This window comes from Magnetococcus sp. PR-3, assembly GCF_036689865.1.
Lineage (GTDB): Bacteria > Pseudomonadota > Magnetococcia > Magnetococcales > Magnetococcaceae > Magnetococcus.
This window is the reverse complement of record NZ_JBAHUQ010000001.1, coordinates 519044-576714: the sequence shown is the minus strand read 5'-3', so window position 1 is coordinate 576714 and position 57671 is coordinate 519044. Positions and strand designations below refer to the sequence as shown.

General features: G+C 52.1%; 20 protein-coding genes and 2 pseudogenes (2 of these 22 running past the window's edge). 16 read left to right on the top strand and 6 right to left on the bottom strand.

The window, feature by feature from the left end; translation table 11 throughout:
* Together V5T57_RS01615 and V5T57_RS01610 are read right to left on the bottom strand one after the other, a co-directional pair.
* Window positions 1–933: pseudogene (locus V5T57_RS01615) on the bottom strand (IS3 family transposase) (it extends 220 nt beyond the left edge of the window).
* Between the two features lie 193 nt (window positions 934–1126).
* Window positions 1127–3055 carry a PhoX family protein gene (locus tag V5T57_RS01610; RefSeq protein ID WP_332889402.1) on the bottom strand — a complete coding sequence of 643 codons (1929 nt, stop codon included), beginning with the start codon at window positions 3053–3055 and terminating at the stop codon, window positions 1127–1129.
* 781 nt (window positions 3056–3836) lie between these two features.
* On the opposite strand from V5T57_RS01610, the gene V5T57_RS01605 reads away from it, so the two are divergent.
* The 9 genes from V5T57_RS01605 to V5T57_RS01565 all read left to right on the top strand — a co-directional run bounded on the left by V5T57_RS01605 (window position 3837) and on the right by V5T57_RS01565 (window position 43047).
* Complete coding sequence (locus V5T57_RS01605; protein ID WP_332889401.1) at window positions 3837–13796, top strand: Ig-like domain-containing protein; 9960 nt, start codon at window positions 3837–3839, stop codon at window positions 13794–13796.
* 15 nt (window positions 13797–13811) lie between these two features.
* Entirely contained in the window at window positions 13812–15713 is a 1902-nt protein-coding gene (locus V5T57_RS01600; RefSeq protein WP_332889400.1) for a TolC family protein, read from the top strand.
* 6 nt (window positions 15714–15719) lie between these two features.
* Window positions 15720–16505 carry an efflux RND transporter periplasmic adaptor subunit gene (locus V5T57_RS01595; protein ID WP_332889399.1) on the top strand — a complete coding sequence of 262 codons (786 nt, stop codon included), beginning with the start codon at window positions 15720–15722 and terminating at the stop codon, window positions 16503–16505.
* Between the two features lie 4 nt (window positions 16506–16509).
* Window positions 16510–17838 (top strand): efflux RND transporter periplasmic adaptor subunit, encoded by a 1329-nt coding sequence (locus V5T57_RS01590; protein WP_332889398.1) that lies wholly within the window; start codon window positions 16510–16512, stop codon window positions 17836–17838.
* A 3-nt stretch (window positions 17839–17841) separates the two neighbouring features.
* Window positions 17842–19929: a site-2 protease family protein gene (locus V5T57_RS01585; protein WP_332889397.1), complete on the top strand. Its 2088-nt coding sequence runs from the start codon at window positions 17842–17844 to the stop codon at window positions 19927–19929.
* A gap of 27 nt (window positions 19930–19956) precedes the next feature.
* The gene (locus V5T57_RS01580) at window positions 19957–20841 is read left to right on the top strand and encodes an amino acid ABC transporter substrate-binding protein (protein ID WP_332889396.1); all 885 of its coding nucleotides are present in this window, start codon (window positions 19957–19959) and stop codon (window positions 20839–20841) included.
* A 61-nt stretch (window positions 20842–20902) separates the two neighbouring features.
* Complete coding sequence (locus tag V5T57_RS01575) at window positions 20903–22600, top strand: ShlB/FhaC/HecB family hemolysin secretion/activation protein (RefSeq protein WP_332889395.1); 1698 nt, start codon at window positions 20903–20905, stop codon at window positions 22598–22600.
* 14 nt (window positions 22601–22614) lie between these two features.
* The gene (locus V5T57_RS01570; protein WP_332889394.1) at window positions 22615–40215 is read left to right on the top strand and encodes an autotransporter-associated beta strand repeat-containing protein; all 17601 of its coding nucleotides are present in this window, start codon (window positions 22615–22617) and stop codon (window positions 40213–40215) included.
* A gap of 27 nt (window positions 40216–40242) precedes the next feature.
* Window positions 40243–43047 carry a mechanosensitive ion channel domain-containing protein gene (locus tag V5T57_RS01565; RefSeq protein ID WP_332889393.1) on the top strand — a complete coding sequence of 935 codons (2805 nt, stop codon included), beginning with the start codon at window positions 40243–40245 and terminating at the stop codon, window positions 43045–43047.
* Window positions 43048–43718: 671 nt separating this feature from the next.
* Here the strand turns inward: V5T57_RS01565 and V5T57_RS01560 are convergent.
* From V5T57_RS01560 to V5T57_RS01555, 3 genes and pseudogenes are all read right to left on the bottom strand, one after another.
* On the bottom strand, window positions 43719–44450 hold the full coding sequence (locus V5T57_RS01560; RefSeq protein ID WP_332889392.1) for a protein DA1: 732 nt from the start codon (window positions 44448–44450) through the stop codon (window positions 43719–43721).
* 54 nt (window positions 44451–44504) lie between these two features.
* Window positions 44505–44828 (bottom strand): annotated as a pseudogene (locus V5T57_RS20825) (LIM domain-containing protein); the annotation flags it as partial.
* Between the two features lie 41 nt (window positions 44829–44869).
* Window positions 44870–45154 carry a hypothetical protein gene (locus V5T57_RS01555; protein ID WP_332889391.1) on the bottom strand — a complete coding sequence of 95 codons (285 nt, stop codon included), beginning with the start codon at window positions 45152–45154 and terminating at the stop codon, window positions 44870–44872.
* A gap of 1478 nt (window positions 45155–46632) precedes the next feature.
* Between V5T57_RS01555 and V5T57_RS01550 the strand changes: the two genes are divergently transcribed.
* From V5T57_RS01550 to V5T57_RS01520, 7 genes are all read left to right on the top strand, one after another.
* A complete protein-coding gene (locus V5T57_RS01550) occupies window positions 46633–46881 on the top strand; it encodes an acyl carrier protein (protein WP_332889390.1) in 249 nt (82 codons plus the stop codon).
* A gap of 15 nt (window positions 46882–46896) precedes the next feature.
* Window positions 46897–48807, top strand: a complete 1911-nt coding sequence (locus tag V5T57_RS01545; RefSeq protein ID WP_332889389.1) for an HAD-IIIC family phosphatase — start codon at window positions 46897–46899, stop codon at window positions 48805–48807.
* 14 nt (window positions 48808–48821) lie between these two features.
* Window positions 48822–50255 carry a MaoC/PaaZ C-terminal domain-containing protein gene (locus V5T57_RS01540; RefSeq protein ID WP_332889388.1) on the top strand — a complete coding sequence of 478 codons (1434 nt, stop codon included), beginning with the start codon at window positions 48822–48824 and terminating at the stop codon, window positions 50253–50255.
* 38 nt (window positions 50256–50293) lie between these two features.
* Window positions 50294–51808, top strand: a complete 1515-nt coding sequence (locus tag V5T57_RS01535) for an MBOAT family O-acyltransferase (RefSeq protein WP_332889387.1) — start codon at window positions 50294–50296, stop codon at window positions 51806–51808.
* A 16-nt stretch (window positions 51809–51824) separates the two neighbouring features.
* Window positions 51825–52889, top strand: coding sequence for a hypothetical protein (locus V5T57_RS01530; RefSeq protein WP_332889386.1), 1065 nt, complete (start codon window positions 51825–51827; stop codon window positions 52887–52889).
* A gap of 642 nt (window positions 52890–53531) precedes the next feature.
* Entirely contained in the window at window positions 53532–55208 is a 1677-nt protein-coding gene (locus tag V5T57_RS01525; protein WP_332889385.1) for an ulvan lysase-like protein, read from the top strand.
* Complete coding sequence (locus tag V5T57_RS01520) at window positions 55205–56188, top strand: glycosyltransferase family 2 protein (RefSeq protein ID WP_332889384.1); 984 nt, start codon at window positions 55205–55207, stop codon at window positions 56186–56188. Before V5T57_RS01525 ends, V5T57_RS01520 begins: the two co-directional genes overlap by 4 nt.
* Before the next feature lie 653 nt (window positions 56189–56841).
* Here the strand turns inward: V5T57_RS01520 and V5T57_RS01515 are convergent.
* Window positions 56842–57671: the 3' portion of a class I SAM-dependent methyltransferase gene (locus V5T57_RS01515; RefSeq protein WP_332889383.1), read on the bottom strand. Its footprint extends 28 nt past the window's final position; only the last 830 of its 858 coding nucleotides appear in the window; its start codon lies beyond the right edge, outside the window — the gene reads right to left on this strand; its stop codon occupies window positions 56842–56844.

Below are 57671 nucleotides of genomic sequence, written 5' to 3'. Positions count from 1 at the left end.
CTTTGGAGGGATCCCCTCTCCTTGAGCAAGCCGCTTAAGAGGTTGGATGCATATTGACTTCCTCTATCGCTAGGGACCATCAAGCCAACTGGTGGCCTGTGCTTAAAGTAGCCCATTCTTAATTAAAGCATCCGTTACCAGCAATGCCTCATAGGGTCAGCCATGGTCCATTCAGCAAGACTGCGTGAAAAAATCTCTATCCATCCCGCCAGATAGAGCCAAGCTTCCTTGGTTGAGATGTAGGGGATATCGCCCACATATGCCTAATCTGGTCGCTCAGTGGTCAATTCACGGTTCAAGTGGTTCGGGGCCACTGCTAAAGAGTGATTGAAGTCTGTAGTCATGACCTTGACGTGACGTTGGGCTTTGCGCTCCAGACCAAACTTGCGTTTGATCCTTGCAACTCGCCTTCTGCTGACGCGAACACCATATTCAACCAAACATCGGTATATACGGCTGGATCCATGGCTCGCTCGGCTTCCATGAAAGATCTCAACGATCCACTCTCCTAAAAGCCTGTTTTCTCTGCCCTGGTTGATTTTCGTCGGTTAAACCAGCCGTAAAAACTCTCTTGGAGAGATCCAATACGCGGCAAAGGCTTTCTATAGAATGATAAACCCTTTGCCTATGGATAAAGGCGTACTTCTACCACCTGTCTTTAGCAAAGTATGCGGTGGCTGCGGTGGCTTTTTTAAGGTGGCTTGCTTTAACTTTTAACGGAGTCAAAATTTTGCGTAGCTGTTTGTTTTCTTTTTGAAGATTGATCGTTTCAGAAGACTATTTACCCGCTTTCTTGGCCTGCGCTTGTGCCCGTCAGCTATAGAGGATCTTTGGGCTGACATCCAGCTACTCAGCGATTTCAGGCACTGGTTGATCCGTGCTGTTTATCAGCTCAACGGCTCGATCTTTGAATTCTTGGTATACCGTTGCAATGGTCGTTTGTTTATTAAGACACCTCCTCTATGCGGGCATCCTGTTCTCCCTCAGAAAGGGTGTCCAGAAAGGTGTACCCACCTCAACAGAGTGGCATGATTTGGAAGGCGCGTTAAGCCTTGTTTATCGTTAGTAAGTATGAGTTGTTTGTAAATGAAATTATATGGTTGCGTGACAATATGAGCCTCTTTAATTAAGACCCTATCTTCTTTTTGTCCTTATGCTGGATAGCAATCACTGATGGGCGAGGGGGTAAGGCTTCTTCAAAATCTGGCCAGCGGGTGAGGGGGTTCTCATAGGTCGCTCCCCGTTTTTCACCAGGATGCTGGATGGAGACAAACAGTGTGGTGTCATCGGGGGTAAAGGCTGGGCCACACAGCTCCGCACCCACTGGACAGCCCAAAAAACGTTTGGTTAAGGCACGACCAGGGCCTTCCAAATCACAGGCGTAAAGTCCATCGGCATGTTTTCTTCTGTGTTGCTGGCTGCCTTGATCCGTGGCAATCCATAAACGGCCTTCGCCATCAAAAGCAAAATTATCTGGGGCAGCAAGCCAGTTGCCAAATTTTTCCGTATAGGCGTTGTACTGGCTTTTGGCTTTTTTATTAAAGGGGCCGCCCATTAGAAGGATATTCCATTGGAAATGATCCGAACCATGATCTGGCTGACCATTTTGGTCGGGTGGTGTGAGTTCCAAGATATGCCCATAGTAATTTGGGCCCCTAGGGTTTGCACCATCAGCTTTTTTCTTGCGTCGGTGGGTGTTATTGGTTAGGGCAACGTACACTTTGCCGCTCTTGGGGTGCGGCTGAACATCCTCAGGGCGGTCCATGGGGGTGGCACCAACCTGACGTGCTGCTTTGCGGGTGCGTATCAAAACATCAGCCTGGGTCTTAAAACCATTTTCCGGTGTTAAACCAAGATCACCCTGAATAAGAGGTAGCCAAGTCAAGCTGCCATCTTCTTCAAATTTGGCAACTGAGAGGATACCGTGATCCAGTAAAGCTTTGTTGGCGCTTCGGTCCTGGGGGTTCCAAGCATCTCGTGTCACAAAACGGTAGAGAAACTCATGACGACTGTCATCTCCGCTGTAGATGGCAAGGCGGCCATCGGGCAACGTTGCGCAGGTGGCTGCTTCATGTTTGAAGCGGCCTAAAGCCGTACGTTTAATGGGGGGAGCATCGGGATTATAGGGGTCTACCTCTACCACCCAGCCGAAGCGGTTGGACTCATTGGGCGTGCGGTTAATATTAAAGCGGGGGTCCACCATGTACCAGCGGTTGCCATATCCACTGCGTATGCCCATTTCTAGGTATCGGCTGGGATCTTCTGTTTTCTCAGGTTCGCCAGAAAAGTTATAATTAAAATTCTCTTCGCCAAGGAGCAGGGTTCCCCACGGGGTAACACCACCTGAGCAGTTGCTCATGGTGCCTATGCACAATTTTCCTGTGGGATCTTGTGCTGTTTTCATCTGTTCATCGCCTGCCGCTGGCCCGCTTATCTCAATGGCTGTTTGTAGGGTGGAGATGCGACGGTTATAACGGCTATCGCGTAAAACCTCCCAAGAGGAGCCGGGTTGCTCCCGGCGAATCTCTACGATGGAGTGGCCTTGAGCTGCCATCTCAACCCCCACCAATCGTGCCAGAACTTTAGGGTCCCGGTTATGTCGCTGATGAAGCGGGAACATTGCAGGGGTAGAGGTATATTCATGGTTTACACAGAGCAGGCCATGGTTGGCGTTATCACTTCCTAACGGAAGAGGCATGAATTCTACAAAATCATTATTGTACCCAAACTGGGTTAACTGAGCTTCTGGTGTTTGGTTGGTTGGATCAAATACAGGGCTGTGAGGGAATAGGGGATCCCCCCATTTCAACAAAGGTTGAACGGTGTAACCATCGGCAATTTGAACGCCCTGTGTGACCTCGTCACCAATACGGGTAAAAGAAAAGGATGTGGGGTCTGAAAGCTCTGTGGTATCCCGTGCTTCCCCTTGGCTCCAGGCCAGACCTGGTAGTCCGCTCATGGCTATAATGCTACCACCTGCAACACTACCCTTAAGCAGGTCTCGTCGGCTTAAACGGCTTTGGATAATCTGGTTTAAAGGCGTGCTAGGGGGCATGATTGGGCTCGCATAAATAGGGGTTGGTCTGTCCTGTTTTTTCCAGAATGACCTTGGTTGGGGCCGTTCTGTCGTCACACATATGTGTTGAGGGGGCTGGTCATGCTGTTACCTTTAAGCCTCAGTTTATTATGCTGATCCTATCATTTTGTGGGGGTAAGGTATTGATAGACAATGCTTTGGTGTGGTGTTTCTGACGCTAAATAACCCACCTAAGATATAGGTTCCTTTTTTTTGGTAACTGCTGTGGGGAGCCTGCCAATATTAGGTGAACATGCAAAGCATTGATTAAATGCAAAAGTATAGATTCATTTTGTAAAAACATTGAAGTGAAAAATGTACATAGAGTATGAAAAATGCAGAAAGATACATGTAAATATATAAAAGATTTGAAATAAAACAGTGTCTTTCCACCTGTTTTCTTAGGGGAAAGGGCTTGTGGGTTTAATCGCCTATAAAAATGGCTTATCCCTCTGTAGCCTAAGATTTTTTTGGTTAGGTGATCGATTTTTTTGATGAAGAATCTCATTTAATTACAGATTTTTGATGTCGTGTCTCAAGAATTGCATAAAAATTTAAAGTGTCTGTGGGCGGGTAAAAACAAACTTATCAGTTGGTTAGGCTTGTTGTGTTAGGTTTTTGTTTGTTTTTGATGTTGTCTGCGTCAGTTTTGCAGTACATACTCTATTAGTTAACACTCTGTTCTAAAAGCTGCATTTGTGTCAGGTCTGACCAAGCTTGATTAAGAGTGGAGTTGAAGTTTTGTTCCCCTGGAGACGTCATGTCCAAACACTATCGCACCAAACCGCTTCGCAACCGTGCCGTTGCATTAGAGCCTCGTACCCTGTTTGACGGTGCAGCCATGCTGGATGTCATGGTTACTTTGGACAGTGCCGCAGATGTTGCTGACGAGGCTGCCCAGGAGCCTGCCATTTCAGAATCTGACCGTGACGCATTGACCCTGGTGGGGTTGGATCCAGAGAACCAAACCTTACTGGATGCTGGCAAAAAAGCGACTGAATCGGTCGAGGCCTTTGTTCTTAATGCCTCCCAAGAGCAGCTCTTTGCGCTTTTCAATGGTGGCAAGGATCAACCCGATGATGTGTGGCAGGCCAATCTACAGCAGATTCAAGATGAGATCCGTTCCGGTACTTTTCAGTTGCAAGTCGCCACGATGGAGAGTGTCAGTCACAGTACCGCTGTTGCTGCGTTTGCCGCCGAAGGGTTGAATGGTGAGCCGACCATATTGCTACATCAAGGTTGGGTCAATTTGTTGGGTGAGTCGGAGATGACAGCTTTCCTGGCTGAAGAGATCGGCCATGCGTTGGATCATCGTCTCAATAATGGGGTCGATACCGCAGGGGATGAAGGGGCTCTTTTTGCTGCCCAGATACTGGGTGATACGCTGGACAGTGCTGCCATGACCGACTTGGCGTTGGAAAAGGATCACGGTCAGGTGGTGGTTGATGGGCGAAGCGTAGATGTGGAGTTTGCCTCCTATCAATTCTCTGCCGCCTATGCCATGTATCCCACGGATTCTCGCCACTTGGCGGAAAAAGAGCAGGAGACCGATCGTTTTATCGGCACCAAGCTGGGTGCGACCACCATCAACGATGGCAGTTCTCAGGGCAGTTTTTCCGGGAATGATGTGGTGGTGCAGTTAGATGTGGATGGCAACACCTACTATGGTTGGATTAGTCGCCCGATTAAATCTAAGGGAGATGTGAAGGGTTTCTACTTCTGGTATGACACCGATTGGACCTCCTTTAGTGATGCGGTTAACGATGGCAACCAGGACGGTGACCGTGATGCCAGTGATAACCGTGCCATTTTACTGGTTGTAGATGACAGCTATTTTCAGGGTGTTATCAGCGGTGGGCAAGAGACAACTGCCGATGGCACCACAGTCATTTTGCAGACCAATGCTTCCGGTGCGGTCTATGCAGGCTATGCACCTGCGGCAGGGGCCTCCGTTTATGAAGTGGGCAGCTCATCAGACCGGGTAGATAGTGCCCTGAACTCTATTTTACCCACCAATGCTGCCCCCACGGCCGTGAATGACAGTGTCACCACAAACGCGACCGGCACAGCGGCTGGTAATCTAATCTCTGGTACGATCAGCACCGGTACTGGTACTGGTGGTACCGATTCTGATGGGGATGGCGACAGCCTGAGGGTGGTGAACTATACCCTTGAAGGCACCACCTACATGATGCCTTTGAGCGGCTCCCAATCCGCCACGGTTTCTGGGGTTGGGACCTTTACCATCTCTAGTGATGGTTCCTATACCTTTACGACCTCCAACGGTTATACCGGCTCTGTGCCTGCCTTGACCTATGTTATCGGCGATGATCGTGGAGGTGTGGCCAGTGCCAACCTGACTGTGACAGCCTCTGCCGGTGATACCACGGCACCTACCGTTGCCATCACCACCGATGATAGTAGCCTCAATGTGGGGGATACCGCGACGCTCACGTTTACCCTCTCTGAGGCTTCAACCGACTTTACCCAGAGCGATGTGACGGTGACGGGGGGAACGCTCTCCCATTGGACAGCCGTTAGCAGTACCGTCTATACCGCCACCTTCACCCCCGCATCGGGCAGCACCACAGATGGTGTGGTGCATGTGGCCAGTAGTAAGTTTGCCGACAGTGCAGGCAACCAGAACGCGGATGGGGCCGATGCGGATAATACCGTGACCATGAGCGTGGATACGGTACGTCCCGTTATCGCAATCACCAGTGATGCCACTACGTTAAAAGCGGGTGAAACCGCCACCATGACCTTTACCCTCTCTGAGGCTTCCAGCGACTTTATTGAAAGTGATGTGACGGTAACGGGTGGCACGCTTTCCAACTGGACGGCGGTGAGTAGTACGGTCTATACCGCCACCTTTACCCCATCCACCGATAGCACGACCAGTGGTGTGGTGCGGGTGGATAGCAGCAAATTTTCCGATGCTTCGGGGAACCAGAATGCCGATGGTGCGGATGCCAATAATCAGGTCACCATGGGTGTGGATACGCTGTTGCCGACCATCGCCATTGCTACCGATGATGCCGCTTTAAATGTGGGGGATACCGCTACGGTAACCTTTACCCTTTCTGAGGCCTCCAGCGACTTTGCTGAAAGTGATGTCACCATCACCGGTGGTGCGTTGTCCAACTGGACAGCTGTAAGCAGTACCGTCTACACCGCCACCTTCACGCCGACCGATGGCAGTACTGCCGATGGTGTGGTGCATGTAGCAAGCAGCACGTTCTCCGACAGTGCTGGCAATCAGAATGCCGATGGATCTGAGGCCAACAATACCGCAACCATGACGGTGGATACGGTGCGGCCAACGGTTGCCATTACGACCGACGATAGCGCGCTTAATGTTGGGGATACGGCGACGGTAACCTTTACACTCTCTGAAGCCTCGACGGATTTTGTACAGAGCGATGTGACGGTCACCGGGGGGGCTCTTTCCAACTGGGCGGCCGTAAGCAGTAGCGTCTATACCGCCACCTTTACCCCCTCCAGTGGCAGTACCACCGATGGTGTGGTGCATGTGGCCAGTAGTAAATTTTCTGATGCCGCAGGCAATCAGAATACGGATGGTAGTGATGCGGATAATACGGTAACCATGACCGTAGATACCATTCCCCCAACCATTGCTATCACAACCGATGATGGGATGTTGAACTCAGGGGATACGGCGACGGTAACCTTTACACTGTCTGAAGCCTCCACGGATTTTGTGCAGAGTGATACCACGGTGACCGGGGGGGCGCTCTCCAACTGGACAGCGGTGAGCAGTACGGTCTATACCGCGACCTTCACCCCCACGGACGGCAGCACTACCGATGGTGTGGTGCATGTGGCCAGTAGTAAATTCTCTGACAGTGCCGGCAACCAGAACGCGGATGGTAGTGATGCCGATAATACGGTGACCATGAGTGTCGATACCGTGCTGCCAACGGTTGCCATTACCACCGATGATAGCGCGTTAAACTCCGGGGATAGTGCGACGGTTACCTTTACTCTCTCCGAGGCCTCCACCGACTTTGTTCAGAGCGATGCAACGGTGACTGGCGGTACGCTCTCTAACTGGACCGCCGTAAGTAGCAGTGTTTATACCGCCACCTTTACCCCCTCCAGTGGCAGTACCACCGATGGTGTGGTGCATGTGGCCAGTAGTAAATTTTCTGATGCCGCAGGCAATCAGAATGCGGATGGTAGTGATGCAGACAATACAGTAACCATGACGGTAGATACCGTTCTACCCACCATTGCCATCACCACCGATGATACGGCCTTGAATGCAGGGGATACGGCCGTCGTAACCTTTACTCTCTCTGAAGCCTCCAGTGATTTTGTTCAGAGTGACGTCACGGTAACGGGTGGGGCGCTCTCCGGTTGGACAGCCACCAGCAGTACCGTTTACACGGCCACCTTTACGCCCACCGACAGCAGTACCACAGATGGTGTGGTGCGGGTAGACAGCAGCAAGTTTGCCGATAGTGCCGGTAACCAGAATGCCGATGGGGCTGATGCCGATAACCAGGTGACCATGACGGTGGATACGGTGTTGCCCACCATTGCCGTTACCACCAATGACTCCACGCTGACCTATGGTGAAACCGCAACCCTGACCTTTGCTCTGTCGGAATCCTCCACAGATTTTGTGGCTAGTGATATTACGGTAACCGGTGGCACGTTAAGTAACTTTACAGGCAGCGGTAGTTCCTATACGGCCACCTTTACCCCCACCGATAACAGCACGACAGATGGGGTGGTGCGGGTCGACAGCAGCAAGTTTTCCGACGCTGCGGGCAACCAGAATGCCGACGGTACCGATGCCAATAATCAGGTGACCATGACGGTGGATACGGCGCTACCTACCATCGCTATTACCACCAGTGATGCCAACCTGACCACCGGTGAGACCGCCACCCTGACCTTTACGCTTTCGGAGTCCTCCAGTGACTTTGCCGAGAGTGATGTGACGGTGACAGGGGGAACTCTGAGTAACTTCTCCGGTAGTGGTACCGCCTACACCGCAACCTTTACACCCACAGCAAGCAGTACCACCGATGGGGTGGTGCATGTGGCCAGCAGTAAGTTTACTGATGGGGCAGGCAACCAAAATGCGGATGGTAGTGATGCCGATAACACGGTGACCATGGGTGTGAATACCTCGGTATTCCCGGCCATTGCCATCACCACCAGTGATGCCAACCTAAAGTCGGGTGAGACCGCTGCCATCACGTTTAATCTAACCGAAAGCTCCACAGACTTTGTCGAGTCCGACATTTCCGTGACCGGGGGGGCGTTGAGCAACTTCAGCGGCAGTGGTACGGCCTACACGGCTACCTTTACCCCGGATGGCTCGGCCACCGGTACGGTGCATGTGGCCAGTTCTACTTTCTCCAACAGCCTGTCGGTGCAGAACCAGGATGGTGCGGATGCCAACAACACCGTGACCATGAATGTAGATACCACACTGCCCACCATTGCCATTACCACTGATGATACCGCTTTGAATGTGGGCGATTCGGCCACCGTAACTTTCACCCTCTCCGAGGACTCCAGTGATTTTGCCCAGAGTGATGTCACCATCACAGGAGGGGCGCTCTCCAACTGGACAGCCGTGAGCAATAGCGTCTACACCGCCACCTTCACCCCCACCAGTGATAGCACCACCAATGGCGTGGTGCATGTGGCGAGCAGCACCTTTTCCGATGCGGCAGGCAATCAGAATGCCGATGAATCTGATGCGGATAATACTGTGACCATGACCGTGGATACGGTACGTCCCACCATTGCCATTGCCAGCGATGATAGTGCGCTCATTGCAGGAGAGACCGCGACCCTGACCTTTACGCTGTCAGAATCCTCCAGTGATTTTGCCGAAAGTGATGTGACGGTGACCGGGGGGAGCTTAAGTAACTTTAGTGGCAGCGGAACCAGCTATACCGCCACCTTCACGCCTACGACCTCCAGTACCACCGATGGGGTGGTGCGGGTGGATAGCAGCAAGTTTGCCGACAGCGCAGGCAACCAAAATGCTGATGGGGATGACGCCAACAATCAGGTCACCATGACGGTGGACACCATTGTACCCACCATCGCCATCACCACCGATGATACGGCGTTGACCGTGGGGGAGACAGCGACGGTAACCTTTACCCTCTCCGAAGCCTCCAGTAATTTTGTCGAGAGTGATGTCACGGTAACTGGTGGTACTCTGGCCAACTGGACGGCGCTAAGTAGCACCGTCTACACCGCGACCTTTACCCCCAGCAGCGACAGTACCACAGATGGTGTGGTACATGTGGCCAGCAGTAAATTTTCCGACAGTGCGGGTAATCAAAATGCAGATGGTACGGATGCCGACAACACGGTCACCATGACGGTAGATACGGTACGCCCCACCATTGCCATTACCACCGATGATAGCGCACTTATTCATGGTGAAACCGCCACGTTAACCTTTACCCTCTCTGAAGCGGCAACAGATTTTGTGCAGAGTGATGTAACGGTGACGGGTGGCGCTCTGTCGAACTGGACTGGGGTGAGCAGTACGGTCTATACCGCCACCTTTACCCCCACCAGTGGCAGTACCACCGATGGTGTGGTACATGTGGCCAGCAGTAAGTTTTCCGATGCCTCTGGTAACCAGAATGATGATGGGGCGGATGCAAATAATACGGTTACCATGACGGTGGATACCATTTTACCTACCATTGCGATTAGTACCGATGATACGGCGTTAAATGTGGGTGATACGGCTACGCTGACGTTCACCCTTTCCGAAACTTCCACCGATTTTGTGCAGGGTGATATCACCGTAACTGGGGGTGCTCTGAGTAACTTTAGTGGCAGTGGAACCAGCTATACCGCGACCTTCACCCCAACGGATGCCAGTACCACCAATGGTGTGGTGCGGGTAGATAGCGCCAAGTTCTCTGATGCCGCTGGTAACTCGAATGCTGATGGAGCCGATGCCAATAATGAAGTGACCATGACGGTGGATACGGTACGCCCCACCATTGCTATTACCACCGATGATGCCACGCTCAATGTGGGCGACAGTGCTACGGTCACCTTTACACTCTCTGAGAATGCCAGTGATTTTACCCAGGAGGATGTGGTGGTCACGGGGGGGACACTCTCCAACTGGAGTGCCGTGAGCAACAGTGTTTATACCGCCACCTTCACCCCTTCTAGCGGCAGTACCACAGATGGGGTGGTCTATGTGGCCAGTAGTAAGTTTTCTGATGGTGCGGGCAATCAAAATGCAGATGGCTCCGATGCCGATAATACGGTAACCATGACGGTGGATACCATTCTGCCCACCATCGCCATCACCACCGATGATGCGGCACTGAATTTTGGGGATACCGCCACGGTTACTTTCACCCTCTCCGAAGCCTCTACCGATTTTGTCGAGGCCGATGTGACGGTGACCGGTGGCGCGCTCTCCAACTGGACCGCGGTGAGTAGTAGTGTCTATACCGCCACCTTTACCCCCACCGCTTCCAGCACCACCGATGGTGTGGTGCGGGTGGACAGCGCCAAGTTTTCCGATGGTGTGGGGAACCAGAATGCCGATGGGGCCGATACCAATAATCAGGTCACCATGACCGTGGATACCATTCTGCCTACCATTGCCATTACCACGGATGATGCCTCGTTAACCACGGGTGAAACCGCCACGGTGACCTTTACCCTTTCTGAAGCGGCCAGCGATTTTGTTGAAGGCGATGTCACCATCACCGGAGGTAGCCTCTCAAACTGGTCTGCTGTGAGTGATACGGTCTATACCGCCACCTTCACCCCCACCACAGGTAGTACCACCGATGGGGTGGTACATGTGGCCAGCAGTAAGTTTACCGATGCCACGGGTAATGCCAATGCTGATGGCGCAGACGCTGATAATACCGTGACCATGTCGGTAGATACGCGGACCCTGGAGATCACCACCCATGGTCCGGTTAATGAAGCCTCTCAATACGCCATGTTCACCATTACAGCGGTTGAAGGGTATGCTTTAGATTTGACCCTACAGAATAGCAGTTCAGGTACCCAGGCCACGTGGTCCGGGTTTACCGGTATGGAGTTCTCGACGGATGGTGGCACCTCCTGGACGACCTATTCGGCCAACGCCAAGCCTTCGGTACCTGCATCTGGGACGGTCAATGTGCGTGTGGATATCAGCAGTGAGGCGGATACCACCTATGAGGGCAGTGAAAATTTTGCTCTACAGGCAGCTTACAGCACCAATACCACCATCAATGATGATATCTCCAACAGCATTATCGATGATGGTACAGGGACCATCTATGATGGCTCTATGAGTTCCGGTACGCCGGGCAGCAGCACCAGCAATCTGGATGATGACCGTCCTAGCTTTGCCATTGATGACATCACCCGTAACGAGGGTGCTGGCAGTATCACCTTTACCGTAACCAAGAGCGGTAACACCAATCTAGCTTCCACGGTTCAATACTCCACGGCAGATGGTACGGCGGATGCGGGTAGCACCACCGCCAATGACTATTCCGCCGTCAGTGGTACCTTGAACTTTGCTGCAGGTGATACGACTAAGACCATTACGACCAATATCTGGAATGATGCCCGTTACGAAGTGAGTGAGCAGTTCAATGTCAATCTGTTCAATGCCTCGGGCGCGACCATCTCCGACGCCCAGGGGATTGGCGAAATTCGTGATGATGGTACCGGCAGTGGTGGCACCAATGATGACAGCACCACCGTGGGTGTGCGCTCCTTTACGCCAGTGAACGAAGCCGCCGATTGGGCCATGTTTGTGGTGGAGGGAACCAGTGGTCAGCAGTTGGATCTGACGGTAGCCGATGGTACCACGACCCTGGATCTGACCAATCTGACCGTACAGTTCTCCTATGATGGTTCTACTTGGCAGACCTACGGCAGCAGTAACAAACCCACCATCCCTTCCAATACGGCACCGGTCTATGTGCGGGTGGATATCACCAGTGAGCAGGATACCCCCTTTGAAGATGCAGAATCCTTCACCCTAACGGCCACCGATGTCAACAATGCAGGCACCACAGATACGGCCAAGACCATTATTGTGGATGATGGCAGTGGCGTCATTTATGGTCCTAATTTCACCAGCGGTGTACCCGGGGAGACCACAACAGGTCTGGATGATGATCGAGGGTTGACCGTCTCTGGATATGGTCCGGTGAGTGAAGGTTCCACCTATGCCATGTTTACGGTGGATGCCTTGCCGGGGTTTGAAGTCGACCTGGCCATCAGCAATGGGACGACAGCACTTAGCAGTAGTGCATTGATTGAATACTCTACCGACGGGGTGACCTGGGAGAGTTACGATGCCCAGCACAAGCCCAAAATTGATGGCAGTGGGACCGCTACCCAGACCTTTTACGCACGGGTAACCATTACCAGTGAGCAGGATAATGTGTTCGAGAAATCGGAAAACTTCTCGCTGGTCGCCAATTACAGCAACAACACCACCAAACAGGCCTCCGCTCAGACCTCGATTGTGGATGAGTACAACGGCACCATTTATGGGCCTAACTTTGCCAGCGGTACACCGGCAACCTCCACGACCAATCTGGATGATGACCGTCCGGTGAGTGTGACCCCCTTTGGACCCATTAACGAAAACTCTACCTACGGTATGTTTACGGTAACCGCTCTCTCTGGTTATGGGCTGGATCTTTCTGTTGTGGATGGCACCACAACCCTGGATCCAAAGGCGCAGGTTGATTTTTCCTACAGTGGTTCCAGCTGGACCATTTACAGTGCCAACAGCAAGCCCACCGTACCAACTGGTGGTCAGTTCAATGTTCGGGTCGATATTTCCAGTGAGGATGACGATCTTTACGAGATCTCTGAAAATTTCTCCCTACAGGCGGCTTACAGCGACCACACCAGTAACAATGCCCTTGGTCAGAGTTCTATTGTTGATGATGCAACAGGTTTAATCTACGGCCCTAATATGCCAGGGGGAAAACCAGAGACCAAAGATCGTGGTTTGGATGATGACCGACCCGGTCGTTCCGACACCTCTGCGGGTGCACCACTACCTCCTCCAGAACCAGACTTAGGGCAGAGAGCCGGTCCCTCTGAAGCGGCCTTTGTTTTGGATGCCGTGGCCGAAGCCCGTGAGGAGCTGAATGCTGCCCAGCTTGCGGACTCCATTGCCGCCGAGGCTCAAGCCGTAATCAATCGTTTGAGTGGCGATTTGGCCCTACATGTCTTGCCCACAGTGGAGGCCTCACGTCAGGATACGATAGCGACCTTCCAGCGTATTATGGGGGATGGTAGTAACGGGTTTGTGGAGTCCAATGTGGACAGCTCCACAATCTTTAATGCGCAGAGTGTTGTCCCCGCAGCTGCACCAGCGGCAGCTACTTTGGGGGGAGCACCCATAGCCGGTGCCGCGCCCTTTGGCGCCGGGGCTGAAGGTGGCATCGAAGGGGCTGAGCCCCAAGCTCCTGAGGCGTTCTTTGGTGAAGAAATTGAGCTGGAAGAGGGAGGGGCGGCAGGAGAGCAGGCGCCAGCGTTCCCTGAGGTAGGTGAGGATGGGCAGCAGGCCGCTATTTTGAATTTCCAAGGTTTTGGTGAGCAGTTGATGCAAGCAGGGCGCACAGAGCGTGTTTCTGAACAGGCCCAGGATGTGGCATCCTTACTGGCGGCCATTGAGCCACAACCCAATGACAACATGACAGAACAATCGATCTAGGATAAGAGAAGTCACATGCCAAATAAGTTAAAGAACAATACAAAGCAATGGCTTAACCTTGCTGTCGTGTCGATGTTAGGTATTGTGGTCGCTGGCTGTGTTATCACGCCTGATCCGGTTACTTCCCGGGATGTGCGTAGTCGGGTGCAGGCAGACCAGTTTAAGATTTATGCAGCCCAGGATCCGGTTTTTGCGCCGATTACCTTTAATGAGGCGTTGGCGCGATCACTTAAATACAACCTGGATTTGCGTTTGAAGTTGATGGAGAAGGCCCATAACCGGGGCCTCTCTGAGGTCGCCAACTTTGAAATGTTGCCGGATCTTATGACCTCTGCGGGTTATACCCATCGCAACAATGTCAGCGGTTCCTACTCTTATGATATCGACTCCGCAACCGGTGTGGCGACAGATCCTGCAACGCCCTCCTATACCGGTAGTGAGCCGGGGGATAACCGCAATATGACAGCGGAGTTCACCTGGAGCGCCCTGGATTTTGGTATTGGTTATTACAGCTCCAAGCAGGCAGCCAATGAGGTTTTGATTGCCGAAGAGCGGCGTCGGCGGGTGGTGCAGAACATTCTCTCTGATGTGCGTTCTGCCTACTGGCGGGCTGTAGGGGCGCAACGCTTGGCACGGCAGGCGGATCAACTAACCGTTCAGGTACGTGCCGCCCTAGAGCGTTCTCGCACGGCTGAAGCTCAGGGCTTGATTCCCCCCAAAGAGGCACTCAGCTATCAGCGTATGTTGTTGGATGCCGTTAACCTGTTGGCCAGTCGCCGTACCGAGTTGGATCTGGCCAAACGGGAGTTGGCGGCTTTGATGAACATCACACCGGGTACCGACTTCTCGGTCGATGAGGTTGATGAGCCCGAACTGAAGCCCGCCCCCTTGAACGTCGCAGAGCTTGAAGAGATGGCGTTGCGTTACCGCCCTGAGCTACGTCAGGAAGATTATAAAGTACGTATTACCGCCGCCGAGGCCCGTAAACAGATCCTCTCCCTGCTACCCAACCCCAGTTTGTTATTTGGGCTTGAGTATGACTCCAACAAATATCTCTTCAATGACAACTGGCTGACGGCCGGAGCGAAGGTGAATTGGAATTTATTCAAGGCCTTTAGCTATAAGAGCATGCAGGATACCCAGCAGCGTCAGGTGGAGGTAGATAATGTGCGTCGTATGGCACTCTCCATGGCGGTTTTGACTCAGGTTCGTGTTGCGGTAGAGCGCTACAAGCTGACCTTGCAGGAGTTGGATGTTGCCAATGAATCCTTCCTGGTGGATCAGCGCATGTCGGCCTTTGCCCATGCAGCCCGTGGTTCGCAGATGAATGCAAAGTTGGAGGCTATTCGTGCCAAAACCCGTGCCTTGAACTCAGAATTTAAGCGTTACTCGGCCTATGCCGCGGCCCAGTCGGCTTTTGGGCGTATCTTCAATTCGGTTGGGTTTGAGGTGATTCCCCCCAAGTTGGATAAAAAACTCACTCTCGAAGATTTAGGTGCAGTCATTGTTCAGCACATCAACCGGGTTGAGAAAAATAACTTTGCTCACGCTTCGGTCTTGCCCGCTAAATTGCCCACTTTCAGTGTGCATATTGAGGGGGTGGATGCACCACTTAATGGGCAGATTATGGACAGTGTGCAGTCCATTTTTGATCGCAACCGTATGCCTTCCAAGGCCGATGCTAAGCATCAATTGCGGATGACGATGAACCTGGACGGTATTCAAAAAGGGGTGAGGCCCGCCAGTTGGTTGCTGTCGGTCTACAATGATAAGGGGGAAAAAGTAGGGGAAAAACGTTATGCCAGTACCCTTACGGCCAACCCTTCCAACCGTACGCTTTTAACCTTTGCCGAATCAGCTATCATCGCCAATGTAGGGATGGTGCGTGGATTGTTGCAGACCCATGCTGGGGAGTAATCCGCGATGAGGATCTGTAAATGGCTGTCTAGCCAAGGTGGTGTTGGCCTGCTCTTCTTCACTCTGCTTGGGGTGGGGCCGGTATGGGCTAACCCCGGAGGTATTGCCACCTCTACCCTGACCATGCAGGGGCAGGGGATTCGTGTGTTGTTGTCAGCCGGGGTTGAAACTACCCTGGTCAGCGCCCTGAATGGTCGCGTTAAAAAGTCCCCCATGACACTGGGGCGTGCTTTTAAAAGCGGACAAATTCTCATGACATTTGTCTGTGCCGAGCAGGATGCCCAGGTGAAAATGGGTGAGGCAGAGTGGGCGGCGGCACAAATTGGTCATGAGAATAAATTGAAACTACAGGCGCTCTCCCAGGCTGGGCATATTGAAGTGGCCCTGGCAGCCAATGAAGTGTCGAGAACCGAAGCTCAGTTGGCGCTGTATAAGGCGCAACAGCGGCACTGTACCATCTACGCACCCTTTGATGGACGGGTTGCTAAAATTGTGGCCAAACCCTTTCAAGGGGTCAGCCAAGGACAACCGGTACTGGAAATTCTCAGTGCTGGACCGTTAAAGGTACGCATGAATGCCCCTGCCAAGTGGCTGTCATGGTTAAAAAAGGGTAACACGTTCAATCTTGAGATTGATGAGACAGGTAAACGTTACCAAGCCAAGGTGCAGGCCATGAATTCACGGGTGGATTCTGTCAGCCATACCGTGGAGTTAGAGGCATCTATTGTCTCTCATGCTCCGGAGTTGCTACCAGGTATGAGTGGTATCGCCTCCTTCCGCATACCGCACTAAGATTGTGAGTGACACCTCGGTATCCTTATTGATCTCGTTGCAGCAGCGGCTGTTGCGTGCTCAGAACATGGCAGAGTTAAGCTTTATCGTGGCCAATGATACTTGGCAGCTCATCAAGTATCAGCAGGGGTGTGTCTATTTCAACAACACCCTGGGGCAGTTAAAGCTAAAAAATGTGACTGGATTGGTCTCTATCCAGGAGGCCTCTCCCTTTACGGTCTGGCTGGACCAGCTTTGTGCAGTCATGCATGCCAAACATGTAGGCCCTGACCCCATTGTGGTGGCACGTGAAGCGTTGGATGAGGCGCTGGCTCAATCTTGGGGGGAGTGGTGGCCGGACCACGCTCTATTTGTGCCATGCCATGGTAGAGATGGCAGCCGACAAGGTGCGGCTCTGTTGGTGCGCAAAGAGCCTTGGCAGGAGGCTGAACTGCAGCTGTTGGGTATTCTAGCCCAAACCTGGGGTTACTGTGCTGAGGCACTGCAAAAGAGAACGTTTTTAAAGGGGGTGCGCGAGCGGTTGCGGTTACGCCCATGGCGGGTAGGTTTGGTTGTTCTAATCCTGCTGATCTTGGCCATTCCGGTACGTCTGTCGGCCTTGGCCCAGGCGGAGATTATCGCCTTAAAATCGGAGACGGTAACGGCCCCTATGGAGGGGGTGATTAAACGGTTTTTGGTGCCCCCCAATAGTAAGGTAAAAAAAGGGGACCCACTGTTTACCCTGGATGAAGCTCCTTTACGCAATCAGCAACGCATTGCCCAGCAAAGCCTGGAGGTGGTCAGGAGTGAGGCCCATGTAGCACAGCAGCGGGCGTTTGATCAGCTAGAGAGTAAAGCTGAACTGGCTGCACTGCTGGGTAAGGTCCGTGAAAAAGAGTTGGAGCTGGCCTACCTACAAGAGTCGTTGGCCCGCACCACCATCCATGCGCCACTGGATGGTATCTTTGTCTACAGTGATGCCAATGATTGGATTGGAAAACCTGTTGTGACTGGGGAGCGGGTGGGCGAGTTGGCTCAGGCCGATGATCTTGGGGTGTTGATGTGGCTGCCGGTAGCGGATGCCATTAATCTGGAGCCTGGGGCCGATATTCGGGTCTTTCTGCAGGTCGCACCGTTGGATGCCCTGGAGGCCACCCTGGTACAGACCAGCTATCAAGCGTCGCTCTCACCGGAAGGGGTGGCATCGTACCATCTACGTGGTCAGCTGAAAGAGGGGGGGGAAACCCGCTTTGGGTTGCGCGGCGTAGCTAAAGTTTACGGGGCACGTAAAGCGTTGGGTTATTGGATGATGCGCAGACCGATGGGTGCGCTTCGTCAATGGCTTGGTGTCTGACCTGTGCTTCCCAAGTTGCGGGATGACCTGCGTCTGTATGAGGCCGCACGGTTTCATGATGGGTCTCCATCCTGGACGATACAGGATCCGGTAACCAACCGCTTTATTGCCATTGGATGGCTGGAGTTTGAGCTGCTCTCTCGATGGCATTTGGGGTCTGCAGAGGCGATTATTGAAGCCACCAACACCCAGACACCACTCTTGGTTTCTCCCCAGGAATTAGATGCCTTGGTGGCGTTTTTAAATGGTCAACAACTGACACGCATTGAGGGGCCAGAGCACACCGATGAGTTGATTAAAAATTATGAGAAATCTAAATATTCACGGCTAAAAAATCTACTTCATCACTACCTTTTTTTTCGTATTCCCTTGTGGCGACCAAGTGGGTGGCTTGAGCAGCATCTTAAAGGGGTGCAGTGGCTCTATTCGCGCGCTGTGGCCTATCTATTAATAGGTCTGGGGGTTGTTGCGCTGTATATGACCATGCAGCAGTTGGACCTGTTTGCAGCTTCGTTTGTAGATACGCTCTCCGCCCAAGGGGTCATGGGCTATCTGGGGGCTCTGGTACTGACCAAAAGTCTGCATGAGTTAGGGCACGCCTTTACAGCTACCCGGTATGGTGTGCGGGTGGCCCATATGGGGTTTGCCTTTTTGGTGTTATGGCCGGTGCTCTATACCGATACCAGTGAGTCCTGGCGGCTGAAGGAACATGATAAACGATTGGCCATTGCCTCTGCGGGTATTGTGGCGGAACTGGCGCTGGCGGTGTTGGCGCTGCTGGCATGGAATTGGGCACAACCGGGTGTTTGGCGAGATGCCTTTTTTTTTCTGGCTACCACCGCTTGGGTGTTGTCCCTGGTGATTAATGCCAGTCCGTTCATGCGCTTTGACGGCTACTATATTTTGGCCGATGTGTTAGAGATGCCCAACCTGCATCAACGGGCTGGGGCTATGGCGCAGATGTGGTTGCGGAACAATTTACTGGGGTGGGATGAACCATTACCAGAAACGGTAACCCGTAGTAGACGGCGTTTTCTGGTGCTGTTTGCCTTTTTAACCTGGCTCTACCGGTTTGTTATGTTCATCGGTATTGCCATTGCGGTCTACTATTTTTTCTTCAAAGCGTTGGGGATTTTCCTCTTTATTGTGGAGATCTGGTGGTTTGTCTGGCGGCCCATCGCTGGCGAGGTCAAGGTTTGGTATGGGAGGCGGGGTGAGATCAGCATGGCTGGGCGATTAAAACTGCTGGCTCTGTTGGGGGGGCTTTTGGCAATAGGGGGGCTGCCCTGGGATCGACAGGTCTCTGCACCGGCCTGGCTGCATGCGGCACAGAGCCAGGTGCTCTACAGCCCCGTTCCTGCTCAGTTGGTGGCACAGCATGCCCTGCCAGGTCCTGTTCAGGCAGGGGAGCTGCTGTTCACGCTGGCCCAGCCAGATAGTCAGATGCGCTCTGCTAAGGCCTCGGCAGGCAAAAAGGCACTGGAGCATGAGTTGGTCGGGTTGATGGGGTTGCCCAAGGGGGAGGAAAAACGCTCTCGGCTGCAGGAGATGTGGCAGGTCAGAAATGCTGAGCAGCAGGCTGAAACAGAGCAGAGCCAGCGGCTGCACCTTAAAGCGCCTTATGCTGGTCAGGTCACCGACATTGACCCCTTATTGACCCCCGGTGTGTGGGTCAAACCGGATCAGCCCCTGGCCGTGGTAATGAACCCGACTACCTGGGTGGCAGAGGCTTTTGTGAGCCAACAGGCCCTGCAGCGTATTGAGGTGGGTAATCGGGTGCGGTTTTATACCCAGGCCAGTCCTCTGCATCCTCTGTTGGGTGCGGTGGTGGAGTTGGACAGCCAGCGGGTTACTCAGCTACCGGAGACACTACTCTCCTCCAAGCATGGTGGAGATTTAGCGGTGGAAGCAGATGCCGATGGTTTGACCCCGAAAGAGACCCTGTTTCGGGTACGTATTGCATTACAAACTGCGCCGCCCATGGCGCAGATCGGTATGGGAGAGGCGGTGATTGAGGCCAAATCCACCATACCGTTTATAGACACACTACGATCCGTGGCCGTAGTTCTCGTACGTGAGTCAACATTTTAACCTGTGTTGAGTAGGATGGAGTACATCATGAAAAAGTTGATTGCGCTGGTGTTTGGGGTGCTCTTGGCATGGCCGATGGCTGCACAGGCCGCGGAGGATTCGACCATGACCGGGCGGTTGCAGCGTATCCAAAAGCATAAAACCATTGTGATGGGATACTATGAAACCGGCATTCCCTACAGCTACCTGGATAATACGGGGCAGCGTGGGTTTGGGGTGGCCATCAGTAAGCGTATCGCTGCGGCCATTCAGAAACATTTGAAACTGGACAAGCTGACCATTCGCTGGAACCCCATGACGGTCTCCACCCGTATGTCGTTGGTGGCGGCCAATGTGGTGGATGTGGAGTGCACCAGTACTTCGCATAAACGCAAGCGTGAAAAGCATGTGGGTTTTTCCAACACCTTTTTTGTCTCTTCCAATGCCTTTGCCACCCGTGCAGATAGTGGCATTAAATCTGCCCAAGATCTGATCGGCAAGCGTGTTGCGGTGGTGGCGGGTAGCCGCAACGTTAAAAATGCGAAAAAGCTAGGTAATATCATTCTGGTTGAAGAGCAGAATAACCCAAGAGCCATGCAGGCTTTGCAGGAGGGGCGAGCGGATGCTCTGTTCTCCAACCTGGGTTTGGTTACCCGTGAAATGTTGCGTATCAAGGATGCCTCCCCCTATGTGGTCTATCCGCTGGGTACCAACGCCTCTGGCTATGCCTGTATGTTGCCCAAGGGTGATAAGGCGATTAAAAAAATTGCCGATGAGACCATCGCCAGCATGATGAAAAATGGGGAGATGGAAAAGCTGTTCAACCAGTGGTTTGCCAACCCCATTCCACCCTATGGACGTAGTGCCAATGTTCAGTTGGATAAACTGAACAAAGAGCTCTACCTCAACCCTAACGACAAACCTTTGAAGTAACGGTGTGTTGGGGCGTGGCGATGAATGAAATATTCTATGTGTCTGGGGGGGGGAGAGTGCTGTGAGCCGTAAGGTTAACACAGGCATAGTACTCGGTGCCCTGCTGTGCGTATGGTCTGGTTCGGTGAACGCCCAGGCCACGCCAGATGCGGGTTCGTTGCTGCGTGAGCACCAAAAACTGGAGCGTGCTGCACAGCCTGTGCCTGTGGCCAAGCCGGAGAAAAAGCCGGCTGAAAAATTAGAGGTGGCGCCTGCTGGCCCTGGTGATGCTGGTGTTAACATTCAACAGGTTCGCTTTGAAGGTAATGCCTCCTTTGTCGAGGAGGTGCTGCAGAGCATCCTCGCCCCCTATATGGGGCAGAAATATACCATGGCTGGGCTCAAGCAGCTCACCAAGTTGATCGCCAACCACTATCGAAAGCATGGTATGTGGGCCAAAGTGACCCTGCCTGCCCAGAAGCTGGGTGAGGGCACGTTGACCATGCGTATTGTTGAGGCGCACCTGGGGGCGGTTACCATTGAGCATAAGGAGGAGCGGCTGCGTCTGTACAGTGGTATCGCGCAATGGTTGGTGCGACATGGTCAACCTCAAAAGGGGTTGTTTAGTCCAGAAGCCATGAAAAAGGCAATTAAAACCCTGGATGATGTGCCCGGTGTTACGGCAGCGATGGTGTTGAAGTCCGGTGAAAAAGAAGGGGATACCGATGTGGTGGTGCGTATGGCCAATACGCCCCTGCTTAGTGGCAGTGCCACCCTGGATAACTATGGTTCCAAAAGCTCCGGCCAGTGGCGGGGTACCGGTGCGGCGACGGTCGATAGCTTTTTGGGGCTGGGGGAACAGCTCGGGCTGAACCTCACCCGTCAAAGCAACACCAATGTCTACACTGGTAAGGTTTCCATCCCCTTGCGTCCAGATGGCGCGCGGTTAAGTGGCAGCTATATGTGGATGGACTATGTGGTGCCCTCTACCGTGCCGACCCCGGCCGGTATTGCTGAGTCCCTGACCTTGACTTTATCCCAGCCTATGCATCTTGCGGGTGGACAAAAGCTGGATGGAACATTGGAGCTCTCCAGGCGTTTTTTTCTGGATGAGATTGGTACCTCGGTCTACTCCAAACGGCGTATGGATTCCGCCAATGCTGGGCTCTCCAGTAACTGGTCCGATGGTTGGAAGGGGGGCGGTTCCAATACCCTGGGGAGTAACCTTTATGTGGGTAAGGTCACTCATTCTGTGATCTCCTCTACATCCAATGCGCCCAATGATTATGCCAAGTTAGGTGTCTCTTATAGTCGTTTACAGCAGGTTGGCGATAAAAGCCAATTGTGGCTTTCGATCAAGGGGCAGTATGCGATGCAGAATTTGGTCTCCGCCGAGAAGTTTTCGCTGGGGGGTTCCAGCGGTTTGCGGGCCTATCCTCCGGGTGAGGGATCTGGGGATCATGGTGTTCAAAGTACCGTGGAGTTGCGGCATCCATTGATGTCTAAATTGCAGGGCTTTGTGTTTTACGATCATGGTTGGATTCAGGTCAACCACTCTCCTTGGGCGAATTGGAATGCAGGATCTACCCATATCGGCAATCGTTATTATCTGCATGGCGTGGGTATTGGCGTAAACTGGGCTCTATACAAGAATGTAATGCTCTCCTCGGTTGCGGCCACCCGTATTGGCCTCAATGGCGGGCGGGATTCTGATGGCAATGATGCCGATGGCAAAAAACAGAAGCTCCGTCTTTGGACGAAGCTCACCATGCCTTTTTAGAGTGGGTGGATTGAATGAATAAGATCTATCGACTTGTCTGGAGTGATGCGCAGCAGCGTTTTGTGGTCTGCTCGGAGATTGCTCGTTCCCGTGTTAAGGGGGGCAGTGTCGATCGACGTTCCAAACAGCGTGGCCGCCACGCACTAGCCACGGGCCTGATGGGGGTGGCCTTATCACTTTCGGGTACCTTAGGGTTCTCGTCATTAGGTTGGGCAGAACCCCCAGTCCATGCTCTGCCTACCGGCGGACAAGTCTCCGCAGGGCAGGCGACCATCCAGAGCGAAGGCTCTGCCATGACGGTGAACCAGAGCAGTCACAAGGCGGCTCTGAATTGGGACCGTTTTAACATTGGCAGTCATGCCAGTGTCACCTTCAAACAGCCTTCCAGCCATGCCATTGCCCTCAACCGGGTACAGGGGTTGGATGCCTCCAAAATTTTTGGTCAGCTCAAAGCCAACGGGCAGGTGATCCTGATCAACCCCAATGGTGTACTGTTTGGTCGTGGCTCCCGGGTGGATGTCCAGGGCTTGGTGGCCACCACCATGAGTCTCTCCGATAAGGATTTTATGGATGGTAACTACCGCTTCTCCACGCCTGGTTCTGGGGCCGTGGTCAATGCCGGTACGCTCTCGGGTCGCTATGTCGCCCTTATGGGTAATGAAGTAACCAATGAGGGGCATATTCGTGCAGCGCTGGGCAAGGTGGCTTTAGCGAGTGGAGAGGCTATTGTTCTGACCTTGGCAGAAAATCAACTGGTCTCTCTAAAGGTTGAGAAGGAGGCGTTGCAGAGTCTGATTCGTAATGGTGGCCTGATCGAAGCCGAAGGTGGTGAGGTGTTGATCCAGGCTGGATCAGCTCAGGATCTGGTAGATCAGGTTGTAGCCAGCGATACCAAAGAGACCGAGTTGGTGATGGTGGATGGTGTGCCACAGTTGGTCGAGGTGGGGGGGGCTATTAAAGCCGATACCATCACTGTGGATGCGGGTGAGCAGGGGGCCGCAGTGGTTAGTGGCCAGCTGGATGCCTCCTCGACAACCGGTAAGGGTGGCCATGTTGAGGTGACTGGAGCGTCGGTTACCATCACATCTCAAGCCTTGCTTGATGCCCGTGGTAAAAGTGGCGGGGGTGAGATCCTGGTGGGGGGAGACTGGCAGGGGCAGGGGGATACCCTTCAGGCTACCCGGACCACCGTTGAATCTGGGGCTGTGCTGAACGCCTCGGCTACCGAGCAGGGGGATGGCGGTACGGTGGTGGTGTGGTCCGATGTTAAAAAACAGGACTCCATCACCCGTGTTGCGGGCAAGCTATTGGCCCGTGGTGGTGAAAAAGAGGGGGATGGCGGGCGTATTGAGACCTCTGGTCACACGCTGGAGACCGCTGGGGTAACCGGTGGTGCGGCCGCCCCACAAGGTAAGGCCGGTGAGTGGCTTTTTGATCCCTATAATCTCATCATCGCTTCGACCGCGAGTAGTGGGGGCTACTTTAGTGGCGGAACGTGGATTCCATCAGGCAGCTCCAATGTTCTCGATACGGATATTGAATCCCTCCTCAACAGCGGTACATCCGTCTCCCTAACAACCAGCTATGGGGCAGGTGCCGATAGTGGTGATATCACCGTCAATGCAGCCATCAACGCCACGGGCAGTGGCGGGTTACAACTGACCGCCGATCAAGATGTGATCATCAATGCAGAGATTGACATTGGTGGTGCGATTACCCTGCAAGCGGGGCGGGATGTCCAGGTCAATGCCGATCTAGGTACAAAAAACAGCAGTGCTGGCATCGCCCTACTGGCAGCCCGAAGCATTGTTAACAGCAACAGCTCTGCGGTCTCCCTGATTACCGGGGATTATAACCAGGATGGTGTTTCGGATCAGAGTGGCGGGGCAGTTTTGCTGGCCGCCAACAGTGATGGGGTCTCCGGAGGGCAGATCAGTTTTGGCCACGGGATCTCTATTCAAACCCATACGGCGGATATTACCCTGGCTGGTGGTAACAGCAGTGGAACCGGCTATGCGGAAGGGGTGGATGGTACTTCATCCCCAGAAGGTATTCGTCTGGATGGTGGGGCCAGTTTAAGCTCTAACGGTGGCAATATTACTCTGCGTGGTCGCTCCTACAGCGGAGCCATAACCGATGGTCTGGCGGCTTGGGGGGTGGGGTGGTCATCTGGGAGTGTCTCCATTAATAGTGGTGCTGGTAGTGTCTCCATTGAGGGCATCAGTTATGATAGCTCCACCGGTACCTATGACGCAGGTCTCTATTTTGGGGGTAGTGGCACCTCCATTCAATCCACCAGCCCTGGGTATACCATCACCTACGTGACCACGACAGACCCGGCATGGGATCCCACCTTGGATCCAGCATGGGATCCCGCTTGTGACCCGGTTATGGATCCCGTATGTGGTGTGGGCGGGGGGGGTGGTGGAACCATCACAACACCGGTCTATACCTATAATCCAGCCATTACCCTGACCGGTTCAGCTTCTGGCTATGATGGTCGTGGTATTGATGTGGACTCCTCTGGCAGTTTCCAACTGTTGGCCTCCACATCTGGTGGTAACATTATCATGACCGGCTCTTCAGTTCAGAGTGGTGGTGTGGGTGAGAGTATCCGTATTGATGATCCCTATGAAATTTTAGCCTACAGTGGTGCGATTACCCTTACAGGGGGAGGGGAGACGGATACCGAGCTGGAGATCAATCAAACCGGTTATATCGGTGGCAAAACCGGTAGCAGCGTTAACTCGAGCTATAGTTACATCACCATCCAGTCGGACAAATTTGACCTGACGGTAGCGCCCACCTTGCAAACCTATGGTGGTGTAAGCGTTACCCCATTCAGTGGGCGCTTTGGGCAGACGCTCTATACCTCCTGGTTTGATACCGCCAGCCAATCCCTGACCTCCTTTACGCTGGGCCATGGTAGTAACAGCTCTAATATTGTTGTGGATGAGGCCATCACCGCCAGCAGTTCTGTGGCCCTTTATGGTGGCTTGATCGATGTCAATCAGAGTATTACCGGTGGTAGCATTACCCTCTCAGGCCAAAACCTGACCATTGATGGTAATCTAACCACTCAATATGGGGCGTATAGCATCTCCCTGTTGGCGTCAGAGAGCATTAGTGGCAGCAGTTCGGTGACCATGGTCACCGGCGATTCCAATCTGGACGGTGTGCCGGATTATAGTGGCGGCAGTGTGTTGTTGGCCGCCAATACCGATGGTGTTGCTGGTGGTCAAATCCGCTTTACCAGTGGTTTAAACATTCAAACCCTTGGCGGTAGCATCACCCTGGCCGGTGGAAATAGTGTAGGTAGTGGTTATGCCGAGGGTACCTCAGATCTGACCGCCGAGGGGATTCGTATCGAAGGGGGCGTCACCCTGGCCTCCAAGGGCGGTAACATCATCATGCGTGGCCGCTCCTTGAACGGTGCCATTACCAATGGCCATGGAGCGTGGGGTGTTGGTTGGTTCTCTGGCAGCACCAGCATCGACAGCGGCAGTGGCACGGTAACGATTGTTGGGGAAACCTATGATAGCTCGATGGGTACCTATGATACGGGTATTTACTTTGGTGGAACCGGTACCTCCATCGCATCGGCCTATAACGGCGGGGCTTCACTGGCTGCCATTACCCTGACCGGTACCGCCCAAGGTAACGATACCTACGGCATACAGGCCAACTCCTCCGGTGCGTTTAAACTTCACGCCACCGGAACCAGCGGTATTACCCTGACCAGTACCAACACCCGTAGTGCGGGTGTGGGCGATAACCTGGTTTTTCAGGATCCTTATGAAATCCTTGCCAGTTCCGGGGATATTAACCTGAATTTGGCTGGTGAGACAGGATCCTGGCTCTACATTGCCGATAATGGTTATATCGGTGCCAAGGCTGGCACGGTGGTGACCAGCAGTAGCAGTAGCTTTACCTTGCGTGCCGATAACTACCAGTTTAACGGCTACACCCCCTATCTAAACAGTAGCGGTGCATGGAACTGGTTACCTTCCAGCAGCAGTACCAGTTTTAGCTCTGCGGTTCGAACCCAGTGGTTTAGCACCAGTGGCCAGAGCTTTGGCCCAGTTACCATCGGCACATCGGGTAATACCCAGGATGTCTACCTGGACAGCAACCTGACCAGCAGTGGCCATATTACGGTCTATGGGGGGGATGTGCATGTCAACGGCAATCTGAGCACCACCCTGTCTGGTGCCGGGATCGGATTGTATGCCGCCGGGGATATCAAAAACAGCAATAGCAGTGCCATTTCCTTGATTACTGGGGACTCTAACAGTGATGGGGCGCCGGATCAGTCTGGTGGTCAGGTTTTGATGGCTGCCAACACCGATGGGGCAAATGGTGGGCAAATTCGCTTTGCCAGCGGTCTAACCATCAAGACGTTGGGTGGTAATATTACGTTGGGTGGGGGGGATTTCTCCGCCAGTGGGTATGCCGAGGGGGTGGCCAATGCCACGGCGGAGGGTATTCGTATTGAAGGGGGGGTTACCATTGCCTCCAGTGGTGGCAACATTGTCATGCGGGGTAAATCCCTTAGCAGCGCTATCTCTAATGGGAATGGCGCCTGGGGCATTGGTTGGTACGCTGGTAGTACCAGCATCGACAGTGGCAGCGGTACCATTACGCTGGATGGCTACAGTTACGACAGCAGTACCAACAGTTACGATGCGGGGCTCTATTTTGGCGGCAGTGGTACCACCATCACTTCAGCTTACGGTGGTGTCTCAGGCAGCTGCGATATGCTTATCGATCCCGCCTGTATCCCCACGACCAGCTACGGCACCGCCATTAGCTTAAGTGGTACGGGACAGGGATATAATACCGTTGGAATTCATGCAAAATCGTCTGGATCGTTAAAGGTGCATGCCACCGGCACGGGCGGCATTACCATGAACGCCTTCAATACCCGTAGCAACAGCGTGGGGTATAACTTTGCCTTTCAGGATCCCTTTGAAATTCTGGCAGCTAGTGGGAATATCAGCTTAGTTGGAGGGGGAGAAACAGGCACCATCTTTTATGCCACAAGTGGTGGGGATGTTGGTGCCAAAGCGGGCACATCCCTAACCAGTAGCAGTAGCAACATCACCATTCAGTCAGATAACTACACCCTCTCCGGTGGTGCGCCAGCTGTGACCACATCCGGTGCCTGGAACTGGCTACCCGGCAGTGGCAGCACCTCCTTTGGTGAATCGGTCTCTACCTCTTGGTTTGATCTCAGTGGCGCCAGCCCCAGTTCTATAACCATCGGTCTCTCCACCAACAGCCAGGATGTCACCCTCAACAGCACGCTCTCTGTGGCGGGTTCTGTTACGGTTTATGGCCATGATATTGATGTCACGGGTAATCTGACCCGCAGCGGTGCCTACGAGAGCTATATGCGTTTTGAAGGGCAGGGCACGGTTGAAGTTACGGGGGATATCACCAGTACCACGGGCCGCACCCATTTGGTGTTTCTGTCCGATAGCAATGATGATGGTACTGGCCGGGTAAAGCTGGAGAACAATACTCTCACCACGTTAGGTGGCGGGGTCTGGATTGGGGGTAACCACAACAGTCATGGGCTGGGTACCAGTTGGACACCCTATAGTGGTGGGGTGGCGTTAACGGTTGGGGATGGCTACAGTGTCAACCCGTCGGGTTGGGGCGTGGCCGCCTATTTGACCGGAACGACCATTCTGACTGGTGGTGGTAACCTGTCGGTGTATGGATATGCCGATAGCACCAATGGTAACTGGAGTAATGGTGTTGATGTTCGTAAAACCACCATTACGACAGCTGGTGGGGCGGTGACCCTTAAGGGGATCCATAACGTTACCTCTGGCACGGCCAGTTATGCCAAGGGTATTAATATTGTTGATGATTCGACGATCTCTACGGGTGCAGGCCATCTAAGCATTGATGGGGAGTTGGCCAGTACCACACGTTATACCCGTGGTGTGGGTGTCTGGATTGGCACCTCCATGCCCTACAGTTCCTCAACCGGAAACGTTACGCTGAGCTCCACCACAGGGAATATCTCAATTACTGGGGTGCAGAGTTCAACCCATACCTCCACCTGGGGTAATGGTTTGGGTATCCGCACCTATGGTGGGGATGATGTCACCCTCAGCTCCACCACCGGCAACATTGTGTTGACCGGTGATGCCGTGGATGGCGGTGCCACCCATGTGGGTATGCATATCCGCAACTACTCCAACAGCAGCATCATCTCAACGACCACCGATGGGGGGGACATTACTCTCTCCAGCAGTGGCCCCTATACCGATGCCAGTGGTTATGGATTACGTTTAAATGCGCGTGATGTCTCCAACGCCAATATCATTGTGGGAGATGCCAACAGTGGCAATATCACCTTCCTCTCGGATGATCTGACCACAGGTATTACGAATTCAGGTTCCGCCAGTAATACGGGGTTGATTTCGGTAGCCGGTACGGGGGCGTTGAGTATTCGTTCCCGCAGCGGTACAACCTTTGGTGAGGCGCTTACCTTACCTGATGAGTACATTTTTGGCAGTACATTTAGCAGCATCAGCATTGGTGACAGCACCAACAACCATGATGTCATTTTTTATACCGACCTGACCGCCTATGGGCCCATCACCATCTATGGCCGGACCATTGACCAGAATAATGCCAACCTGACCACACGTAACAGTGGTGCGGGTATCTCCCTAATGGCAACCGCGAGTATCTTCAGCACCGCTTCGGGTTCTGTTTCCATCATTACTGGGGATTCCAACCTGGACGGTACGCCGGATCAGTCGGGTGGTGATGTGCTGTTGACATCCAATACCGATGGCATCGGTTTAGGCTTGATCTACTTCTCCAACGGTTTAAATCTACAAACCCTGGGGGGCGACATCACTTTGGCTGGGGGGGATGCCAGTGGCAGCGGTTATGCGACAGGAGCCACGACCTCTTTCGGTGCGGGTATCACCTTAATGGGGAACACCACCATCGCCTCCAATGGTGGTAACATCCTTATGCGGGGACAATCGTTGAGTGGTGCTGTGCTCACTTCTAATCCAGCCTGGGGGGTTGGTTGGGATAGCGGTAGCATGGATATTAGCGCCGGTAGCGGGACGATTACCCTGGATGGCTACAGCTATGCTACCGCGAGCAACCATTATGATTCCGGCCTCTACTTTGGGGGGGCGGGTACCACCATGACCTCCTCTTATACGCCGGGTAGCTGTGACTCTGTGGCCAATCCGGCCTGCACACCACCATCGGCTACCGCCATTAGCTTAAGTGGTATCAGTCAAGGGTATGATCCACACGGGATTATTGCCCTCTCCAGCGGCTCTTTTAAAGTGCATGCCACAGGGGTTGGTGGTGGTATTGATATAACCGCCAACAGCACCCGAAGCAATGGTGTGGGTGAAAACCTCAATATCCATGACAGCTATGAAATCCTGGCTGTCAGTGGGGCCATCAATATCTTTGGTGGGGGGGAAGCCAATACCTGGATGAACCTTGCCGCAGCGGGTTACATTGGCTCCAAAGCGGGATCATCAATAACTGCCAGCAGCAGTGATATCACCATTCGGTCCGATCAATATGAGGTTGCTGCCAATGCGACCCTACAGACCAGTGGTCATTTTAACTGGCAGCCCTCTACCACCAGTACAGCCTTTGGTGAGGAGATCTACAGCAGTTGGTTTGATGCTTCTGGTTCAACACTGAGTTCTGTCACCATTGGGTCTGCCAGTAATACGGTACACGATGTTAATATTAATTCAGCTTACACTTTCTCTGGTGCTTTAACCGCTTATGGTGAAGATGTGATCATCTCCGCCAACATGACCCAAAGCGGAACTGGGGATATTCTTATCACCGCCTCCGGTTCGTCCAACCCAGGTATTCAACTCAATAGTGGTGTGACCATCAGTAAAACCGCAGGTATCGGTACCCTGACCCTGAAATCCAACAGTCGTTTGAATCTCTATGGAGATATAACAGTCAGCGGTACCGCTTCCTTGCATACCATTTTGTGGTCTGACCATGCTAATAACCAGCATGGTGGCATGGGTATCAATGGAAATATCACCACCAATGGTGGTCATGTTTGGATTGGGGGCAGCAACAGTACCAATGGAACCACAACCTGGAACGGTTTAACGGTAGGTGATGGGCCCAGCGTGGGGCATGCTTCCTACAATCATAATGCCTTGGATCTGAACAGCTCTACCATCACCACCTCGGGTGGGGATGTCATGATCTGGGCTGGATCTGGTGCTGATGTCAACACCCATATTAACGGTATCGCTCTTGATGGGGCCTCGACCATCACCACAGGCACGGGTGATGTGGTTTTGATTGCAGATGCCATTAAAAACTATGCCAACAGCGGCACCTTGACCCTGAATAGTGCAGGGCATCTCTACCTGGCGTCGGACAATAACAGCTTTGGCGCTCAGGATTTTGATCTGCGCGGTACCGTAAGCTCGGATAACCTCTCCACCACGTTGGGAGATGGTATCTCCGATAACCGTTACCTTATCCTCAACACCCTCTCTGGTTTGAGTGGCTTGACCATTGGTAACTACAGCGGTACTGGTTTGGCCGGTGATACGGTCTACAGCAGCTTTCTTAATACCGCCAATACCGTCAATTTAGCAACAGATCTAACCCTTGCTGGACCGTTATCTGTTTACGGTAATATCATCTCTGTCCATAACGCCATTAACACCACCGCCGGGGGGGCGGCGGGCGATGTGTTACTGAAGACGGATGATCAGGTTATTATAATCAATGCAGACATCACCACCGGTGGTGGGGATGTCATTCTCTGGTCCAACAGCAACAACAACCGCAGCAACAGCGGTTTGACCACCACGGATGCTCAGATTGAACTGGCCAGTGGGGTAGATATCGCCAGCTCTGGCGGTAAGATCGTCATGGCAGGTGGCTTGGATACAGATGGTGATGGTGTACCTGACGGCTATACCTACCGAGGGTCCAGTGGTACAGAATATCGGGCTGGGGTACGTCTGGGTTATATGGATGCCGCTTCAGGCACCTCACTGGTCAGTTTAAACTCTGGGGGTGGGGATATCATTCTGCGGGGTGAAACCGCCAACCAAGGGGATAACCCGGGCCTCTCATCTGGACCGAACCTGTTGATTGACAGTGGTACCGGCACCATCGTTATGGAGGGTAAAAGTTCCCATGGCCACGGTATTGAACTCAGTTATGGTCAGGTTCCCAACTATGCCATCACTTCTGCTAGTACCAGTCCCAATGCCATTTCCATCACAGGTCTAACCTCCGCGAGCTCCTCTGGCTATATGGGACTTTGGTTGGCCAATGCCACCAGTGGAAATATCCTGATCCAATCCACAGCAGCAACGGGTGGAGGGGTTAGCCTCACCGGTCAAGCGACCGTATCCACAGAGGGGCTTGGTCTCGTCACAGCGGGTAGTGTCTCCAGTGATATGACCCTACAGGTTCTCTCCAACCATGGTGATATTACCCTCAATGGTACCAGTACAAATAATGATGACGATATCATTTTGCTGGGTGAGGTTTATCTGGGGAGCCGGGCCAGCAGTACGGCGGTTCAGGGGGTAACGCCCAGTGTCACCACTTCCAGTGCCAACGTCATTGTAAACAGTGATGATATCACCACCACTGCGGGGGATACGACGCACTTCAATACCACCGGTTCGGTGACCATTCAGCCGGTGGCGGGTAGTTTTGAAACCCAGCTTGACACCACTCAAATGAGCTTTGGTTCTGGTCTTACCGGGCTAACCCTCGGCTCGGCGACCAATTTAGCGGATATCTTGCTGGGCTCTGCGACAACCATTGCTGGCCCCCTGAACGTATTGGGCAATACCCTCACAGTAACCAATACCATTGATACCTCTGCCGGTGGTGCCAGTGGAGATGTCTTACTCAAGACATTAAATGGTGCCATTAACCAGCAGGGTGACATTACCACCAGTGGGGGTGATGTCATTCTTTGGGCCAATAGCAACACTCATACTTCGGGTACAGCTCAGGCCCATATTCTGCTTTCAGCGGGTGTGGATATCGCCACAGGTGGTGGCAAAATAGTTTTGGCAGGTGGTAGTGATGCCAATACGGATGGTATTCCAGATGGTTATGCCTACTATGGTGGTAGTAGCAGTTACAATGCTGGGGTACGTTTGGGGCCGACGGATGGATCCAGTACCACCCCGGTGACGCTGGTATCGGGCGGCGGAGATATTCTTGTCCGGGGTGAGAGCCGCAACTCTGTCTATGCCCCGGGTGTGGATACTATGGGGTATCTAAAGATTGATAGTGGCAGTGGTACCCTTACCATCGATGGTAAGAGTGATAGCAGTGATGGGGTGCTCTTTGCCCACCAGCAGCAGCCTAACTATGTGTTAAGCAGTTCCAGCAGCAGTGCTTCAGCCATCTCCATTACCGGTCTAACAACGGCGTCGGGACTTAGAGGGGTCTGGTTTGGTGATGGCGGGCAGTATCTGATTCAATCCACGGCCAGCAGTGGTGGAGGGATCGATATTACCGGCACCAGTGTCAATATGACTGCGGTCGACTTTTTCCTGGGAACGACTGCAGCAACGGGTGTTGGGCAGATTCTCTCCAACAGCGGTACGATTTCTGTGACGGGGAGCAATAGCTCTGGCCATGATGATGTGACCTTGTCAGCGGCACTCTATCTGGGAAATCGGGCCAACAGCACAGCCATTCAGGGGGTGACCCCACTGGTGACCGCCTCCACGGCCAACGTTGTGTTTAACACCGATGACATCACCTCCGTTGTTGGTGCTTCCACCACGATCTCAACAACCGGTACGCTGACGCTGCAGCCCCTTACCAGCAATTTTGAAACGGCGGTGGATCTGGCAGCCTTCAACTATGGGACCAGCATCACCGGGTTAACCCTGGGTAAATCGACCACCACCAGCGCTGATATTACGTTGGGTGCGGTAGATATCGATGGTGCTTTGACCCTGTATGGGGGCAATCTCACCCTCTCAGGTATGGTGGATACCTCTGGCGGTGGTCAAGCTGGGGATGTACGTCTCTATGCCGCGGGCAGTATTAACCAGAATGCTACGATCAGTACCGCAGGTGGCAATGTCGTGTTGTGGGCCAACCGTGATGGCCTTAATGGTGGTGGCATTACCCAGAGTTCTGGTGCCATCGCTACCGGTGGGGGTGGCGTTTGGATGGGGGGTGGCTCCGGCTCCACCAGTTGGACGCCCTATACAGGCTTCAGTGGTCCGGGTGGCATAACCACCATTCAGGTGGGCAACGGTTTTGCCGAGTCTCCCACCGTGGGGGCCGATCCTAATTGGAGTACAGGGATCTACCTCTATGGGGATGGGGTCAATACGGGTGGTGGTAACTTCTGGGGGGCTGGGCGCAGCACCCGAAGTGTCGCCAACTCTTATGGTTTCTATCAGCGGGGAACCAGCCTGGGGGGTAATGCTGAGATCAACACCGGTGGTGGTCACACAACGATGAAGGGGGATATCACCGCAGCCTCCAACACCGCCACCGCAGCAGGCTTATGGATGCACGATGCCCAATTGCTGACCAGTGGTGGCAATGTTGAGCTGGAGGGTACCACCAGTGTGGCTAATGTGTTTGGCCTGAAGCTCTCTACCGACATTACGACCAGTGGTATGTTAACCCTGCGCGGTGGGCCTGTGAAAGTGGCTAATGGGGTGAGTATTTTTACCTCCAACACCACCCAGGGGTCTCTGGTTCTGGAGTTGGTGGAGGGGTCTGATCTCTCTGGCACGCTGAGAACCGCAGGCTCTGTCAACTTTGAGGTAGATGGTAGTCTCTCCATTGGTGGCAGCGGCGCGGACCAGAATATCGACTCCTCTGTGTTCACGGGGATGACATCTGATCAGGGGTTCTATTTTGGTGGTGCTACCACTGATTCCATTCAGGTCGACACGGCTCTGGATCTAAGCGGCCAGTCGGTGGTGTTCCAGACCACCGGAACCTTTACCCAGAATGCTGCCATCAAAGCTGGTACGGTGACCCTTGATGGTGGGGCGATCAATCTGAATAACAGCGGCAACGATTTTGATACGCTGGTGGTTAGTAATATCTCCTCTCTGACGGTTGTGGATAGCGATGGTTTTACCTTGGGGGATGGCACCACTGCTACCTCCATGAGTGGGGCTGTTGATCTAACCTCCAGCAGTGGTGATATCACTGTGGCCTCGGATGTGAGCGGTAGCTCTATCAACATCAATACCAGCGGCGGTACGGTGAATGTGAACAAGGCACTCACCAGTTCTGGTGGGGCGATCTCCTTAACCGGCTCAACGGTTAACCTTAGTGCAGGGGTGGATACCAGTTCCAGTACAACATCTGGGGATATCACCATCACAGCTACCGATCTAACCGGCAGTGGTGGGGTGACGCTGGACAATGCTGATCTGGTATTGGATATCTCCAACAGTGGTACGGTGGATGGTGTGATCGCCGGTGCCTCGACAGTTACGGTGCAGGGAGGGGGCGTGGTGAAGTGGACTGCTGCCAATACCTTTACCGGCAGTACGACCATTAGCAGTGGCACACTACAGGTAGGGGATGGTGGTACCACGGGAACCTTGGGTAGTGGGGCCGTCACCAATAATGGCACCCTGACCACCAACCGCAGCGATAGTTTAACCCTAGATAATGTCATCTCCGGTACCGGTAGTTTTGAACAGAGTGGTAGTGGCACCACCACCCTTAGTGGTAGTAACAGCTACAGCGGTACCACCACCATTACCAGTGGTACTTTGCAGGTGGGAACTGGGGGCACTTCAGGAAGCTTAGGCAGTGGGGCGGTCGTTAACAGTAGCGCCTTGATCACCAACCGCAGCGATAGCCTGACCCTGGATAATGCCATCTCCGGTACGGGAACGTTGGAACAGAAGGGCAGTGGCACCACAGTATTAAGTGGGGCGAATAGCTACTCGGGTACCACCACCATCAACAGCGGGATTCTGCAAGTGGGTAGTGGCGGAACCTCTGGTACCCTGGGCAGTGGCTCTGTGGTCAACAGTGGCGGCTTGATTACCAACCGCAGTGACAGTCTGACCCTTGATAACGCCATCTCCGGCACGGGTACGTTGGAACAGGCAGGTAGTGGTACCACGGTATTGAGTGGTAGTAATAGCTATTCGGGCAGTACCACCATTACCAGCGGGACGCTACAAGTAGGCAGTGGTGGAACCAGCGGTACCCTGGGTAGTGGTGCCGTGGTCAACAGCAGCGCCTTGATTACCAACCGCAGTGATAGCTTGACCCTGGATAATGCCATCTCCGGTACGGGAACGTTGGAACAGAAGGGCAGTGGCACCACAGTATTAAGTGGGGCGAATAGCTACTCGGGTACCACCACCATCACCAGCGGTACGCTACAGGTAGGCAGTGGCGGAACCTCTGGCACCCTGGGCAGTGGTGCCGTGGCTAATAACAGCACCCTCTCCCTCAACCGTAGTGACTCCTTAAGTTTGGGGAACACCATCTCCGGTAGTGGTGGTTTAGATATGGAGGGTAGTGGTACCACTACTCTCAGTGGCGATAACAGTTTCAGCGGAACCACGACCGTACAGTCCGGTACCTTGGCCATTAGTCATGACAATGCTCTGGGTACGACCACCGGTTCAACGCAGGTGAGTTCAGGGGCAACCCTGGCTATTTCCGGTGGTCTGAGTGTTGGTGAATCGATGCAGATTGCCGGCAGCGGGGTCTCATCTAGCGGCGCGTTAAGCTTTGGTTCGGATAATAATACAGTAAGCGGCACTCTTACCCTCTCTGGTAGTGCCACGGTCGTAGGTGGTTCTGGGAGTCAGACACTCTCTGGAGCCATTGATGGGGCCTATGATCTGGAGGTTCAATCCACAGGTAGTTGGACCCAAAGTGGGGATGTAGGGGCCACCACACCGCTAACAGGATTTAAGGTAGCGGCGGCAGGGGGCTCCACCGCCATCGATTTGGGTGGAACTCTCAATGTCAGTGGCAAGGTTGATATGGCGGCGGGCTCAGTGAGCATGAGCACCTCTCAGAACAGCTTTGGTTCTCTGGCTATGGATACGCAAAGTTTGACCTTGGCAGCTGGGGTCTCCATTGCTTCAACATCCACAACCTCAGGGGCGCTTTCTCTATATGTAGACAATTTAACCCTGGGGGGTAACAACACCATCTCCAGTGCCAGCAATATGGTCTACACGCCGGATAACAGCACTGACTCTTTGGTGGTTGGGGGGAGTTCCAGTATTGTAACCACCGATCTGTTGGAAATCCTGGATGTACCAGCCCTCTATTTTGGGGATTCCAGTCACTCCGGTGGTGTTGCCATGGATGGTGCTTTGGATCTCTCTGGACAAAACCTGGTATTTGAAACAACCGGTTCAGTTTCGCAAACAGGATCGTTGATCGCTGATAAAGTGGGCTTTAAAGGTGGCTCGGTGAATTTGAGCTCCAGCTCTAACCAGGTTGGCACCATTGCAGCAGAAGACGTGACCACACTCAATGTTATCAGTTCTAGCGGCTTCACCGTTGGGTCCGTCAATCCCACGGGGGTTGATGCCTCCGGTGCGGTCTCTCTGGTAGCCAGTAGTGGGGATATCACCTTAAGTGAGAATATCTCGGCAACTTCCGTGGTTGTTGATGCTCAGGCTGGTGAGGTGTTGACCAGTGGGTCTCCGACAGTGACAGCAACATCTGGTAATGTGGTGTTTTATGCCGGTACCGTTGCGGGAAGTTCTGGGGTGACTGCCATGGCCAGCCAGGGGAATTATCGATACAACTCCAGCAGCTCTGCGAGTAACTATACGACAGCTCTGAACAGTACTGGTACCTATGTGGTCTATCGGGAACAGCCTTCCTTGACGATTACAGCCGATAGCCAGACCATCTATTTTAGTGAGACCCCTGAAACTTATACCTACACGGTGGCTAATCTACAGAACAGCGATGCTGAATCGAGTGTCATTACAACATCGGCGACCATAGCTGGAGGTGGTACCACGGTGGGTGTATTTGATCTGACCCCATCGGGTGCGGTTGATGCTCTGGGATATGCCATCACTTATGCAACGGGAACGCTAACCGTCCAGGCGTTGCCCAGCTCACCCACCAGCAGTGATATTCCCACCATCAGTTCAGCATCGGAGAGCAGCACGGATGCGAGCAACGCATCAAGCACCGATTCCGGTTCAACCTCTACTGCGTTGGCTGGGCAAGAGCCAGGTACCATGAGCGTCTCCACCGATGCCGATGGTGGACTGCCCATTGGGGGAGGGGGTAGCAGTCTCGCGACGCTCGATACCAACACGACATCCACCAGCACAGCCTCGGCAACAACGACGGATAGTGCAACAACGGCTACGGCTCAGAGTAGCGCCTCAACGGTGGAGAGTACGAGCACAGCGGCCAGTACGAGCACGTCGGTAGCGGAGAGTACGAGTACAGCTGAGAGTACGAGCACGTCGGTAGCGGACAGCAGCGCCTCAACGGTGGAGAGTACGAGCACGTCGGTAGCGGATAGCAGCGCCTCAACGGCGGAGAGTACGAGCACGTCGGTAGCGGACAGCAGCGCCTCAACGGCGGAGAGCACGAGCACAGCCGAGAGTACGAGCACATCGGTGGCGGATAGCAGCGCCTCAACGGCGGAGAGTACGAGCGCAGCCGAGAGTACGAGCACATCGGTGGCGGATAGCAGCGCCTCAACGGCGGAGAGTACGAGCGCAGCCGAGAGTACGAGCACATCGGTGGCGGATAGCAGCGCCTCAACGGCGGAGAGCACGAGCACGGCAGAGAGTACGAGCACGGCAGAGAGTACGAGCACGGCAGAGAGTACGAGCACGGCAGAGAGTACGAGCACGGCAGAGAGTACGAGCACGGCCGATAGCAATACGTCGACGGCGGATAGTAGCAGTGCTGCCGCTGATGGCTCAGCAACAGAGGCTGCCAGCTCTAGTGCTTCTACCCCTTCAGAGAGCTTAACCGTGGCGAGCCTCTCTCCAGATATGGTTGGGGCGGGGGATGCTGATACCTTGGCTGGTGCAGAAGGCAGTTCCGGCTCTACAGATGGCATGGCAGAGCAAAATGCCAGCCCGGTAGATTCTTCATCCACAGGTGAGGCTGTGGCGTCGGATGCCAGTGGCGCGGATTCAACCGCTTCTGCCTCGGCAGCTACGGCTGAAGCGGCTGTGCAGAGTGCCTCTTCATCCCTGGCAGGAGGGGGAGATGTAGCGGCCTCCCTGGCATCTCTTGCCAGCAGTCAAGTAGAAGCGGCCATGGCCGCTGGTATGGACAGTCAGGAGGCTGCACAGGCACAAGAGGCCCACAGTACGGTTGTGGCTGCACTGCTGGCCTCGGGTGTTTCTATGAATGAAGCCATCGCCCGTGCAAATAGCGTTTTGCAAGATCAAATTGCAAGCCAGACCCCACAGACCCAGTCTGCTTCGGTAGCGGCCGCAGCTGCGGGTGGTGATCTGGGTAGTAGTCTGCAATCCCTCTCCAGTGCTGAGACCGATGCTGGTGCTGAAGCTTTTGAACAGGTTTTAGCAGCTGCACTGGCTAGAGGGCAGAGCTTCACCCAAGCATTGGCCACCGCTAACCAAGCGGCCAGTCAAAGTGATGCTATGGGGCAGCAACCCACCTCTACCTCCTCACAACTGGCCTCGGACGCCTCCTCATTGCTAGAGGGGCGTTCGGAGGCGTTCAGTAAGTCATTGACAGCGCTGTTGGCCAGGGGGGTTGATGCCAAAGAGGCATTGGTGCGTGCTGAAGCGATGGCGGCCCAGGAAAAAGCGCTAGCAGCCCAAAGCAGTTGCAGGGGTGGGCAAGGGTGTAACATGTCCGATCAATTGGCATCTGGTGACCTCTCCTGGTTACCCAAGGGTGGCCGTGGTTCAACCATGGATAAAGCCATTATGGCAGGTCTTGCCCGTGGTCTTTCGGTTTCAGAGTCTGTAACTCAAGCGTTGGAAATCGAAAAACAGGAGAAAGCAGCCATAGAGATGGACCGTAAGAGTCCCTCCGCCTCTTTTGCCAGTGGTGAGATCAACCTGAAAGAGAACCGCTCCTTGGCATTTGATCGTACAGTTGCCAAAGCGTTGCAAAAAGGTTTGACCCCTAAACAGGCCATGGAACTGGCTGAAGAAGTTGAAGCTCAATCCAAAACAGAATCAACACCTGAACAGACGTTGGCTTCCGCACTGGCTTCAGGTGAAGGGGTGCAGAAGGTGCTGGAAACACAAGGCCGTGGCCCCACATTTGATAAAGCTTTAAGCCATGCTTTAACACGGGGAAAATCTTTAACCGATGCCCTGGCCTATGCGCATAAGGTTCAGGAAGCCAGTAGTATGCGTATGTCTGTGTTTAAACAAACACCACAATACCAAAGTGCTGCCCCTCCTTTGTCGGTGACAATGGTGGATGGAAAAGCACTCCCCAGATGGGTGCGGTTTGATGCCGCAACGGGTGATGTCGTGATCTATGATGTGCCCGAAGGCGGATTGCCTCTATTGGTTAGCGTTGAGCTGGCGGATGGCAACAAGGTCAATGTTGAGATTCATGAAGGTCAGCAGGTTGTGACCCAAAATACCGGAAATCAATGAGCGGCTTGGATTTTTGAGGAGTAAAAAATGGAACAGGAACAATCGAGTAAATCCTTGTCTGGCTCAAGCAAATGGAAGCTGCTGGGAATTACCCTGATCATTGTCATCGTCATGAGTACCATTCTTTCATTGGTTACCCGGGTTACCCTGGTCGAAGATGATCCGGAGACCCGCCCACGCATTGCTGTGGTGGGGCCGATGAAGTCAACAGCTGGTAAGGAACTGATGCGCGGTGCCTCCCTGTCCATCCAAAAAATCAATGCGGCTGGTGGTTGGAATGGGCGGCCGATAGAGATGATGGTCTTGGAGGAAGATGCCCAGGCCAGTGCAGAAATTATTAAGAACGGGCGTGTTGTTGCCGCCGTGGGTTTTTTGGACCATGAGCTGCTGGAAAAAGCAGAACCTGCACTGAAAGAATCAGGAATACCGGTGGTTACACCGCTCTATCTTGAAGAGAAGTCCGGTGGTTGGGCCAAAGGTATGGGGTTCTCCCCCGCAGAAGAGGCGCGCTTTATCGCCAACTATGCGCGAAATATTAAAAAGCAGCGGATTATGTATGTAATCCGTAGTGAAGATGCCAAATATGATCAGGTCGTAGAGCCCTTTGTTGAGACCTATAAACGCTTTGATACACCGGTACGGGATGTCTTTTTAGTCTCGGATGATCTTAATGCAGGTTTGTCAGAGATTACTAAAAAGATCAAAAGTATCGATTTTGGGGCGGTCTATTTGGCGATGGATCCAAAGGTGGCTGCACGTATGGTCCACCTGATCCGTAGTAGTGGTAACCCCTTGGAAGTTTTTGGTTCATCCAATATGACCACCAGCTCTTTCCAGTTTGCGCTCTCTACGTATTCAGGCAAAAATATCAATCTTCTCAGTCATGGTGTCATTGCCGCCACACCGGTATTGTTTGATACCGCCAATAATGAATCGCAACGTTTTCAGACGCTCTATCAACAAACCTATGAAGATACGCCGGGTTGGATGGCAACGCTTAGTCATGATGCGGTCTCAATTGTCCTGGGCCTTAAGTCAGGTAACCACGTTGCCCATGGTTTGACGGGGCAATATCCGCTTAACGCCCCTCTTTCTCTGCCGATTCAAGTCGGGGTCTACAATGGGCAGAACCTGATTTCAGCCCCCATTCAGCTCTCTCCACTGGCTAAAGGGGTCAACTTCAACTACGTAGATGCCCTGCGTCAAGGGCGCGTACTCTATGTTAATGACCGGTTCATGTTTAAGACCAATGTGGTCTATACCGGCTTTACGTTGCATGAGATCAGTGAGATGGACCGGCAGGATGAAACCGCTTTGCTGGATATGTCCATCTGGTTTAGATATCAGGGGAAATTCTCACCAGAGACCATGGAAGTTGCCAATGCTGTTGAGCCGGTAACGTTTGATAATCTGGAAGAGAGTAAGGATAGTGACGGTATTCGTTACCGTCGTTATCGTATCAAACAGCGTTTTAAATTAAACTTTACCCAGGATGAACGGGCCTACAGCAACCATATTGCTGGCATCTCCTTCCGCCACCAAACACTGAACCGTAATAATCTCAGTTATGTGGTGGATGTGTTGGGTATGCCCACCGGCAAGGCAATGCTGAGCGATCTGATCAAACGTCGTATTGCCAGACCTGGTGCGGGATGGCAGGTGAACAATGCATGGGTTTCCCAGAAGGTTGTTCGAGAGCGTGGCAATGGTGCCCCTCAATATGTCGGCATGACAGGAGAGCAGCCTCTCTACTCCAAGATTACTCTGGGTGTACTGTTGAAGCCCGATACCATCGTGGTGCGGGATTTTATCCCCAGTGAGTTTTTTATCTATATTGCCATCTTTGGTTTCATCGGTTCACTGGCTGCTTGGCTGACCGACCGAAAACAGTTGGGTAGTTATTGGATGTTGAACTCAATGGTTCTACGCATCATTTTCTGGCCACTTTTTGTGCTGGCGGTAGGCAACCTTCTGGTGGATTGGTCCTTTGCCAACTGGCCTCGGGGGTTAACCCAGACTCTGGTTCTAGGTTATGACAGCCTGTGGTGGTTAATTGGGGCACGCATGTCAGATATGTTTATCCGTCGGTTTATATGGGTTCCGCTGGAGAATAAAGCCCGCCGTCCTATACCCAACGTCATGAAGATGTTGGCAACATTTGTGATATTCTCCCTTGCCGTCGCAGGTATCACCGCCTTTGTGTTTAATGAAACTCTGACGAGCCTTCTGGCGACCTCTGGTGTCTTGGCTATGGTGGTGGGCTTTGCCGTGCAGGCCAACATTGCCAACGTCTTCTCCGGTATTATTCTCAACGTGGAGCGTCCTTTCCAGGTCGGAGATTATATTAAGGTGGACAATGTTTTTGGACAGGTAAGTGATATTACTTGGCGTACTGTACGCATTCTATCGTATGAAGGTCCTGTGGTCAGTCTGACCAACGCTAAGGTGTCAGAATCCAAAGTTGAGAACCACAATGATGTACCCAAAGGACTGCGTATGGAGTTGAATTTCCATATTGATGCAGATGTGGAGCCGGAGGTTATAGAAAATATTATTGGGGAGCTGGTGGAAGGTGCTGACTATATTATGGGTAAAGGAAACCCCAAACGTCCGGCGCACCAAATTCAATTTGTTGGTATAGAAAACGTCAACGGTAAATGGGTTGCGGCCTATGTAATGCGTTTTAAAGTGAGTAACTTCCTGGCCAAGATTCAGGCCAAAGGAGAGTTCTGGTTGGCCCTTCGTTTAAAGCTTAAAGAGAAAAACATTCCACTTCTTCCAACCAATAACCTCTATGGTGCCGCTGTTACGACTGAAGCTCCCAATAGTTAGGGGCCGAGCAAGTTTTCGGTCGGTTTTGGGCGATGAGGAAAAACAGAATCGGCTCTGATTATCTACGACGGATGGCTCCTTAAGCTCTAAATGGCTGATCAGAAGGGGCGTGCAATCGTGGTGGCAAAAAGCCTGGTTTTCAGACCTTAGAGAGCAAGGGCTCTTATGAAGGAGGCCTTGCTTTTTGAACATCCCAAAGGGACGTTTCAGCAAGGCTGACGTTCGTGACAGTGGTGGGCAGGTTACCCAATTGTGGGATGGTTTTGATCTCACCGTCAATCCGTAGTTAAGCGGTTGTCGCTCCCATTGAATAGGTCCAAGCATGTTTACTGTGGGTCGTGGGGGGGAAGCAAAATCAGCTCTGATTTTCTGGCATGGCTGGCTTTTTTTCTCCTTCTTGGGGGTAGGGCGCAACCGCATTATAGAATGTTCGAGGCCGTTGTAGACCCCAAGTGGCAGCCGAGCTTCTTTATCTCCCCAACCATAGCTCTGTCACCGGTTTTTTGATCTCAGGCAAGTCTATCCCTGGGGTGAAAAGGCCATGAGGGGCGATCATTTTGAACATAGAATAGAGAAGAAGGTTTGCACATTACGTCATAAGCAAGTGAATGATGATTGAACAGCACCCTATGGGATAATCTGCATACTATGCTGAGCACAATGGTCACGGTTTACGTCAGGAATTTTCCTAACAGTCCAATCCGTGGTAACCGTTTTTCTGTTCGTATGGAGCTTAATATGGTTGGTAAACCGTGCTGTTTTAAGGCGGCTTTTGCCTGGGTTAAGCCTTTTCCATAGATCGGGTCTTTGGAATCGTTCAGTTGCTTTAAACGAAACTTAGCCATCGGTGTTTTTTGTTCACGCAGCCACAAAAACTCCATTAAACAGCAGAGTCCTTCCTCATCACGTTTAGATAGACCCCGCACCTTGTGCCATGCAATCCATGCATGAGTGAACTCATGTACCGCCACCATGCAGAAATGTTCTTTTGGTAATCCTTTTAAAATTAGAATCTCCTCGGGCCGATGATCCATAACCTTTTTGCCTTGCATCGTCGTGCGCGTTCGGCAGAGTCCCCGGACCTCATCTCGACGGTTTTTGGATGCTTTGCGAAGGGTTTTGTTGTTAACAAGAGTGAGCGGAATTGTTGTTGGGTCAATATCTAGGTTTAGCTTGGAAAGAAAAGCACACACAGATCGCGTCAGTTGTGAAGCTTGCTTTGAATCTAAAATGGCTGTCGGGTGGCAGAGGTTACAGATGGAAGGACCACCTCGATGCTCAACCCCACCTCTTGTTAATGCCTCGGAAATTAAGCGGCCACAACTTTGGCATTTTACAAGACGTTTTTGATGGTCTGCACAATACTGATTGTCCCAGGCATCTTGGATAAAGGTTTTTGCCATGGGCTTGTTGCAGATCTGGCAGCGTGGGGCATTGGTTTTAATCAAGCAGTTTTCATGAAAGGGTACCCCCTTATGCTCGGCAAACTTCTTTTTGATACGCTTATGGCATGCGGCGCAAGTAAAACAATCAGGGTGCCAGTCTCGGCCCATACCCCGCATTATTTTATCCGTAATCGGCTGGTGACATTTGGCACACTTGGGCGCGTGCTGTTGCGTATGGCAACTGGGGTGGTAGGGGTGACCTTTGTGGGTTGAGAAAGTCCCATCCCTTATGGGCTTACCACAAGAATGACAGACAAAACAGGCAGGGTGAAGAGCGCCCTGTGGTGTCTTAAGGTAACGCCCTGAGATCTCTCTTCTACATTTTTGGCACTTCACAAGGTTAGTCCGCCATGCTGCAGAGTCTCAAAACGTAACGATCAGTCATGACCACTGTTTTCTGCGCATTGCGCATTGATCGGTAGTTTAGGTAGCTGCATAAGCATGGCGCCGTAGCGATTGCGATCAAAGGGTTGACGATGGTTTTTTACCATAAAAAGCTCATGGATGAAGACTTTTGCCATCATGCGCCGAGCTTCGATGACCTCAAAACCTGATCGGATCAAGTGAGCCAGTGCGCGACGGGCTTCGGGAAATTGGTCGGATCGAATCTGCTGTTCAATGGCATCCAGCGCATTGTCCAACAGCATAGAGTGGGGCTGCATGGCGCCCTCCCTTTGTTGGCGTGTTTTTTTAAAGGGAGCTATGGTGCAATAGTGTTTGGATAGGGTCAATGGATCGATAGAAGGGAACGAATAACTTTTTTTGGAGAAACCGTTTTTTCTGTGCTTTATATTTTAGGTGTTTTTATCTATCAGCTGTTCCGACCAGACACCTTACCCAACCTGCATTGATCGGACAAAACCAGAAATTTAGCTTATATCAATCCATATGTGTTGCCCGCAAAGCCAATTTTGAATGGGCTGAGAGATGGTCTTGGTTATAAACGCTGTCTTTGCGTTTTCTCGGTTTGTTGTTTTTTTCTGAGTACTCTTTTTTGGTTTCGAACGTCTTCTATCATTTCATATAGGAGAGGATCCTCAGGAGGTTTCCCCCACCTGCGTTGATAGGTCTGGTGAAAGATCTGAAGAAACGATCGAAATAAAAGATGCGCTTATCGAACAAACTTGATGATGTAAAGGGATGGGTTAGGCTCTCGAGGCTATCGGTTTTGGCCAAATGCCATCTTTGTGGGTAGCCTGTGTCCCGCCTGTTTATATAAGCAGCTTTATGGCCAATCAAAGAGGTCGGTGACTGGGGGGGATTGTATGGTTTTCAGCGTGTCGCGATAGAGTGAAGGATAATAGAGCTGCCCGCCGCAGAAGAGTTCAAGCTGTTATGACAATCGTGTTAAGAAAGATATCTCATTCTCCAGTTTAAGCGACTGGCCTGACTCTTTTTTATCTTTCAACAGACTCTGTAGCCTGCTTGTACCTATAGGGAGAGCTTTGCCCAAAATAGGTCGCTATTGAGGTGAGGAATATGACTCTTTTACCGGTATGGCTGGTATGTGGATTTTTAAAAGAGCCCTCTCAAAGAAAAGTGTGGAAAGTCCCCTGTTGCAACGTCGTGAGCTGTTGGCCTTTTATGCGTCTTTAAAAGAGTGGATGTTTCCGACTGTTGTTATAGCATCGTTATTTGTCATGGATGCCCACTGTTTTTAGCCATCATAGATCAATAACGTATAGGTGTATTAATCAATGTTTAAATGACCGTGTCATTGCATCCTCAATAGGTCATGATGGCAAAGATTATGCGTAAATAACGATGGTGGACGCTCACCATGGAATGTATGGTCCGTTAGAGCCATACTCAGGTTATCCGAATTGACTTATAAAAAAGCCTGTTGTGACGGCTAAATAACGTGTTGTATGGCCTGTATGTTATTTGTGATAAATGGGTTCTATAAGGATGATATCCTTTTTGGTGGTTGTTGGTGTCTGTCGAATGAGCCCAGGTTTCGTTCATGTCAAGCGTGATGAATGGTCTGCATCTGTGGATCCATACCTTCAGCACTGTTTGCGTGCAAAATGTCGTGGTGATGGCTGTTATTGCGTATATGATCAGCCGGTAGAGACCTTGGAAACTGAAACGATAGTGCCCGTCCATTAGTCTGAACCAAACGCTAGGGAAGTAAGGTCGAATGATGAAAGAAGATGAGATATATGAGATGCTTACAGAGGTTTTTGTGGATGTGTTCGATCTGGATGAATTAGATCTGAGCCCTCAAACCTCGGCCCAGGATATTGAAGAGTGGGACAGCATGAGTAATATCCAAATGTTAGTGGCCGTTGAGCGGGCCCTGAACATTCGTTTCTCAACCGTTGAGGTTAGTGGTAATCGTAATGTGGGAGAATTTGTGCAGATGATTCTTTCCAAGCTCAACAGCTGACTCGAACCATTTGTTATGCGCTACCTCTTAGAAGATCTTCCTTGGTTGCCTCATCCTCCCGCTGATTTTAAAGCCCAGTGTAAGCAACTGCCGACCAGCGCCAACCCGTGGCTTGAGGCCTTGGATCTCGCCCTTTATCGACTGGATGACCGACAGTTGATGACTCTGTCCCGTGCCTGTTCGGCTCTGCCGAGCCCCAAGAGTGAGGTGGGGCGGCTTTTAAGGCCTTTTAAATTGGCTGTCACCGGTAACTGTACGTTGGATATGCTGGCTCCGATATTAATCGCCAGTGGTTTGCGTCATGGCTTGCAGCTGGAGGTGACCACGGGTGGGTTCAATCAAACCGCCATGGAGGCTTTAAACCCGAACTCTCCGTTACTTGCCAACACTCCTGATGGTGTGTTGATGTTTCTGGACCATAACGGATTAGAGCTCTCTGGAAGCGAGGGGGATTCTTCTGAGCATGAACCCGCCAAGGAGGCGCTTCAATACCTCACTAAACTGGCGCATGCCTTAAGCCAAAATGGTGTAAAAAACATTTTGGTGCATACCATCGTTCCTCCCCCGCTGGCGCTTTTGGGCCATTTGGAGAGCCGCATACCACAGGGCCAGTCCTTTCAAATTGAGCAATTCAACCAGATGCTCCGGGATGAAGCCTATAAACAGGGGTGGGTTCTTTTGGATCTTGCCCACCTTGTGATGCAAATAGGTTCCACAAGGTGGTTTGATCCGATTAAGTGGCATCTGGCCAAACTTCCCTTTGATCCGGCTTTTCTGCCTTTGTATGGAGATCATGTCTGTCGTTTGTTGGCAGCAAATCTTGGCCAAACGCGTAAATGTTTGGTTCTGGACTTGGATAATACGTTGTGGGGGGGTGTCATCGGTGATGATGGCTTGGATGGCATTGTGCTTGGCCAGGGCGATCCCATGGGGGAGGCGTTTGTTGCTTTTCAGAAGCTAGTACTCTCCTTAAAAAAGCGAGGTGTTATTCTCGCGGTCTGCTCCAAAAATCAGGAAGAAACCGCTCTACAGCCTTTTCGTGCCCATCAGGATATGGTTTTGAAAGAGGCGGATATTGCGGTGTTTATGGCCAACTGGAACCCCAAGTCAGAAAATTTAAAGGCCATAGCCCTCCAACTTAATATCGGTCTAGATAGTCTGGTGTTTGTAGATGATAACCCTGCTGAGCGTGAGCAAGTTCGTACGGCTTTTCCTCAGGTAGCTGTGGTGGAGCTGCCCGAAGATCCTGCCTATTATGGTTGGACGCTTCTGGGTGGCGGTTGGTTTGAAAGCCTTCGTTTTACCCAGGAGGATACTCTGCGGGCCGATCAATATCGTGCCGAACAGCAGCGTCAACAGCTTCAGCTCAGCACTCTTGATTTGACCGATTTTCTCATTTCGCTGGCCATGCAAGGACAAATGGGGGGCTTTAATGCACAAGATCGCCGTCGGGTCACGCAGCTGATTAACAAGACTAACCAGTTCAATTGTACCACCTTGCGCGTAACGGAAGAGGAGGTTGCGGCCTACCAGATCCAAGAAGACCGTTTTGGTGTGCAGATGCGTCTTCAAGACCGATTTGGAGATCATGGCTTGATCAGTGCGATAGCTGGGCATATGGATGAACAGCACTGGTATATCGATCTATGGGTCATGAGTTGCCGAGTGTTTAACCGGCAGGTGGAACATGCCATGCTCAATGAGCTAGTTGCCCAGGCACGGCGTCGAGGGGTGAAAATCCTGGTGGGGCGCTATCTCCCCACCCAACGGAATAAGGTGATCCAAACACTGTTTGTGGATTTTGGTTTTTCCCCCATGTCTGGTGATGATGAGTGTTGGTCTCTAGATTTAACCCGCTATGAGTCCCGCAAACATTGTATTGAAATGATGCCTTACCAAACAATCTCTGTTGAAGATCAAGCGTAAAGAAAGATCAGGTTGTGGCGACAAACCCGATGAAGATCTCTCATGCCCAAAGTCAAGCTTTTGCCAAGCTTTCCGGTGACCACAACCCCATTCATCTTGACCCCTTATACGCACGTCGCTTGCCCTTTGGTCAATCGGTGGTGCATGGTCTGCACGGGGTTATGTTGGCACTTGACCTACTGCTAGCTCAGTGCGAGCGCCCCCATGCCTTGGTGAAGCTGAAGGTACGTTTCAGCCGTCCCATAGGACATGATCAACCCTTTACTCATCAATTGCAGAAAAAAGAGGGCGGGCATTTTCGGATTAAATTACAAGCCCAGTCACACATTTGCACAACCCTGTCCGGTCAGCTGATCCCAGCTGCTGAAGTCAAGGCTGTGGCTCGACCTGATCTGCCTGAGATGATGGCTCCACACCGGGCAGATTGGAAAGAGATTGTCGCCGCCGAAGGTACCATACCCCTCCACTGGTCCTGTGCAGAAGGCAGGGCGTTATTCCCCCATTTAGGGCGGCGACTACAAGGTGATCAGGCCGCAGTGCTGTTAGCCCTAACCCGTTTGGTGGGGATGTGGTTGCCGGGTGAACACTCCCTGTTTGGTGGCTTTACCTTCCGCTTTGCTTCCATACATACCCATGAGGATCCCTGTTTAACCTATCGAGTTACCCATGCAGACGAGGCACGCCGTCTTTTGGAACTCTCTCTTGAAGGGGCTATGGGTAAGGGGGGTGTTAGCGCCTTTGTACGTTCTGTTCCTGTGAAGCAAGTTAGCTTGGCAGCTTTGCGCCAACAGGTATCTCCTGAGCTTTTAGTTGGGCGTCGGGTCTTGGTCGTAGGCGGTAGCCGAGGAGTAGGGGAGGTTATCGCTAAAGTAGCCCTGGCCATGGGGGCGCAGGTGCATGTTACCTATCACCGCGGGAGCCAGGAAGTTGATCAACTCATACAAGAGGCCAGCCAGGAATCCTTGCTCTTAACTTCCAGTCCTCTGAACGTATTGCAGTGTACCCCCAATCCTTGGCCTGAATTATGGCAGAAGGGTCCTTTTGACCTGTTGACTTACTTTGCGACACCAGCCATTAGCCTAAACCCCTATCAGGGCTGGCAGCAGTCTCTATTTGACAAATATATGAGCTACTATGTGGCCCCTTTTATGCGTCTTGCTGAAGTAGCGATGGCCGATAAGCAACAACCGGCACAACCAATGGTTATGCTTCAGCCCAGTACCATTTTTGTTGCTGAGCCAACTGTGGGTGCCCTTGAATATGCTGGCGCTAAGTCGGCATTAGAGATTTGTGGTCGCTATCTTGAAGCTCAACATCCATCCCTTGCCGTTCTTACCCCCCGTCTTCCCAGGCTCTTGACCGATCAAACTGGCATGCTAGATGCTGAATTAGTAAAAGACCCTGTTCCGGAAGTGATAACCCTTTTGAAACAGTGCGCTCGTAGTTAATGCTCTTCCTCGCTAATCTATCTATAGTGGTTGTTTGAATGGTTTTTAGTTCACACATATTTCTCCTCGCGTTTCTGCCCACAGTACTTGTGCTGTTTTATCTATTGGGCCGCCTGGGGGGGCAGAGTGCCGCAATAACCTGGCTTGCCTTCGCATCACTGTTTTTCTACGGTTGGTGGAACCCGATCTATCTGCTGCTTATTGGTGTGTCTATCCTATTCAACTATGTCGTTGCTCTATCCTTGTGTCAAAACTGGTTACGAGATGATGGGCGTATGCCGTTGTTAGTGGGCGGTTTGCTCGGCAACTTGGCGCTGTTGGGATATTTTAAATATACCAATTTTTTCATCGATAATTTTAATGCGGTGACAGGTGTAGGGGTGCAGGTTGTTCCTATCATCCTGCCCCTTGCCATCTCTTTTTTCACCTTTCAGCAGGTCGCCTATTTGGTGGACGCCTTTCAATTCAAAAAAGCAGAGCCTCACTTCATTCGTTATACTTTGTTTGTCAGTTTCTTCCCCCAATTGATTGCTGGGCCGATTGTTCATCACAAAGAGATGTTGCCCCAGTTTGAAAGTGCGCGCACTTTTCGCTTTCAGCCGGATATCTTCGCCTTGGGCATTTCAATCCTGATTCTTGGCCTGGCTAAGAAAGTGCTGTTGGCTGACAATCTCGCTTTATTGGCAAACCCTGTTTTTGACTCCGTGGCTCATGGCGGGAGCATCTCTACCCTGACTGCTTGGGTAGGAGGCGTGGCCTATACGTTCCAACTTTATTTCGATTTTTCCGGCTACTCAGAGATGGCCATCGGCTTAGCATTGATGTTTGGTATTCGCTTGCCCATAAACTTCAATGCGCCATTTAAAGCATCCAGCATGTTAGAGTTTTGGCGTCGTTGGCATATGACATTATCCCGCTTTTTGCAGGAGTACCTCTTCATGCCCCTCTCGATGAAGGAGGTGCGCATGAACCTGTGGACCATGCCGCTGATGAGCTTTATCATCACCATGCTTTTTGGGGGGTTATGGCATGGTGCCCAATGGACCTTTGTTGCCTGGGGGTTGTTTCACGGTGTGTTGCTGGCGATTAATCAGAGCTGGCGGAACTGGAAAAAACGACGGGGATGGTCGAAGCGAGATGGCTGGTGGAATCACTCTCTACTGGGGGTGCCGCTTACTTTTCTTTGTGTCCTTGCCTCTCTGGTGGTCTTTCGATCGGCGGATCTAGGCACAGCTGGGCAAATGTATCAGGCCATGCTCGGTTTTGGTGGCAAAGATGCTGTCGAGACAAGCTCTGTGGCTTTGGCGGCTTGGCCGTGGTTATCGGCAGCTGCGATTTTGGTATGGTGGGCCCCCAATCTGGTTCAGCTAATGCGAGATCACCAGATCGTCACAGATACCCTGAAAATCCCCCCCCATTGGTTGCAGAAAGGGAAATCCCCATTCTTGCTTTGGCGGCCCAGCCTCTTTTGGGGTGTGGTATTGTCGGTCTTAGCATTCCTTAGCGTTTTACGCATGAATGAGGTAAACGAATTCCTCTATTTTCAGTTTTAGCTTCTGGAATGCCATCATGAATCAGAACACCTCTTCACCTCGTTTCCTGCTCATTTTGATGCTTGTTCTGACAGGGCTGTTGGGTGGCACCCTCGGGATTAATCTGTTTTTTGATCCGTTATGGCATGCTGGGGGTAATCAACTGCGAGGGGTAAATTACGCCTTTAACGAACGTTATATGGTTCTAAATCGGCTTAAAAGGGTATTGCCGAAGGTGGACTGTATTCTGTTTGGCAGTTCTCGCGCAACACTGCTGGATAGTAGCCGTATTCCCGGCCAGCGTTGTGTGAACATCTCTTTTTCCAATGGTCATGTTCGGGAATTTCTTGCCATTACCCGCTATTTGAAACGGCATAAGGTAGAGGTCAAACGCTTAATCTTTAGTGTCAATGAGGTGAGTTTTCTCTCTTACTACAATCAGAGTGGTAAGGATCTTCCTGATTATATCGAAAACCCAACCCTCTTTCCGTCCATGATTAAAGACTATACCAGTTGGGGGGGCGTAGACTTCAGTTGGCGCACTTTTCGTGGACGTTCACCTCTGCCCCGTGCTTATCAGAAAAATGAGGATGGTGAGTATACCGGTTTTATTCTTCCATGGGCTTTAAATCAGGGCTATCACCCCAGCCAGAAGATGGCGGCGCATCCAGCCCTAAAAGATGCTATGACAAAGGAAAATCTCGCTCTATATGAAGCGTTGTTGAACATATATCCTCAGGCGAAGAGTATGGGTATCGTGATGCCCGTCAGTGACTGGGAACAGGCACGGATGTCGCTATTGGGGAATTTGTCGGAGTATCTTGAGATACGTCATGCCCTGAGTAGAATGTTCTCTCAAGGGTTGGTGGACTTTTCCATTCCCTCCCCGTTAACCCGTCGAGTAGATATCACCTATGATGGCCTGCATTATGATCCGAAGGTGCTCACGCCCATTTTAGACCATTTGAGTGGCCGTCCACAGGCTTCTGGAGGGACGCAAGTGAAGGCGCTCTCTCTTGAAGTGTATCAGAATATGGTTGAGCGCCAGATTAAACCTTTTATACAGGCGCGGGCGCTCTCCGTTTCCGTAGAACCCCCATAAAGTACATCTTAGCCCATGGACACTCTGCGAAGTTCAACGGAATGATATCCTCAATGGCTTTTATATGAATCGTTTGGGGGGGTATGACAGAGGGATTATGACGGTGATTTGTATACAATACCTGTCGTCACAATCCATATATTTTGGTCGTTGTGTCGTAGAGATCTAGGGCTCCTGATGTCGGAGGCGTTGCGCGAGATAAAGCTTATCAGTCGATCGTGCAGAAGCCTCTTTAGGCATGAGGGATCAGAACCATTTTTTAGGATGGCATGTAAGCTGTTTACTAGAGATCAATGCAAAGCAGCCTCAGTTTCTTCTCCTCTTAATGTTTAGGGGGGGTAGGGCTTGCCAAAGCTAGACAAAACAATGGCTCATTCTTATCTTGAACCTTTTTAGGGAAGCTTTTGGGGGGGATGACACCTAAACTGGCTCTTCTTCTTGAGAGGGGTTGGTAAGAAGGTGCAAACCCGGCAGCAGGTGTACAATGAAGAACGGCTCTAGTTCAGCCATTGGAAATGTGCCCCTAACCGAGTACCGTAGTCACCCTATCATAGGGGAGATCGCTTGACGTAACCCGGTCTTAATGGGGTGGCCTGCACACCCTTAACCGTGGTTTGGGCGCAGTATTAAACAGGTGGGGCCATGTCCGTCTTTTTGGAACACGCAAAAAAACAGTTTAGTCGTATGCTCTCTCGCGGTGACCGAGAGATCTACTCTATCACCCATGGGTGTTTTGACCGTACCTATTGGTGTTGGAAGTTTACCGATTTTTGTGGTTCCCGTTTTCAGGAGTCCACCTATAGCTTGGCTTGGATGATCACCCACCCGGATGCATCCCGTGCTGTGCATGATCATGCTTTGGTCGAGACCTTTAATGCCGCCGTTCAATTTTGGACAGGTCTACAGCATACGGATGGTTCATTTGATGAAGCCTACCCTAATGAACGCTCATTAGCGGCCACCGCCTTTACCGGTTTTTATGTGGGAGAAGCCTACCTGTTGGGCCAAGCGCACCTGACCCCCCAAGTTAAGGCCCATGCCAAACAGAGCATGGAACGGCTTGGTGACTGGTTGTGCCGTAACGATGAGACCCACGGTGTGCTCACCAACCACCTGGCCGCCGCCGCCGCCGCCCTGTTGGCGGCACAAGAGGTTACCGGTCATGCTCGTTTTGGCCAACGTAGTGACTATTTTATTCAGCGTATTTTAGACCACCAATCGGAAGAAGGGTGGTATGAGGAGTATGGCGGGGCTGACCCTGGTTACCAAAGCCATGCGCTCTTTTATCTGGCGCGTTGCTGGCAAAAGACCAACAGCAAACCGTTGCTGGAAAGTATGCGACGTTCCGTGGCTTTTTTTACCTATATGATCTACCCCAACGGTACCATTGGGGGGGACATGGCCAGCCGCAATACCGAGTTTTATTATCCTGCAGGGTTTGAAATGCTGGCCCCTGTTTGTGAAGATGCCGCACGCATTGCTCAGTTTATGCGCCCTGCTGTGGAGCGGGCCGAAGCGGTTGGCTTGCCTATGATGGATGCCTATAACTTTTTTCCACTGCTCAATAACTATCTCTTTGCAGCGGACCATTGCGACTGGAACCCGCGCTCTGTCATGGCAGAAAACCCCGCCCCCTTACCCTGTGAACAGCCTGTTCATAAGGTCTTTGAGCAAGCGGGTATTCTAATCCATGGAACAGAGGCTTACCATGCGGTGGTGGGGTTATCTAAGGGTGGGGTTATCCGTGTCTATAACCGCCAAGATCAGGCGTTGGTCCTTAGCCACAGTGGTTATCTGGCGGTGACCGAGCAGGATAAAGTGATCAGTAATCAACGCTTGACCCTGCCTGCTACGGCAACCCATGATGCCTCAGGTTGCGAAGTTGAAAGCACGTTTGTGCGGGTTAACCAACGTGTTATGACCCCTTGGCTGTTTATGGCTTTTCGGATCTTTACCTTGACGGTTGGGCGCAGTAAGCGCATGGCCTATTGGGTTAAACAGCAGCTGGTACGGGTGTTGATTAATGCCAGAGATGCCTCGCCACTGACTATGAAACGTCATATTATTTGGGCGCCAGATGGGGTGAAGGTGGTAGATCAACTGCAAAAAACAACCACTTCATCCGATTTAAAAGCCATGACACCGTGCCGAAAGTTTGCCCCCATCCATATGGGCTCCTCTCGCTATTTTGAACCACAAGAGCTAACAGCCGTACCGTTGGCCGAATCCGATACCTCCACAGAGAAGCTGTTGGAAGAACTTAACCATCAAGGTAAGCTAACCCTGACTTGGCAATGGTTTGCAGAGGAAGAGAAATGATCTCAGTCGTTTGTCCGTTTTATAATGAAGAGGCCATTCTGGAAAAAGCCATCCTGCATATGCTCAGTAGCCTGGAGAGCTTGGATGATGACTGGGAGTTGGTGGTGGTTAACGATGGCTCCTTAGATAGCTCTCCGTCCATTGCCCAAGCGCTTGCTCAGCAGCATGACCGTTTGCGTTTGGAGGGGTATGAGGTCAACCAGGGGCGTGGGGCTGCCATTCGCCATGGGGTTGCCGCAGCGCGTGGAGAGCTGGTGGTGGTGACGGAAGTGGACTGCTCCTGGGGGGACCGTATTGTTCATGAGATTATTGCGCAGTTTCGTCAATATCCCAAAACGGACATGGTCATTGCTTCCCCCAATCTACCCAGTGGGGGCTACCGTAATGTGCCCCAAAAACGGGTTATGATTAGCCGTTTGGGTAATCATATTTTACGCGTTGCGCAATCCAAGGCCATTACCATGTACACCGGTATGACCCGTGGCTACCGTAAAGAGAAGTTTATGAGCCTGCCTTTGACCATGAATGGCAAAGAGATGCATCTAGAAGTGGTGCAGCAAGCGCTGGCATTGGGTTTTACCATTCGGGAGGTGCCCGCCTGGTTGGAGTGGAAAGACCATAAACTGGCCAAGCCCAATGCACTGCCTCGTAAATCCTCCAGTAAAATTCCCAAGCTTATTCAAAGTCATTTGATGTTTAGCTTGGTTACGGCCCCCTTTCGGTACATTTTTCCGGCCGCATTGGGTCTACTCCTTATGGCGATATTCTTTGCCGGATGGTCGTTTGTCAATCTTGGCAATCCTGACCCCTCTATCTATACCTTTCTTGTCGCGATCCTACTCTTTTTGTTTGCCTTCTTGGTGTTGACTATGGGGGTGATTTCCCATCAAAACCTCTCCTTACACAAAGAGCTATGGCGTGTGCGTTCCTCCCTGCAAGAGATCACAGAAGAGTTGAAGAAAAAAAACGACAAAGCGTAAAACAGGTTGCTGAATCATGCGGGCTGTCTATGGAACGAAGTCGATTGTGTGGGTGCGGTCGATGGTACGGGGGCGGGAGCGGTGTCACAAAGGTATATGCTTGAGAGGGTGTGCATGCCTGGCGTGAGCGTTTTTTTACCAGAGGGCTACCATGTAAAAATGGGGGCTCGTCTCGCACCCTGAGTAGATCCTGAATATATCCGCGGCCCTTTTGGCCTCCTATTCCGCCATAGGGTTCATGGCGTAAGTTTAAGGGGAGATATGTTTTCTGCCCCCGTTATGGCTGTGAACAGAGGGTCTAGAGAGCAACTCCTGGAGTGTGCCGGTTATGTGGGGAAGGGGGCTGATGCATCACGTTGGTATGCGCCAGACCTATGGCTTGAGCATAAACATCCGACGTGAAAAAGCAGGGTTAAGTGATTCACCCGCACACACTCGGTTCCCCCAAAAAAAGCGTGTGGCGGTACACCACACACGGATCAGGCGCATGATTGACCGCGACAGGTTTGGCCAAAAGGTGGTGTTCAGCCTGCCGAGACACCACCGATAAGAGCTCGCCTTCTTAATCGGGCGTCGCCACAGGGGCTCGGTGCGGCTTATGGTCTTTCTGCTTGGTCGATCACGATTTCTGGCACGGGGAAGCCGCAGCTCCTTCAGGATTTCTTGACCGTGGCATAGATCATAAAGCCGGTATACTTATCCAAGAAACGATGGAGAACGTGGGGGGTTTTTATCGGTAAAGCCCGCGCAGGAAAAAAGTGTAAATAGATATCCTGCACCTCAAAGTGCGGAGAGAGCATCTCAACAAACTGTTGTTTGGAATAGGCTTTTCCTATGGGGTTTTCATCGCCGTCATATAGACGCACAATTTCCTCTGCACCCCCAGTTGAAAAAATCTTTTCCCTACCGCGCCCCTTCATGCCTCCGCCAAGTTTGCTGAGGATAATGCCGGCCCACTTTAGAATGCCCCAGTTTCTTAAAAAAACATTCTTATAGTAGACGCTTAGGCTTGCTGTTCCTCCGGGTTTAAGTACCCGAGCAATTTCCGCTACACATGCCTCTGTATCAGGGGTATGATGAATAACGCCTTGGCAGTTAACATGGGTAAACGAGCCATCATCAAACGTTAGATTTTCAGCATTTTGCTGACTAACATCAGCAGAAACACCGTAGATTTCGCACCTGGATTTTGTCAGCTTTAAGGCATTTTTCGTCAGATCTGCCGACGTGATGTTATGGCAGCCATGCTTCCAGAGTTCAATGGTCCAGAAACCAGGGCCACATCCCAGGTCGAGAATTTTTTCACGATTGGCTTCCTGTGGAACACAGCGGGGGTCAAACTGGCCCGCAAAACAGTCCGAGATATAGACGTCTCTATGCTCTTCAAAAAAGGGCTTTGTGCCTGGCGTGTGGTTAGATTCACCACTCCATAAAGGGTTGGCTTCCCAAAAATCTTGCACATCATTAACGCTTGGATTTGACA

Excerpts from the sequence above, each read along its gene's own strand:
- V5T57_RS01610 (WP_332889402.1), bottom strand. The coding sequence starts at position 3,055 with ATGCCCCCTAGCACGCCTTTAAACCAGATTATCCAAAGCCGTTTAAGC.
- V5T57_RS01605 (WP_332889401.1), top strand. The coding sequence starts at position 3,837 with ATGTCCAAACACTATCGCACCAAACCGCTTCGCAACCGTGCCGTTGCA.
- V5T57_RS01600 (WP_332889400.1), top strand. The coding sequence starts at position 13,812 with ATGCCAAATAAGTTAAAGAACAATACAAAGCAATGGCTTAACCTTGCT.
- V5T57_RS01595 (WP_332889399.1), top strand. The coding sequence starts at position 15,720 with ATGAGGATCTGTAAATGGCTGTCTAGCCAAGGTGGTGTTGGCCTGCTC.
- V5T57_RS01580 (WP_332889396.1), top strand. The coding sequence starts at position 19,957 with ATGAAAAAGTTGATTGCGCTGGTGTTTGGGGTGCTCTTGGCATGGCCG.
- V5T57_RS01570 (WP_332889394.1), top strand. The coding sequence starts at position 22,615 with ATGAATAAGATCTATCGACTTGTCTGGAGTGATGCGCAGCAGCGTTTT.
- V5T57_RS01565 (WP_332889393.1), top strand. The coding sequence starts at position 40,243 with ATGGAACAGGAACAATCGAGTAAATCCTTGTCTGGCTCAAGCAAATGG.
- V5T57_RS01560 (WP_332889392.1), bottom strand. The coding sequence starts at position 44,450 with ATGGCAAAAACCTTTATCCAAGATGCCTGGGACAATCAGTATTGTGCA.
- V5T57_RS01555 (WP_332889391.1), bottom strand. The coding sequence starts at position 45,154 with ATGCAGCCCCACTCTATGCTGTTGGACAATGCGCTGGATGCCATTGAA.
- V5T57_RS01550 (WP_332889390.1), top strand. The coding sequence starts at position 46,633 with ATGATGAAAGAAGATGAGATATATGAGATGCTTACAGAGGTTTTTGTG.
- V5T57_RS01545 (WP_332889389.1), top strand. The coding sequence starts at position 46,897 with ATGCGCTACCTCTTAGAAGATCTTCCTTGGTTGCCTCATCCTCCCGCT.
- V5T57_RS01535 (WP_332889387.1), top strand. The coding sequence starts at position 50,294 with ATGGTTTTTAGTTCACACATATTTCTCCTCGCGTTTCTGCCCACAGTA.
- V5T57_RS01530 (WP_332889386.1), top strand. The coding sequence starts at position 51,825 with ATGAATCAGAACACCTCTTCACCTCGTTTCCTGCTCATTTTGATGCTT.
- V5T57_RS01525 (WP_332889385.1), top strand. The coding sequence starts at position 53,532 with ATGTCCGTCTTTTTGGAACACGCAAAAAAACAGTTTAGTCGTATGCTC.
- V5T57_RS01520 (WP_332889384.1), top strand. The coding sequence starts at position 55,205 with ATGATCTCAGTCGTTTGTCCGTTTTATAATGAAGAGGCCATTCTGGAA.